This window comes from Mycobacterium sp. 852013-51886_SCH5428379, assembly GCF_001665575.1.
Lineage (GTDB): Bacteria > Actinomycetota > Actinomycetes > Mycobacteriales > Mycobacteriaceae > Mycobacterium.
In genome coordinates, this window is sequence record NZ_LZSU01000011.1 from 1 (window position 1) to 56,998 (window position 56,998).

Consider the following 56,998-nt stretch of genomic DNA (forward strand, 5'->3'; position numbering starts at 1 on the left):
CGCGTCGTCTACGTCACCACCCGATGAACCCACCCACAAAGAGGGGCGCCCCACACCGGGGCGCCCCTCTTTCGCGTTGGGGCGGTCTCGGTGCGGAGCTCGGGCGGCTGCCCCTGCGGACTAGAGTCGGGCCGTGACCACGTCCGGGCATGTGTATGTGACACGGCTGCTCACCGACGGCGTGATGGACCGGCTGAACAGCCTCGGCCGGCCCGTGCGCATCGGGGGCGAGAACCCGCCCAGCCGTACGGAATTGGAGCGCGACATCGCCGGCGCCTGCGCAGCGGTGGTCACGATCACCGAACGCATCGACGCCACCGCGATCGCCGCCGCCGGATCGGGATTGCAGGTGATCGCCAACGTCGCCGTCGGATACGACAACATCGACGTCGCGGCGGCCGCCGCTGCCGGCGTGACGGTCACCAACACCCCCGGCGTTCTCGACAACGCCACCGCCGATCACACCTTCGCGCTGATCCTTGCCGCGACCCGCCGGGTCGTGGAGGGTGACCGCTTCCTGCGGTCCGGGCAGGACTGGATCTGGGGGCCGCGGATGATGGTCGGCCTCGACGTCAGCGCCGGCGCCACCCTCGGCATCCTCGGCTACGGCCGCATCGGTCGGGCCGTCGCCAGGCGTGCCCACGCCTTCGACATGACCGTGCTCGCCACGACCCGCAGCCGCACGTCCGGCGAGGAGGACGGCGTGCGGTTCGTCGACACCGACACCCTGCTCGCGGACAGCGATGTGGTGTGCGTGCTCACGCCCCTGACCCCGCAGACGCGGCATCTGATCGACGCGGCCGCGCTGGCGCGGATGAAGCCGACCGCCTACCTGGTCAACACCGCGCGCGGCGGCGTCGTCGACGAGGTCGCGCTCGTCGACGCGTTGACCACCGGTCGCATAAGTGGCGCCGCGCTGGATGTGTTCGAGAATGAACCCCATGTCGATCCCGCGCTCCTCACCGCCCCGAACCTGGTTCTCACCCCACACATCGCCAGCGCCGGCGCGGCGACCCGCGACGCCATGGGTGTGCTCGCCGTCGACAATGTCGCAACCGTGCTGAGCGGCCGTCCAGCGTTGACGCCGGTCCGATGAAGATCGTTCTGGCGCCCGACTCGTTCAAGGAGTCGATGAGCGCCGCGCAGGCCATCGAGGCGATGCAGGACGGGGTGCGTTCGGTCCTGCCGGACGCCGAGTGCGTGGGTGTGCCGATGGCCGACGGCGGGGAGGGGACGGTGGACGCCGTGGTCGACGCGCTCGACGGGGAGCACGTCACCGTCGAGGTCGGCGATGCGTTGGGGCGGCCTGTGGCGGCGCGCTACGGATATGTCGCCCACCGCCGGCTCGCGGTGATCGAGATGGCCGCTGCGTCGGGACTGGAACAGATCTCTCCGGATGATCGGGATGTGTTGCGTGCCAGCACGTTCGGTGTCGGTCAGCTGATCTCCGATGCCCTCGATCGTGGGGCGGTGGAATTCGTCGTCGGGCTCGGCGGATCAGCGACCAACGATGCCGGCGCCGGCATGCTGACCGCGTTGGGTGTCCGTCTGCTCGACGCGGCCGGCGACGAGTTGCCGCCGGGCGGCGCGGCGCTGGGCTGCCTGGACCGGGTCGACCTTGCCGGATTGGACCCGCGACTGGCCGATGTCGACATCCGGCTCGCCTGTGACGTCACCGCCCCACTGCTGGGCCCCCAGGGTGCGAGCGCGGTGTTCGGCCCGCAGAAGGGGGCCACACCCACCGACGTGAACACGCTCGACTCCGCGCTCGCGACGTTCGCGCGGGTCGTCGGGGCGTCACACGCCGATACGCCCGGTGCCGGTGCCGCGGGCGGACTCGGCTTCGCCCTGCTCGAATTCCTCGGCGCCGCTGCCCGTCCCGGTGTCGACGTGGTCGCCGAGACCGTCGGGCTGGAGCAGGCGCTGCACGGCGCACAGTGGGTGTTCACCGGCGAGGGCAGCGTCGACGCACAGACGATGCTGGGCAAGACGCCGTTCGGCGTCGCGCAGGTCGCCGGGCGCACCGGTGCCCGCGTCGCCATCTTCGCCGGCCGGGTGGCGCCCGACGCGTCGGTGCTCCTGGAGCACGGCGTCGACGAGATCGTCGGGATCACCGCCGAGGGCACGCCGCTGGAGCAGGCGCTGCGCAACGGCCCGGCCTCATTGGCGCGGGCCGCCGCGGAGTTCGTCCGGCGCCGGGTGGCCTGAGCGGCTACGACTCCCGCGCGACGTCGGCCACCGGCAGGGACGCATGCTGCGCGTGGCACGCCTTGGGCGGCGACGGCGGCAGGTCGAGTGCGGGGTTGCCGTCGAAGAAGCCGACCGGTTTGAGATGGAAACCCGTGTAGGCGCATGGCATCACCGGCCAGTCCTCCGGCCGCACCACGTGGTGGGCGCCGACGGTGTACCAGAGCACCACGTCGGCGTCCTCCAGCGGCGCGTCGTCGGCGATGTACTCCGGTAGGCCCTGCATATCGGCCGACTGGTACATGTAGTCGCCAGCGGCGAACTTCTCCGCCGGATCGTACTGCGTCACCCACAGGTTGTGCTGCACGAACCGGGCCCGGTCGTATATGTAGGAGCCTTCCTGCACCATCACCGGCACCACGTCCTTGGGTGTCAGCTTGTAGGCGACGGGGCTGCCGAGTTCGTTGACCTTCGTGGGATTGGCCACTTTCCAATAGCGTCCGGTCTGCCAGTTCCAGTCGCGGGCACCTTCCGATTCCGATGACACCAGGGTGTCACGGGTGATCCACGCGTTGTGGTGCGGGTTGAGGTCGGGATCGGGTTCCGGTATCGAATCCACCTCGTAGACACTGTTGTTCGGGCCGTCGATGCTCATGTCCAGCCGGAAGTTGAAGAAGTGCTGGTGATTCGGGCCGTAGAGACCGGGGGCGACCATCTTGCCCCAGCGTGGCGTCTCACCGTCGGCGACGGCACCGGTGGTCAGCACACCCGACAGCTTCACCTCGACCTCGATGGAGGCGTCGTTGTAGAAGTACCAGAAGAAGCCGTACTCGTAGTTGCCGACCGTGCAGATCATCGAGATCACCAGCCGCCGCGATCGGCGCACTTCGACCTCACCGGTCCGGAAATCGGTGTGTTTCCAGGAGATCCCGAAGTCCTCCTCGTGCATGCAGACGGCGTTGGGGATGGTGACGGCATTGCCGCTGGAATCGTTGACCGTCCCGTCGAAGTAGTGGATCTCACCGAGGCAGTCGCAGCCGAGGGTCAGCGGGTTGGCCGAGAAGCCCATGCCGACCTCGCCCATGTCGAAGACGTTCTTGTTCCAGTGCGTGGGCGACGTGTCGCCGTAGGGCACCACCATCTCCGACAGCGATCCGCGGTAGAGAATCGGTCGAGTCTCCCCCCGATCGGTGTAGGTGACCTCGTGCAGGGTGATGCCTTCACGAGGATTGAACCCGATACGCAAAGACCACTTCTGCCACTGGACCTTCCAGCCGTCCACGGTGAAACTCGGGCCGTCGGGCTGGGTGATCTCGATCGGTTTGACGTCGTCGCGGAACTGCGTGAACGCCGGTCGGTTGTTCGCGTCGAACATGAACTGCCCGGAGTAGTTGCCGGCTGTCGGTGGCAGCGGGACGACGCCGTGATCCTCGATGTCGATCACCGTCATCGCGTCGAGGTCGAACGTCACGATCAGTCCCTCGATTGGGCGTGCATAGCCGTGCTCCGACGGTGCGGCCCGAAGGAAGGTGAGCGGCCGGCAGATCAGCGGGGAGTCGTCGTAGTGGTCCTGGGCGCCGTAATACCCCGCCGGCCAGGGGTCGATCATCGCCAGCGAGAAGTCGGTGACCCCGCGTTTGCGCATCGCCTCCTGCCACCGCGGATCCTCCCGGACCTTCTCCTCCACCCCGGTCATGTGCTCGACGAGATAGGAGGGAAAGCGTCCCGGCACCGACGTCCAAGTGTCGATCACCCGGGCCCCGAGATCCACGACGGCCTCGTGCACCATCTTGGCTGCACCGTCGTACATCGATGCGAAGGCCCGGCGGGGTGGCTGCGCGCTGCCTTCATACGTCAGTTCCGGGGTCTTGGCCGGTTCGGCGAGCTGGATCATCACGAATTTCAGGGTGGGGGTGGCGTATTCGCTGTCGGTGATGACAGCCGCGGCGGTTTCGATCTCGGCGCCGGTGAGCGGGTCGAGGGGGTAGCGGGTGCCGCCGGCGTCGGCGGTCGAGGGCAGGGTGTCCTCCAGTGTCATGGGGTGGTGTCCTTCGTGTTGTTGGTGAGGTCGAACACGGCCAGATGGGCCAGCGAATCCTCCTGGCTGGTCTTGTGGGCCGACCGGCGGCCGAAGACGTAGACGACGAGGCCTAGCGCGAACATGCCGAGGCTGATTCCGCCGACCCACGTCATCCAGGTCGCCTGCGGCACATCGATCCACGGCGTGACGAACGAGTAGTAGATGCCGCCGGCGGTGGCGATCGATCCGACGATCACCACGGTCCACACCCCGGCCATGCCGCCGGGGATGCGCCAGAACTGTTCGCTGGCATAGCGATCCGCGTACTTCTTCCGCGCCACGATCAGCGGGATCAGGAAGAAGAACCCGGACAGCAGCCACACCGTGCTCAGGCCGCCCTGCAGGTAGATGGTGACGTTGGCCATGCTGCTCTGCGAGTACAGGCCGACCAGGATGAGCGACGAGATGACGCCCTGGATGAGGATCGCGGTCACCGGGTTGCGGGTCCGGGGGTTGAGGTGGGTGAAGATGCGGGGCAGGTGGCGTTCGAGTCCGGAGACGAAGATCAGTCGTGAGTAGGCCACCTGGTAAGTCATCAGAGCCACGATGATGATGCCGGCGAGTACGACGGCGCAGATCTCCATCAGGCCGGGGAAACCCGCGACGTCCAGCATGCCGATGATGCCGGTCACCGGGTCGATCTCCTCGGTCGGTAGCGCCATCATCGTGCCCAGCGTGGTCATCAGGTAGATGGCGACCAGAGCCGTCGAGCCCCAGAGGATCATCCGCGGACCGCTACGGCGCACCGAGAGGAACTCCGCTCCCATGTTGTACGGGGTCTCCACGCCGAGCAGGTAGAGCAGCACGGTGCCGTACAGGAACCCGGCGACGGCGAAGTTCGGGACCGTCGCCTCCGCCCAGCTGAAGGGCGTAGCCGAGCCGTTGTCGACGGCGAAGAGCAATCCGCAGACGAAGATGGTCAGCGTCAGGATGCCGTAGACGACGAAGACGACGTTCATGATGCGTTGATTGGCGGCGAGTTTCGCCAGCGCCAGCCCGATCACCGTCCACAGGATGACCAACTGCAGGATGATGCTCGTCATCAGCCCGAGTTCGGCGTGGAAGGCCAGCAGCAGGAACTGCAGCACCACCGCCGGGGACGATGCGGCGTTGAGGATCACCGGCACCCACGACAGGTAGCCGCCGATGAAGCCCCAGGTCTCCCCCATCGTGCGGTAGGCCCAGATGTAGACGCCACCCTGGCCGGGCCACAGGTTGCCCAGCTCGACGACGGCCATTCCGGCCGGGATGAGGAAGGTCAGGATGCCGAGCACCCACATCGGGATCGCCGTCCACCCACCGCCGGCCATCACCGACGATCCGGTGACCCAGCAGATGATGAAGACGTAGGCGGCGGTCAGCCCGAAGGTGCTCATCACCTTGGGCAGGATCTGTTCGGGCACCAGCTCGGTGGTCATGAGCTTGTCCCGCTCGGCGGAGCCGGCCATCTTGCCGGAGCCGGCGGGTGGCGCCGCTTCTGCTTGTGTCATTTCGTCTCTCCCACTGGGACTTCGGTCAGTTGACGATCTGTCCGTCTTTCATCCGGACGACACGGCTCGCTTCGTCGGCCACCGTGGGGTCATGGGTGCTGGCGACCACGGTGACGCCGAGCGTCGAACACAGGTCGCGCAGCATGCGCACCACCGTCTCCCCCGTGCGGTGGTCGAGGTTGGCCGTCGGTTCGTCGGCCAGCACGAGCGTCGGACTGCTGATCAACGATCGCGCGATCGCCGTGCGCTGCTGCTCACCGCCCGACATCTTGGTGGGCTGGTGGTTGATCCGATGGCCGAGCCCGACCAGTTCGAGCAGTTCGGTGGCGCGGGCGCGCAACGACTTGCGGTCGTACGGTTCGAACATCAGTGGTAGTTCGACATTTTCGACCGCCGACAGAAACGGGATGAGGTTGTAGCTCTGGAAGATGAACCCGATGGTGTCGTGGCGCAGCGCGGCGAACTGGCTCTCGGTCAGCGTGGCGGTGTCACGGCCTGCGACCCGCACCGTGCCCTTGGTGGGGCGGTCGAGACCCCCCATGATGTTCAGCAGCGTCGACTTGCCGCTGCCGCTGGGTCCCATCAGGCATACGAATTCACCTGGCATGACGGTCAATTCGGCAGCGACGAGGGCTTTGACGACCTCGTCGCCGAGTTTGTGCAGCTTCCACACGTCGTGGATCTCGATGACGGGCTGCGGTGGTGTCTGCACCCCGGCGACGTCGCTGCGTTCTTCGATGGCGGTCATGGGTCAACCTCCGGCGGTCAGAGAGCGGATGGGTGGGCGTGATGCGGCCGTCCAGGTGGGCACGATGCTGGTGGCCAGCGCCGCCACGATGCTGACGCCGACCGCGGTCAGGACGCCCCACACCAGACCGCCTCCCGCCACCCCGGCAGCCGCCAACCCGGTGACGCCCAGGACGACACCGGCGAGCGCGGCCAACGCGGCGGCGGCCACGGCGCCGAGCACGGCCGCGACGACCGGTTCGACGAGCAGGGCGATCACCACGGGCCGTCGCGGAATGCCGTTGGCGCCCAGCACCCCCAACTCGCGGGTGCGGTGGGCGACGGTGCGGGTGGTCGCGACGGCGACCTCGACGACGCCGACCAGCAGGACGGTGATCGCGATGAGGACGACGGCCCGGTTGATCTCGTCGGCGTGGCCGAGCGACGCGGATTGCGCCCGGATCCCCTCGGACATTCCGAAGACGATCACGACGAGGAATGCGCCGGTGGCGGTGGTGACCACCGGCAGCACCATCTCGCCGATCCGGCGGCGTGCGGACAGCCAACCGTAGGCGAGGCCTTTGGTGATCATCGCGACTCCAACAGATCGACAGGTTTCTGTTGCAGCAGCCGGTGCACCGGCACGAGCGCACCGACGATCGCCATCGCGGGGATGAACGCCGCGACCATTCCCGCGGCCTGCGCCCACGCCAGAGGCGTCGCGATGCCCGGGATGGCCAGTGCCACTGCGATTCCCGCACCGAGGACACCGACCACGTACGCGGCGACGAAGACGATCGCGGATTCGACGAGGAAGAAGTACAGCACCTCGTCGGCAAGACCGATGCTGGACATGATGCCGAATTCCCGCTTGCGCTCGGCGACCGCGGCGAGGAACGACGACACCGCGATCACGAAGCCCAGGCCCAGTCCGATGATCGAGATCAACCCGAGTGTCGAGCTGGTGACCTTGCCCGAGAACAGGGCCGAGAACTTCTGTTCGAAGGAGAGGGGGCCTGAGCCGCCGACGGTGTCGTAGACGAGGCCGTCGCCGCGCGGATCGGGCTGCACGGACGGATCGGCGGTCTGCGGCAAACCGACTGCGGCGCCGAATATCTGGGCGACATCGCGCCGGTCCCGGTCCTGCGGTGGGGCGTGGACGGTCCACCATCCGTTGTCGCCGACGACCGATGCGGCCAGCGCGCTCGCCACCGTCACCGACTGACCACCACCCGCCACGTCGACGACGAGGCGCTGTCCGTCGATGACCACGAACCCGCCGTCGGCGACGCCGAGTCGCTGGGCCGCCGGAGCCCCCACGATGGCCTGTCCACCGGGGACGTCGTCACGCCCACGCAGCGACACCGGCGTGCCGTCGATGTCGGTGACGCCGGTGATCGTGCGGGTGCCGGACCAACCCGCGGGCATGGTGATGGCCGGCGCGGGACCGTCGGCCACCAGGGCCTGGGCGTCGTTGTCGTAGTGGACGCCGGCGGCGGGCACCGCCCACAGCGCAGCGTCCCCGAGAACGTCGGCGACCGAATCCGCACCAGTGATGGCGAAACTCGCCGACACGGTCCGCACGACGGTGACACAGGCGATGGCCAGCGCGATGCCCAGCACCGACAACGCGAAACGTTCCGGCCTGCGTCGGATGTTGGCCAGCGCGAACCGGACAAGGCACCAGAAGGTGTTGCCGGACGACGGAGCGATGACCTGACTGGTCTCCACACCAGCGATGGTGGGATCGTGTTGTTTCACCCACCGCCGTCGGCGGTGTCGAACCGGTTAACTCGCCATGGGCGCGGTTACGTCAACGTGTCCCGGCCGCTACGGATTTCGTCGTCACCCGATCCGGGGCCAGGGTCTGGCCTCTTCCAGCTCGTAGGCCAGGCCGAGCAGGCGGGCCTCCTGACCGGCGGTCGAGCTGAACATCATGCCCACGGGGAGTCCACCCTCGGACACCCCGAGCGGCAACGAGATCGCGGGATCGCCGGTGGCGTTCTGCAGCGGCGTGAAGGCCACCCAGTCGACGAGCCGCTCGATGATCTGCTCGTAATCCGCGGTCGGGTCGAGATGCCCGATGCGTGGCGGGGCCTCGGCCAGTGTGGGCATCAGCACGACGTCGTAGTCGGCGGACAGGCGCTCGGTGATGCGCCGGATACGCGCCAGCCGAGCGGTCGCCAGGGGTAGCCGGTGCAGGTTGCGGCCGGCGAACCGCTCGAGGCCCAGCGTCAGGTTGTCCAGGCGGGTGCGATCGAAGCCGGGGCCGAACGACCGGCGCCCGCCCCGCACCAGGGCGAAGGCCAGAAACGCCCAGTAGAGCAGGAAGTCGTCCATGAACCGGGCGGGTACCGGGTTGCCGATCGGGGTGACGCGGTGCCCGAGTTCCTCTAGAAGCGCAGCGGTCTTCATCGTCTGCTCGGTCACATCTGAGGAAGCTTGGCGGGCAATGGATTCCGTGCACACCGCGATCCGCAACCGTGCCGGTGCGGGTCCGGTGACATCCCCGACGAGCGGCAGCTTGGGATTGCGGTACACCCGTTCCATCTCCCGATAGAACGCGGCGGTGTCCCGCACCGAGCGGGTGACCACGCCGTTGGCGACGATCCGTAGCGGCATCTGCCGCATGTCGCGGTCCAGCGGCAACCGGCCGCGGCTCGGCTTGAGCCCGACGAGTCCGTTGCACGAGGCGGGGATGCGAATGGAGCCGCCGCCGTCATTCGCGTGGGCGATCGGCACGACGCCCGCCGCGACGAAGGCACCGGATCCGGACGAGGAGGCACCGGCGGTGTGCTCGGGGTTCCATGGGTTGCGGACCGGGCCGAGGCGGGGATGCTCGGCCGAGGCGGAGAAACCGAACTCGGAGAGCCGCGTCTTGCCCAGCGGCACCAGCCCGGTGGACAGATAGTCGCGGGCGAAATCGCCGTCGAGCGCCGACGGCCGGGGCTCCCAGGCGTCCGTGCCGTTCATCGTGGGCATATCGGCGACCGCGACGTTGTCCTTGATGTAGGTGGGGACGCCGTCGAAGAACCCGCCGTAGGGGCGCGGCGCGTCGGCACGGGCGCGGGCGCGGTCGTACGCCTCGTAGGCCAGTCCGTTCAGGGCCGGGTTGACCGCCTCGGTACGTGCGATCGCCGCGTCCACGAGCTCCCGGCGCGACACCTCACCGTCGCGCAGGGCCTCGACGATCCCGACGGCGTCCCGGGCGCCCAGTGCGTCGTCACCGAAGGCGTTGATTCGTTCCATCCCGCTGACGGTACCAAGCCGTACCGCTCGGCCGGGTGCACCTACGCGAAAGCCCCCGGAACCGCCGCGTGGTTCCGGGGGCTTTGCGACGGTCGATCAGGCCTGGCCGACCTCGAAGCGCACGAAGCGGGTGACAGTGACACCGGCCTCGTCGAGCAGCGCCTTCACCGACTTCTTGTTGTCGGACACCGACGGCTGGTCGAGCAGCACGACGTCCTTGAAGAAACCGGTCACGCGGCCCTCGACGATCTTGGGCAGCGCCTGCTCGGGCTTGCCCTCGTTGCGGGCAGTCTCCTCGGCGATGCGACGCTCATTGGCGACGAGGTCCTCCGGCACGTCCTCACGGGTGAGGTACTTGGCCTTCAGGGCGGCGATCTGCAGCGCGACCGCGTGGGCAGCGCCCTGATCGTCGCCCTCGTACTCGACCAGCACGCCGACGGCCGGCGGCAGATCCGCGGCACGCTTGTGCAGGTAGGTCTCGACCTTGCCGTCGAAGTACGCGGCACGACGCAGTTCGAGCTTCTCGCCGATCTTCGCGCTCAGGTCCGCGATCAGCTGCTCGACCGTGGAGTCACCGGCCTTCGCTGCCTTGAGCGCGTCGACGTCCTGCGACTTCGACTCGGCGGCGGCCGTCACGATCTGATCAGCCAGCGCCTGGAACTCCGCATTCTTCGCGACGAAGTCGGTCTCGGAGTTGAGCTCGATCAGCGCGCCGTTCTTCGCGGCCACCAGACCTTCGGCGGTCGCGCGCTCCGCGCGCTTGCCGACGTCCTTGGCGCCCTTGATGCGCAGCAATTCGACAGCTTTGTCGAAATCGCCGTCGGAGTCGACGAGCGCGTTCTTGCTCGCCATCATGCCGGCGCCGGTCAGCTCCCGAAGTCGCTTGACCTCGGCAGCGGTGTAGTTCGCCATTTCAGCCTTCCCTGTATGCCCTATGGGTTCTGGGCAACGGTCGGTTCGGTTTGGATATCGGCCTCGGGGGTGCCGGGCTCGGCACCCGCGGCCGTCGGGGAAGCGGTCGCGGTCGCGCCGGCGAGCAGCTCCTGCTCCCACTCGGCGAGCGGCTCGGCGGCCTGACCGGCCTCGGCCTTGCTGCCGCCGGAGCGGGCCTGCAGACCCTCGGCGACCGCCGCGGCGATGACCTTGGTCAGCAGCGCGGCCGAGCGGATCGCATCGTCGTTACCCGGGATCGGGTAGTCCACGACGTCGGGATCGCAGTTGGTGTCCAGGATCGCGATGACCGGGATGTTGAGCTTGCGTGCTTCGGCGACCGCGAGATGCTCCTTGTTGGTGTCGACGACCCAGATCGCCGACGGGACCTTCTGCATGTCCCGGATACCGCCGAGGCTGCGCTCGAGCTTGTTCTTCTCGCGGGTCAGCATCAGGATTTCCTTCTTGGTGCGACCCTCGAAGCCCCCGGTCTGCTCCATCGCCTCGAGCTCCTTCATCCGCTGGAGGCGCTTGTGGACGGTGGAGAAGTTGGTGAGCATGCCACCCAGCCAGCGCTGGTTGACGTAGGGCATGCCGACGCGGGTGGACTCCTCGGCGATCGACTCCTGAGCCTGCTTCTTGGTGCCGACGAAGAGCACGGTGCCGCCGTGGGCGACCGTCTCCTTGACGAACTCGAAGGCCTTGTCGATGTAGGTCAGCGTCTGCTGCAGATCGATGATGTAGATGCCGTTGCGGTCGGTGAAGATGAACCGCTTCATCTTGGGATTCCAGCGTCGGGTCTGATGCCCGAAATGAGCGCCGCTGTCGAGCAGCTGCTTCATGGTCACAACAGCCATGGTTAGGCCAGTCCTTTTACTTGTCGGTTGCCGCCCAGCGTCGGGTGATGCCGGGCCCTGGTGACTGCGGGACGCCGGACCCGCCCGAGGGCGAGACCGCCGGCATCCGGGTACGAACCTCGTAGAGGTCGTGTGCAGACACGCGAAGTCAGCCCGCGCAAGCGAGCTGCAGCGAGAAGTTTACACCCTCAGAACAGGTGCTTTGTCCCCAGCGGGCGATGCCTCCACAGGTCGCGGCGCCGGGTCTGGCTCTACCTGCGTCGAGCCCGTGAACTGGGGTGATGCGGCTTCTCACGCTACTGCTGACACTCACCGTGGCGCTGGCCGCCCCGGTGGGCGCCGACGACGGTCGGCTGGAGTGGCCCCTGCGGCCGCGACCCGCGGTAATGCGGATCTTCGACCCTCCTGCGGTGAAGTGGCAGTCGGGACATCGGGGCGTCGATCTGGCGGCGCGGGAAAGTCAGATCGTCCATGCGGCGCGGGCCGGCACCGTGGTGTTCGCCGGGCAGTTGGCGGGTCGGCCGCTGGTGTCGGTGGCCCATCCCGGCGGGCTGCGGACCACCTACGAACCGGTCAGCCCGGCGGTACGCGCAGGTCAGCAGGTCGGGGCGGGCGCGGTGCTCGGCGCGGTGATGTCCGGGCACGCGGGCTGCGGGGCGGCGGCCTGCTTGCACTGGGGCGCGATGTGGGGGCCGTCGTCGCGAGCCGATTACGTCGATCCGCTGGGCCTGCTCGACGAGACGGAGATCCGGCTCAAACCGCTGCGCTGAGATACCTGAGGCGCCTCGAGTGTGCACCCATGGCGTCGAGCGTGCGCCCACGGCGAAGAAGCCGCCTGCGCCCCGCCCTGCGTACACACTCGACGCCATGGCTTCACACTCGATCGCGGACGACAGTCACCGCGGGCGCCGGCCGCGGTTCGGCCTGACGACTGCGCTTGCCCGCAACGGCGCCCAGACCCGGCAGTTCGCCCGCGCGGTGGAAGCCGCAGGGTTCGACGTGCTGACATTCGCCGACCACCTGATGCCCGCAGTCGCACCCTTCGTCGGAGCCACGGCGGCGGCGGTGGCCACCGAACGGCTTCGCGTCGGAACGCTGGTGCTGAACAACGACTTCCGCCATCCCGTCGAGACCGCGCGGGAGGCGGCCGGGGTGGCGATGGTCTCCGACGGGCGGTTCGAACTGGGGCTGGGTGCCGGTCACATGAAGTCCGAGTACGACGCCGCCGGCCTTCCCTTCGCCGAGGGCGCGGTCCGCGTGAGCCGTCTCGAGGAGTCGGCCGGCATCGTTCGCGCGCTCCTCGACGGGGTGGCCGTGGACACCGCCGGAGCGCACTACCGGGTGCACGCCGACGCCGGCGCGCTGTTGCCGCTACCCGCGCAGAGGGTGCCGATGCTGATCGGCGGCAACGGCGAGCGGGTGTTGAGGCTGGTCGGCCGCCTGGCAGACATCGCCGGTTTCGCGGGGATCACCCACAACCACGACGCGACGAAAGTGCGGTTGACGCACTTCGGGCCGGAGGGTCTTCAGAACCGCATCGCGGTGGTGCGCGACGCGGCGGGCGATCGGTTCGACCAGATCGAGCTGAACGCGCTGATCCAGGCGGTCGTCGTCACCGATGACCGTGCAGCCGCAGCGGCGGAGCTGGCCGCCGCCTTCGGCGGTGTGTCGGCCGAGGACCTGCTCGCGTCTCCGTTCGTGTTGCTCGGGAGCCATGCTCAGATGGCAGACGCGCTGACCGAACGGCAGCGCCGGTTCGGAGTCTCCTACTGGACGGTGTTCGACGAATGGGGCGGCCGCGCGTCGGCGATGTCCGACATGGCGGAAGTGATCGCGCTGCTGCACGATCAGGCCCGCGGATGGGCCTGATCGTGGACTGCCCGCAGCCGAGCCACGGTGACGTGGGTGTAGAGCTGCGTGGTGGCCAGCGTCGAGTGCCCGAGCAGCTCCTGGACGATGCGCAGGTCCGCGCCGCCTTCCAAGAGATGGGTGGCGGCGCTGTGCCGCAGGCCGTGCGGCCCGATGTCAGGGGCGCCGTCGACCGCGCCGATGGTCTGGTGCACGACGGTGCGGGCCTGCCGCGGGTCGAGGCGTCCGCCGCGGGCGCCGAGCAACAGCGCGGGTCCGGACTGCGGTGTGGCCAGGGCAGGTCTGCCGTCGGACAGCCAGGAGCGCACGGCCGTTTCGGCGGGCTCCCCGAACGGGACGGTGCGCTGACGGTTGCCCTTGCCGAGCACCCGCAGCACCCGTCGGGAGGTGTCGACGTCGTCGACGTCGAGGCCGCACAGTTCGCTGACGCGGATTCCGGTCGCGTACAACAGCTCCACGATCAACCGGTCCCGCAACGCCATCGGATCACCCTGTTGGGCACCGGAATTCGCTGCTGCCATCGCGTCAAGGGCCTGGTCGCGGCGCAGCACCGCGGGTAGGGTGCGGCGCGCTTTGGGCAGCTGCAGGCGGGCTGCCGGGTCGGTCGACATCAGTCCACGCCTGCAGGCCCATGCGGTGAAGGTCTTCACCGCCGAGGTGCGGCGGGCGAGGGTGGTGCGCGCCGCCCCGTCCCCCGCTTGCGCCGCCAGCCACGCGCGCAGCAGTGGCAGGGTGAGGTTGCGTGGACCCGGGTCGGGCACCCGCTGCGCGGCAAAGGCGAACAGCGACCGCAGATCGGCGAGATAGGCGCGACGGGTGTGAGCCGAGCGGCCACGTTCGAGTGCGAGGTAGTCGTCGAACTCCTCGAGTACTGCGTCGATCGCCGCCACACCCTTACCGTTGCGGCGGGCTCAGCGGCTGTCTAGCCGACGCGCCGCAGCGTGTCCGGGGTGAGATCGGCCAGGGTCGGATAGCCGTCGACCGCCATGATCAGGTCCGCCTCGGCGAGCAGCGAGCGCAGCACGTGCACCACACCCGCCTGTCCGCCGAGCGCCAACCCGTAGGCGTAGGGCCTGCCGATCCCGACGGCGGTGGCACCCAGTGCGAGCGCTTTGACGATGTCGGCGCCGTTGCGGATTCCGGAGTCGAACAGCACCGGCAGCCCCTGGGCGGCCTCGATGACGCCGGGCAGGCAGTCGATGGCGGGCAGCCCGCCGTTGGCCTGGCGGCCGCCGTGGGTGGAGACGTAGATGCCGTCCACACCGCCGTCGGCCGCCCGGCGGGCGTCGTCGGGGTGGCAGATGCCTTTGAGGATCAGCGGCAGGGTGGTCAGCGACCGCAGCCAGGGCAGGTCGTCCCACGTCAGCGGATTGCCGAACAGCGACACCCACTTCAGGATCGCGGCCTGCATGTTCTCCTCGGGCGGCTGCGCCAGCCCGGCGCGGAACACCGGATCACTCATGTAGTTCGACAGGCACTTGCCGCGCAGCTGCGGGAAGTTCGACGTCGACAGGTCGCGGGGCCGCCAGCCGGGGACCCAGGTGTCGAGTGTGACGACGATGCCTTTGTAACCCGCGGCCTCGGCGCGCTGCACGAAACTCGCCGCCAGGTCGCGATCGGTCGGGGTGTAGAGCTGGAAGAAGCCTGGGGTATCACCAAACTCGGCGGCGACGTCCTCGATGGGGTCCTCGGTGAGGGTGGAGACCATCATCGGCACGCCGGTCTGCGCGGCCGCCCGTGCGGTGACGAGGTCGCCGTGGCCCTCCTGGCCGCAGATCCCGATGACGCCGATGGGCGCCATGAACACCGGCGAGGGCAACCTCAGCCCGAACAGGTCGACCGAAAGATCGCGCTCCCGGGTGGCTCGCATCATCCGCGGCACCAGGCCGTAGCTGTCGAAGGCGGTGCGGTTGACGCGCTGGGTGCGTTCGTCGCCGGCACCCCCGGCGACGTAGGAGTACACCGACGGCGGCATCGCCGCTTCGGCGTTGGCCTCCCACTCCTCGAACGTCATCGGCAGGTTCGGCATCACGCCGGACAGGCCCTGTAGATAGATCTCGAACTGGTAGTCGCTGAACGCCATGGTGTTCAGCCTGCCATCGACGAGGGCCCGGGCTCAGGACTCCAGTTTGGCGAGTTGGGCTTTCCACTCGCGGAAAGTCTCCTCGGTGCGGCCGCGCCGCCAGTAACCCGAGATCGACGACGCCCATTTCGCCTCGACGCCGCGCTCTCTGCGGATGTAGGGCCGCAGGTTGTGCATGACGGCCTGGGCCTCGCCGTGGATGAACACCTGCACCCGGCCCGGCAGCCACGCCGTCTCCTTGACGGCCTGGATCAGCGGCGCGTGGTCCCCCGCTACCTCTTCGGGCACGAGGTCCGCGCGACCGCCCCGGTAAATCCAGGAGATGGACACTCCCTCGGGGGCGCTGATCGGAATCTGGTCGTCAGGGCCGGCGACCTCGATGAAGGCCTTGCCGACCGCGTCGGACGGCAGTGATTCGATCGCGGCGCTGATCGCTGGCAGGCCGGCCTCATCGCCGGCGAACAGGTGCCAGTCGGCGGCGGGGTCCGGTGCGTAGGCGCCGCTGGGGCCCATCAGGTACGCCGGATCCCCGGGTGCCACGGATGCGGCCCACGGTCCCGCGACACCGTGATCGCCGTGGACCACGAAGTCGATCGAGATCTCACGCCGTTCCCCGTCCACCTTGCGCACGGTGTACGTCCGCACGGTCGGCTGTTTGGTCTCGGGCAGCTTCTTGAAGCTGTCCAGGGTCAAGGGCCGCTGGAGCCGTGACACGTCGACACCCGCCGGGACGATCACCAGTTTCACGTACGCGTCGGTGAAGTCGTTGGGCGTGAAGGTGTCGAATCCGGTGCCCTCACCGCCGCCGCCGAACGTCACCCGCACCATGTGCGGTGCGATCTGCTCGCGGCGAACCACCTCGAACGTGTGCACGGGACGTCCAGCCACAACTCTCCTCCGCCTCGTTAGCTAACCTCATCGACTATACGAGCGGGTCACGCCCGATAGGGGCCTACCGTCGCGCGCTCAGCTGCCACCGTCCTTCCCGGTGCATCACCAGCCCGGCCATCTCCAACATCGCCAGCGGTCCCAGCACCCGATAGGCGGGCATGCCCGCGGCGACGGCGATCTCGTCGGCCGTGCGCGCCGCCCTGGCCGGTAACGCCTCGTAGACCCGGCGCTCGTCGTCGTCGAGACCGTCGAGTGGTGTCACCGGCCGCTCCTCGGCCGGCGCCAGCTCGCCGACCCGCCCGACCAGCTCGACGACCTCCTCGGCGCGACCCACCAGGTGCGCCGCACCGTCACGGATCAAGGCATGGCAGCCCATCGACACCGCTGACGTGACCGGCCCCGGCACTGCACACACCGGCCGGCCCAGCGCCGCCGCCCACCCCGCCGTGTTCGCCGCCCCGCTGCGCACCCCGGCCTCCACGACCACCGTCGCCCCCGACAACGCGGCCACCAACCGGTTACGCGTGAGGAACCGCACCCGCGTCGGCCGCATCCCCGGGGGATACTCACTGATCACCAGGCCGTCCTTCGCCACCCGTCCGAGCAACGCGGTGTGACCGGCGGGATACGGCACGTCCACACCTCCGGCGAGCACGGCGACCGTCAGCCCCTCACAAGCCAGCGTCGCCCGGTGCGCCGCCCCGTCGATACCGAAAGCGCCACCCGACACCACCGCGACGTCGCGGGCCACCAGACCCGCCGCCAGATCCGCCGCGACGTGTTCGCCGTACGCCGACGCCGCCCGCGTCCCGACGATGGCCGCCGCCCGCCCCGTCACATCGTCGAGTCGTAGGTCGCCGAGCACCCACAGCGCCATCGGCGCATACCCGTGGGGACGCCTGCGCACCTGGTCCCCGCCGAACGCGACGAGGCTCAGCAGCGGCCACTCGTCGTCGTCCATCGTCACCAACCGCCCACCCAAACGTTGCGCGGTGACGAGATCATCTTCCGCACAATCGATCTCGCGCCGCGCGGTGGTGTGCCGCAGCACGTCGGCCGGCGCGGTACCACTACGCACCTGTTCGGCGGCGGCGATGACGCCCTCGTCGGCGATCAACGTGGCCAGAGACGGACACGGCGGTTCGGCCACCCGCGACAGATACGCCCATGCCCGCATGTGCTCGGTCGCCATCAGGCACCCCTCGGCTGACGAAAGCTCAACGCGATGGCCACGTCGTCGCGGGTCGGTGATACGCGGCCGCCGAGATCGGCCAACGTCCACGCGACGCGCAGTGACCGGTCCATGCCACGGATGCTCAACAACCCGCGATCCAACGCGGTGGTCACCGGTTCCATGGCTTTTTTACCGAGCCGGAATCGGCGGCGCAGCAGCGGACCGCCGACTTCGGCGTTGGTCCGGATGCCGTAGGGATGCCAGCGGGCGGCCGCGGCCGCCCGGGCGGCGGCCACCCGGGCTCGCACTTCCGCGGTCGGCTCGCCGGTTTCTGGTGCGAAGGCGTCGGCGCGCGCGGGGTGCATCTCGACGCGCAGATCGACCCGGTCGAGCAGCGGACCGGACAACTTGCCCAGATACCGCCGCTTCACGGTGCTCGGACACGTGCAGTCCCGCGGATCGGGCGGCGCGCACGGACACGGATTCGCGGCGAGCACCAGCTGGAACCGGGCCGGGTAGCGGGCGACGCCGTCGCGGCGCGCCAACCGGATCTCCCCGTCCTCCAACGGTGTGCGCAGCGCTTCGAGTGCGGCAGTGCCGATTTCGGCGCATTCGTCGAGGAACAGGACGCCGCGGTGGGCCCGGCTCACCGCTCCTGGCCGCGCCAGCCCGGACCCGCCGCCGACGAGCGCGGCAACGGTGGAGGTGTGGTGCGGCGCGACGAAAGGCGGCCGGGTGAGTAGCGGCGCGTCGCCGGTCAGCAGCCCGGCCACCGAATGGATCGCGGTCACCTCGAGCGCCTCGTCGTCGGCCAGCGGTGGCAACAGGCCGGGAAGCCGTTGCGCCAGCATGGTTTTCCCGACGCCGGGCGGACCAGTGAGCATCAGGTGGTGCGCTCCGGCGGCGGCCACCTCGACGGCGTAGCGGGCGTGGGTCTGACCGACGACATCGGCCAGGTCCGCCGAATCGTCGGGTTCGGCCGGCCTGGCGGAGATCCTCGGGTCGAGTACGCCGTCGCCCTCCAGCCAGGCGCGGAGCTGGCTGAGCGTGCGTACCCCGTACACCTCGATGCCGTCGATCAGGCTGGCTTCGGCGAGGTTGGCCAACGGCACCGCGACCGCGGGCCAGCCTTCCCGCTTGGCCGCGAGCACCGCCGGTAGCACGCCCTTGACCGGGCGCACCCGCCCGTCGAGCGCCAACTCCCCCAGCAGCACCGTCTTCTCGAGCCGGTACCACTCCTCCTTCCCGTGCGCACACATGACGGCCGCCGCGAGCGCCATGTCGTACACCGATCCCATCTTCGGAAGCGTCGCCGGTGACAGCGCCAGGGTGAGCCGCGTCGCCGGCCATTCGTTGTCGCAGTTGGTGATCGCCGCGCGGACCCGGTCGCGCGACTCCTGCAGGGCGGCGTCGGGCAGCCCCACCAGATGCACCCCGGGCAGCCCCGAGGTGATGTCGGCCTCGATCTCGACGATCACCCCGTCGAGACCGACGACCGCCACGGAGAACGCCCGCGCGAGCGCCATCAACCCACCCCTTGGACGTGGGTGATCTCCGGGGTGGCGCTGCGGCGGAGCCGGATACCGATCACGTCGAGGCGCACCCCGTCCCACCGCTGGTGCTGACCGGCCAGCCACAGCCCGGCGAGCCGCCGTAACCGCCGCACCTTCTGCGGCGTCACCGCCTGCTCCACGCCGCCGAACCGATCGCTGGTGCGCGTCTTCACCTCGACGAACACCACCGTGCGCGTCGCCGGATCGCTGGCGATGACATCCAGCTCCCCGTGTCGGCACCGCCAGTTCCGGTCGAGCACCACCAGGCCCATATCCGTCAGATGCTCGACGGCCAGCTGTTCACCGTGCGCCCCGATCGCCGCCCGTGTCTGTGAGGTCATAGGGACACTGTGGCCGTCGCGACCGACGCGGAGCGGCCGTCGGGCCGAGTTGTCCACAGCGGCGGATCCATCCCCAGCCGTTGCGTTTCGCGTCCGTCAAAACGCGGGTATACCGGCCCGACATCACCGATGCTGCACCGACGCAGGAGGTTCATGACCATGAGCGCCAGACCCGGTTCCGGGGGTGTGCAAGGCAACATGCACGGCGCCGTCGACCGCGCCACCAACAGCGACGCCTTCGAGAACGCGGCACGGGTCGGCTTCGCCGCCAGCGGCGTCGTGCACCTGCTGCTGGCCTACATCGTGCTGCGGATCGCACTCGGTGGCGGCGGGAACGCCGACCAGTCCGGGGCGCTGGCCACCCTGGCCAGCCAGACCGGCGGCCGGATCATGCTGTGGATCGTCGCGATCGGCCTGTTCGCGCTCGCGTTGTGGCACCTGGCCGAAGCGGTGGTGGGCAGCAAGCCCAGCGAACGCTCGGGCCAACCGTCCGGGGATGACGACTCCCCGGCGTGGAAACGCGCGAAATCGATCGGCCTGGCGATCGCCAACGCCGCGATCGCACTGTCCGCGATGCGGTACGCCATGGGCAGCGGAGAGTCCGACGGCCAGCAGAACTCCGGAATGTCGGCCCAGCTGATGGGGTCGGGCTTCGGCCGGTTCGTGCTCATCGTGATCGGCATCGGCGTCGCCGCCGTCGGCGGATACCACGTCTACAAGGGCGTCAAGAAGAAGTTCTTCAAGGATCTGCGGGTCTCGGGCGGGACCGGTATCACCGCCGTCGGCGTGGCGGGCTACGTCGCCAAGGGACTGGTCCTCGCCGGCGCCGGGATCCTCGTCATCGTCGCCACCCTGCAGTCGGACCCCGCGAAGGCTTCCGGCCTGGACGCCGCGGTCAAGACCCTAGGCGAAGCGCCGTTCGGCAAGTTCCTGCTCATCATCGCCGCGATCGGCATCGCCGCCTACGGCGCCTACAGCTTCGTGCGCAGCCGCTACGGCCGCATGTAGCTCGTTGTAGCCCACACGATCGACGCCCGCAGTGAAGTTGCCTTCACTGCGGGCGTCGTCGGTGATGGTGGCTTCACTGGCGGCCGCGTGAGGCCGCGCCGAGCCACGCACCAGGAGCTAGCTGGCCAGCTCGTCGAACAGCAGGTTCAGCTGCGACGGGGACACGTTGTACCCGCACTGGTTGCGCTGATTGACCAGCGGCTGGGCGATGTTGCGCAGATCGAGGTACTCGTTGGGATGGGCCTCGAAGTAGCTGCGCACCGTGGACTCGGCCTCGCCGGCGGGCAGCGTGGCAGCCCGGGTGAGGACGTCGTTGGCGCCCGGGTGGGTGTTGAGGTATCCACCCGCCGCGTTGAGCACACCGCTGGCGGTGGTCGCGAAATCGCTGGCGTTGCACGCGCCGGGCTGTGCGGCGGCCGTCGGCACCGCGATGGTCGCCGCGGCGATCCCGCCGAGCATGCAGCCGGCGAATGCGCTGCCGATTCCGCGGCGTGCCGTCGTGGTTGAGATCTTCATGGAGTCACTCCTCCGTCGTAGTAGGGAACCAGTCGCTATCCCCCGCGACCCGAACTCCACGTACCCAGGAAACGACGCGTCAATCTCCGCGGGCGTCAGCGCTCGGCGATCAGACCCTCCTGCACCAGCGTCGCGGCGACCACGCCGTCGGCTCTGACCAGCGACGACGTGACCAGACCCCGGCCCCGTGCGGCCGCGGGAGACGTCGACTCGAGAAGGTTCCATTCGTCGGCGCGCACCGCCTGGTGGAACCAGATCGACGAATCCGTCGTCCCGCTGCGGTGGGTGCGGGCACGCATCGAGTGCCCGTGCTGCTGCAGCGCGGGGTCGATGCCGTAGACGTCGGTGACGTACACCGCGACGAGGGTGTGGATCAGCGGATCGTCGGGCAGCGGCACCGTCACTCGCCACCACAGCTGCCGGACGAATTCGCCGCCGGTCCGGTCGTCGACGATGCGGATGTCGAGTTCGTCGAGGGGTAGCGACGGTGCGGGCCCGGCCGGACCCGTGCACTCGAGCGTGTTCGGGTCGATACCGGATGCCGGCCGCTTGCCGTGTTCGGGGCCCGCCATCGGAGCGGCGAACGAGACCGTCGCGATGGTGAGCAACCGCCCGTCCTGTCGTGAGTCCACCCGGCGGGACGCCGCGGTGCGGCCGTCGAACACCGGGGTCACGTCGTAGGCCACCGGGTCGCCGGCCTCACCGCCGCGCAGGAACTGCAGGTGCATGTTGGTCGGCGGCCGCCCCGCGTCGACGGTGCGGGCGGCAGCGGCGAGGCTCTGCGCGGTGAACTGCCCACCGAACGACCGCTTACCGGCGGGGCCGCTCGCCGGCCCGATCCAGGTGTCGCCGTCACCGGGACTTACTGTGAGGAGATCCAGAAGACGACTCACTTCACCGAACCCGTTGCCACCGTGCCAAATTCGCGTAGCCCGCTGACCGCCCGCGCATCCATACCCAGCCACTCTGTCAGCACCTCGGCGGTGTGGTCACCGAGTGCGGGAGCCGCGACCGCCGGCGCATAGGTCCCGTCGAACGCCACGGGCAGACCGGGCGCGCGGTGCCGGCCGATCCGCGGCTGGTCCAACTCGATGAACAGCGGATTGTCGGTCACCCGTTCGTCTTTCACGATGTCGGCGAAGCTGCGGTAGCGTTCCCACAGCACCGACGTCTCCGACAACGCGGCGGTCACCTCGTCGGCGGTGTGGCTGGAGAACCACACGGTGAACAGTCCGGTGAGGGCATCGCGGTGCCGGAAGCGCTCACCTTCGTCGCCGAGGTCGGCGCCGAGCGCCTCACCTAGCGCCGCAACGGCTTTCGACGTACCGGTGACTTCACTCAGATCGCGGAAGTGCCGGTTGGTCAGTGCCACCACCATGAATGCCGCGCCGTCGCTGCTCACGAAGTTCTGCCCGTAGGTGCCGAACAGGGAGTTGCCGAGGCGATTGCGGGGCACACCGTTGATCATCACCTCGGTCAGGAAACCCAGATTGCCGGCGGTGGCGAGTGCCACGTTCTCCAGCGGGATACTGATGCGCGCGCCGATGCCGGTCGCGTCCCGGTGCCGCACCGCCGACGACACGGCGAGCGCGGCGTACAGACCGCAGGCGACGTCCCAGGCGGGCAATACGTGGTTGACGGGGACGGCGAGTTCGGCGGGTCCGGTGACCTGCGGGAACCCGACGGCCGCGTTGACGGTGTAGTCGACCGCGGTACCGCCGTCGGCGCGGCCCGACACCTCGACGTGGATGAGGTCGGGTCGCTGGGCGACCAGGGTCTCGTACGAGGACCACTGCCGCCCAGCGGCATTGGTGATGAGGATGCCGGCGTCGGCGATGAGGCGGGCGACCAGCTGCTGGCCATCGGCCGACCGCATGTCGACGGCGACCGATCGTTTGCCCTTGTTCAGCCCCGCCCAGTAGATGCTGTCACCGCCGTCGGTGACCGGCCAGCGCCGGTAATCGGCCGCCCCGCCCACGGGGTCCACGCGGATGACGTCGGCGCCCAGCTGCGCCAGTGTCATACCCGCCAGCGGTACCGCGACGAAACTGGAGATCTCGACGATGCGCACACCGGCCAGCGGCCGGGCGGGATCGGCGTCAGTCATCCGCTCAAGCTAGCAAGCGGTCACTCACGCATGAGTTCAACGGCGGCGGCCTCGATGGTGTCCTCGCCCAACAGCACCTGCAGCGCCGCGTCGCCCAGGGGGATGAAGCTGTCGGCGCTCGCCACCCGCACCACCGGCCCGGTGAATCCGCCCGCGATCAGCGAGGCGACCACCCCCTCGCCGACGCCACCGGTCTCGCGGGTCTCGTCGACGACCAGGACCCGGCCCGTCACCGCGGCCTCGCGCAGAATGTCGTCGACGGGCAGCGGCGCGAGCCAGCGCAGATCCACCACCCGCGCGGCGATTCCGGCCCGCGCCAGCCGTTGCGCGACGCGCAGGCTCATGTAGACGCCGTTGGCGAAGGTGAGAATGGTGAGGTCCGCCCCGTCGCCGTGGGTGCGGGACCGGCCGATCGGGGCGGGTTCCCCCGGCGGGGCCAGCCACTGCCCGTCGCCGTCCTCATACAGGTCGCGGGTGTGATAAAGCGCGATCGGCTCGAGGTAAACACACACGGCCCCAGCGCTTTGCGCGGCCGCGACACAGGAGTGCAACATGGCTGCGGCGTCGTCGGGTCGGGCCGGGGAGGCGATCACCACTCCGGGGATGTCACGCAGGGCGGCGATCGAGTTGTCGTTGTGGAAGTGGCCGCCGAACCCCTTCTGGTAGCCGTAGCCGGCGATCCGCACCACGAGAGGATTGCGGTACTGCCGGTCGGCGAAGAACTGCAGGGTGGCAGCCTCGCCGCGGAGCTGGTCCGCGGCATTGTGCACGTAGGCCAGGTACTGGATCTCCGGAATCGGCAGCAGCCCCGAAACACCTGCGCCCAGCGCCAATCCGAGGATCGCCTGCTCGTCGAGAAGGGTGTCGAACACCCGCGCCCGGCCGAAGCGGCCCTGTAGTCCGCGGGTGACGCCGTAGACGCCGCCCTTGCGGGCGACGTCCTCTCCGAAGAGCAGCACTTCGGGACACCGGTCCAGGACCTCCCCCAGCGCGCGGTTGATCGCCTGGGCGACGGTCATCGGTGCGGCCCCGGCGGTGGGCGGCGGTTCCGACGAGGCGGCGATCGCCTCGGCCAGGCTGTCGCGCAGCGGTCGCAGCACGGCGGCCGGACTGCTCAGCTGCGGGCAGTCGGCGACCTCGTGCGCCAATTCCATGACCCGCCGCCGCGTGTCCTCGTAGCGGTCGAGCACCTCGTCCGGGGCCAGGACACGTTCGCGGACAAGCATTTCCGCGGCGCACAGCACCGGATCGCGTCCGTAGTCGGCGGTGATCTCCTCCGCGCGGCGGTAGGCCTGCTCGTAGTCCGACCCGGCATGGCCCATCAGCCGCACCGTGGTCAGGTGCAGAAAGGCGGGGCGCCGCTGGGTCCGGACCCACGACGCCGCCGTCCGCGCGGTCTCGAGTGCCGCCACGAGGTCGGAGCCGTCGGCGGCGAAGTAGGCAAGGCCCTCCCTGTCGGCGTAGGTGCGGGCGACCCAGTTGCGCGGGGTCGGGGTGCTGATGCCGATGCCGTTGTCCTCGCACACGAACAGCACCGGCATCGGCATGCCCTGATAGGCGGTGTGCATCGCCGCGTTCAACGCTCCGACTGCCGTGGAGTGGTTCGCCGAGGCGTCCCCGAAACTGCAGACGGTCACCGCGTGTGCGGGCCAGGGACAGGCGAGGCCGAGTTTGGCGGCGCGTGCGGTGGAGAACGCCACCCCGACCGCGCGGGGCAGGTGCGAGGCGATGGTGCTCGTCTGCGGGATGATCGCCAGATCCGCACGGCCGAACACCTTGTGGCGCCCACCGGAGATGGGTTCCTCAACGGCGGCGACCAGTCCGAGCAGCACGTCGCGCAGGCCGCGGGTCGGGCCGTCGTCGACCTGCGCCGCCCGGGCGAGGAAGAAACCGCCCGAACGATAGTGCAGCAGAGCGGGATCGGTGGGCCGCAGTGCGGCGGCGACGGCGGCGTTGCTCTCGTGTCCGGACGATCCGATGGTGTAGAAGCCGCGACCCTCGGCGCGCAGCCACCGGGCGGCGAGATCGAGATGGCGGCTGCCGAGCGCAACGTCGAAGAGTGCCAACGCTTCTCGCACGGTGACTGCCGCATCGTCACGCACGACGTCGTCCTCAACCCGGCGGGCTCCCGGCGGCGCGGTGAGCGCCGCGACCCTGGTGCGGAAGTGGTCGTCGATCGGTTCGGTGGCGCTCACACCAGATCGATGGCCTCGGCGATCGACGGCAGCACCCGGCTTGGCCGGTAGGGATAGCGCTCGACGTCCTCGACGCTCGTCGAACCCGTCAGCACGAGAATGGTGTCCAACCCCGCCTCGATGCCGGCGACGACGTCGGTGTCCATCCGGTCGCCGACCATCACGGTGCTCTCGGAGTGCGCCTCGATCCGGTTGAGTGCGCTGCGGAACATCATCGGGTTCGGTTTCCCCACGAAGTACGGTTCACGCCCCGTCGCCCTGGTGATCATCGCCGCGACCGATCCGGTGGCGGGCAACGGTCCCTCGGCCGACGGTCCGGTCACATCGGGGTTGGTGGCGATGAACCGGGCGCCCCCGAGGATCAGCCGGACCGCCTTCGTGATCGCCTCGAACGAGTACGTCCGGGTCTCCCCCAGCACGACGAAGTCCGGTTCCACATCGGTCATGGTGTACCCGGCCTCGTGCAGCGCCGTGGTCAGGCCGGCTTCGCCGATCACGTATGCCGAGCCGCCGGGCAGCTGGTCGTTGAGAAACGTCGCCGTCGCCAGGGCCGACGTCCAGATGGACGACTCGGGGACGGTCAACCCGGATCGGGCCAACCGGGCCGCGAGGTCGCGCGGGGTGAAGATCGAGTTGTTGGTCAGGACCAGGAAAGGCCGCTCACGTTCGACCAGCCGCGCGAGGAACTCGGCCGCACCGGGCAACGGGTGTTCTTCGCGGACCAGGACGCCGTCCATGTCGGTGAGCCAGCACTTGGGGGTCGAGCGCACGAGACCAGTCTGTCAGCACTGACAAGGGCGTGAGCAGAAATTCACTCCGGGAGCCGCAGCTCCGGCTTCTCGACCTCTTCGATGTTGACGTCCTTGAAGGTGATGACGCGGACCTGCTTGACGAAGCGCGCGGGGCGGTACATGTCCCACACCCACGCATCGGCGAGCCGAAGCTCGAAGTACACCTCGCCATTGGCGTTGCGCGGCACCATCTCGACACTGTTGGCGAGATAGAACCGGCGCTCGGTCTCCACGACGTAGCTGAACTGTCCGACGATGTCCTTGTACTCGCGGTACAGCGAGAGCTCCATCTCGGTTTCGTACTTCTCGAGATCCTCGGCGCTCATCTGTCCTGCTGTCCTTCGTGTTCGGTTGGCTCCATCTTCCCTCACCCGACTTCGTCGCGTTGTGTCGGCTCCGCATCCCAGGGATCAGATACAGCTCCGGTACCTTCGCCGGTCACCACCACCTCGGTGCGGTTCCCGGCCCTTCGCACGTTGACGAAGGAGTACCGGTGCTCGGCGCACGGTCCCAGCTCCGCCAATGCTGCGGTGTGGGTCGGCGTGCAGTACCCCTTGTGCAGCGCGAAGCCGTATCCGGGATGCTCCTGGTCCATCGCCACCATCAGCCGGTCGCGGCTCACCTTGGCCAGGACACTCGCCGCGGCGATGCACGCGGCGGCGGCGTCACCGCCGATCACCGGAAGCGACGGCATCGGCAGACCCGGTACCCGGAACCCGTCGGACAGCACGTAACCGGGCCGCACCGGCAGACCGGCCACGGCACGCCGCATGCCCTCGATGTTCGCGACGTGCACACCGCGGCGGTCCACTTCCGTCGACGGGATGAACACCACGTGATAGGCCAGCGCATAGCGGCGAATCAGAGGGAACAGGCGTTCGCGCTCCTTCTCCCCCAGCTTCTTCGAATCGTCGAGCGCGGCGAGGCTCTCCAGGCGGTTGGGGCCGAGCACACACGCCGCGATCACCAGCGGTCCCGCGCAGGCTCCTCGCCCGACCTCGTCGACACCGGCGACCGGACCCAAACCGTTGCGGTACAGCGCGGATTCCAGGGTGCGCAGGCCGGAGGACTTGCGGATGACGGTGCGCGGCGGCCAGGATGCCGATGAGCGCTCGCGCGAAGAGCAACCGCCCGGCACCGCTAGCCTCCCGATACGGCTGCGGTCTGCGCGGCGGCCTGGATGTCGGTCTGCGGGTTCATCGAGTCGATGCCGCCCCAGCGGCCGGGGGGCCACGCGATGAACTGCGCCTTGCCGATCACATTGCTCACCGGGATGGTGCCCGCCGTCGGATCACCGGTGCACAACAGTCCGCGCTGCGCGTCGGCAGGCAGGTTCGAGCAATGGGCGCGCGAGTCCGCCGAGTGGGTCCGGTTGTCGCCCATCACCCACAGCCGCCCCTCGGGGACGGTGACCGGGCCGAACTCGTTGCCCAGGCACGGGTAGACGGCAGGATCGGCCATCATCGTGGTCGGATCGAGGTATGGCTCGTCGAGCCGCTTACCGTCGACGGTCAGACCCGTCGCCGCCCGGCACTCGACCGTCTGACCACCCGTCGCGATCACGCGCTTGACCAGATCGTTCTGATCGGGCGGCACGAAACCGACGACGGACAGCGCGTCCTGCACAGTCCGGACCGCCGGATTGTCCGAGCGGATGGACTTGTATCCGATGCTCCAGTTGGGCGGACCCTTGAACACGATGACGTCACCGGGCTGCGGTTCGCCGAAGCGGTAACTGATCTTGTCCACCATGATGCGGTCGCCGGTGCAGCCGGGGCAGCCGTGCAGGGTGGGCTCCATCGATTCCGACGGAATCAGGTACGGCCGCGCGACGAACGTCAGCATCACGTAGTAGATGACCAGCGCGAGGACGACCAGGATGGCGCCTTCTCGCAGGGCGGAGTGCTTACGGCGCGGCGGGCTCTCGTCGTTCTCGGAATCCGCACCCTCGGCGGCGCTCTCGGGTGATGAATCGGCGGAGTCGGCGTGGGTCACGGCAACAGACTAGTCAGCACGGGACCCGACTTCGCATGAGCGGGGCGGCGTGAACCGCCGGTCCGCTCGGAAGTCAGCGCTTTTCCTTGATCTTCGCCTTCTTGCCGCGGAGCTCACGCAGGTAGTAGAGCTTGGCGCGACGGACATCACCGCGGGTGACGACGTCGATGTGGTCGATGTTCGGGGAGTGCACCGGGAAGGTGCGCTCGACGCCGACGCCGTAGCTCTCCTTACGGACCGTGAAGGTCTCGCGGACCCCGCCGCCCTGGCGCCGGATGACGGCGCCCTTGAAGACCTGGATACGTTCCTTGGAACCCTCGATGACCTTGACGTGGACGTTCACGGTGTCGCCGGGGCCGAAGGCCGGGATGTCGTCGCGCAGCGACGTCTGATCGACGAAGTCCAGCGTGTTCATCTTGTGATACTTCCTTGCATTCGTGGTTGGTCACGTTCCGGTCGGGCTGCTGTTCGGGTGAACGGCGCACCGAAGCGGTCTGTTACGAGCGTTCCGGGTGCATCTCTGCGCGGACGAACAGGACGCATACGCCCCGTCCCGCGCGGACAACTGCTCAATTGTGCCAGACGGGCGGCGGTCGAGTGAAATCGCGCATCGCCGCGGCTGTCACGGGTGCGTAATGCTGGACGGCATCGGCACGGGGTACTGCCTATCCTGAGGATATCGGCTGCGAAAGAGGGTGGACGATGCGACTGCGGCCGTCGGGGCTCGTCTTCACGGCCACCGCCGCCGCTCTGGTTGCGACGGTGGTGATCGCGGGCAGCGAAGCCCGGGTGCACAGCAACCCTGCACCCTCGCTTGCACATCATCTGACCGCCGGCGCCCCGGTGGCGCCGTCCGAGGCGCGGCCGGCCGAGCCGCCGGCCACGTTCAGAGATATCGACGAGCGCCTCGCACGGGCGAATGCACAGGCCGAGGCGGCGGGCGCCGACGTCACTCTGCTGGTGCTCGACCGCAACACCGGGCAGCGGATCTCCAACGGCAACACCCGCAGCATCGTGATCGCCTCGGTCGTGAAGCTCTTCATCGCCGACGATCTGCTGCTGCAGGTGGCCCAGGGCCGCGCGAAGCTCTCACCCGAGGACTGGGAGAACTTCGACCGTATGCTGCGGTCGTCCGACGACAGCGCCGCGGAGGTCTTCTGGAACCGCGGTGGGGGGAACGACGTCGTGACCCGCGTCGCCGAGCGCTACGGGCTCAAGGACACCCGCCCGCCGGGCAACGGCGAGTGGTTCAACACTGTCAGCACCGCGGCGGACCTGGTCCGGTTCTACGACATGCTGCTCTCCGGTGAGGGCGGCCTGCCCCGCGACAAGGCGGAGCTCATCATCGAGAACCTGGCCAAGGCGACACCCACCGGCATCGACGGCACCCAGCCCGGCGGTGTGTACCCGCAGCGGTTCGGCATCCCCGACGGTCTGAACGCCGAACCGGTCGCCGTCAAGCAGGGCTGGATGTGCTGTATCGGCGCCGACTGGATGCACCTGTCCACCGGCGTCGTCGGTGCCGACCGCCGCTACATCATGGTCGTCGGATCCGATCAGCCCGCCGACGCAGCCGAAGCCCGGGCGACGATCACGCAGGTGGTCAAGACGGTGTTTCCGGGCGGTCGGATCTAGCTGTCGGACAACAGGTCCGGCCGGCGTTCGCGAGTTCGCTCCAGGGCGGCGGCGTGTCGCCACTGCTCGATCTTCGCGTGATCCCCCGACATCAGGACCGCGGGCACCTCCAGCCCGCGCCAGCTCGGCGGCCTTGTGTAGCTGGGTCCTTCGAGCAGACCGGCCGAGTGCGAGTCGTCGGCGTGCGAGGCCGGGTTGCCCAGCACGTCGGGCAGCAGCCGCACCACGGCCTCCACCATGACCAGCGTCGCGGACTCGCCACCGGTCAGGACGTAGTCGCCGATCGACACCTCCTCGACCCGCATGCGACGGGCGGCGTCGTCGGCGACGCGCTGATCGATGCCCTCGTAGCGACCGCAGGCGAACACCAGGTGTTTCTCGGCGGTCCAGCGCTGCGCGGTCGCCTGATCGAACAGCCGGCCTGCGGGTGTCGGCACGACGAGCAGGGTGTCGTCGGTGCAGATGTCGTCGAGAGCGGCGCCCCATACGGGCGCCTTCATCACCATCCCCGGGCCGCCGCCGTACGGCGAGTCGTCCACCGACCGGTGCACGTCATGCGTCCACTGCCGGAGGTCGTGGACGCCCAGTTCGATGCGTCCGGATTCGATCGCCCGGCCCGGCAACGACTCCCGCAGCGGATCGAGATACCGGGGAAAGATCGTCACGACGTCAATGCGCACGGCGCGCCCCCGTCATTCGAGGTTCAGCAGACCGTCGGGAGGGTCGATCTCGACCAGCCCGTCGGCCAGCGACACCCGCGGCACGATGGCGTTGACGAACGGCACCAGCACCTCCGCGCCGTCCGGTGTCTTGACCGACAGCAGTTCACCGGCCGCGGTGTGCAGCACCTCGGCCACCACGCCGACCTCGTCGCCGCCGACGGTCCGGACAGCCAACCCCTCGAGTTGATGGTCGTAGAACTCGTCGGGGTCCTCGATCGGCGGCAGTTCGGCGGTGTCGACGACGAACAGCGTCCCGCGCAGGGCGTCGGCCGCGGTCCGGTCGGCGACGCCGTCGACCCGCACCAACAGCCTGCCGCCATGCGGTCGCACGGATTCGACGACGTAGCGCTGTTCAGTGCCGGCCTTGGGCTGTCGGCCGCGTAGTTCGGCGCCCGGGGTGAAGCGACCCTCGGGATCGTCGGTGCGGACGTCGATCACGAGTTCGCCGGTGACGCCGTGGGCCTTGACGACCCGTCCGACCACCAGGTCCACAGGTTTCCTCCCGGGTCCGCCGGTGCGGCTACTGGTCGGTGTCCACCACGTCGACGCGGATACCCCGGCCGCCGATACCGGCGACGAGGGTGCGCAGCGCGGTCGCGGTGCGGCCGCCGCGTCCGATGACCTTGCCCAGGTCATCGGGGTGGACGTGCACCTCGACGGTGCGGCCGCGGCGGTTGGTCACCATGTCGACCCGGACATCGTCGGGGTTGTCGACGATTCCGCGGACGAGATGTTCGACGGCGTCGACGACGACTGAGCTCACGGTGTCGCTCAGCTCTCGGTGGCGCCGGCGACCGTGGCGTCCTCGCCTTCAGCGGCGGGCTCGGACTTGTCGGCGGATCCGGACGGATCGGCCGTCGCCTCGATGTCGGAGGCGGCCTTCTCGTCCTTCTTGGGCGCCTTCTTCTTCTTGAGCTGAGTGGCCTCGGTGCCCGGGCCGCCCTCGGCCTCGGCCAGCGCGGCGTTGAACAGATCCAGCTTGCTGGGCTTGGGCTCCTTGACCTTCAGGGTGCCCTCTGCGCCCGGCAGGCCCTTGTACTTCTGCCAGTCACCGGTGATCTTCAGCAGCGCCAGGACGGGCTCCGTCGGCTGGGCGCCGACACCGAGCCAGTACTGCGCGCGCTCGGAGTCGATCTCGATGAGGCTGGGCTCTTCCTTCGGGTGGTACCGGCCGATGACCTCGATGGAACGACCATCGCGGCGGCTGCGCGCGTCGGCGACGGCGATGCGGTACTGGGGGTTGCGGATCTTGCCCATGCGGGTCAGCTTGATCTTGACAGCCATGGTGAAGCGATATCTCCTGATGGTTTGCCACGCTGCAATTCGGCGATGCGGGCGGAATTGCCCGGATCCGGTTTTGCCTCACGTGTGTGACCGCCCTGCAGCCGTGGTCGCAGGCGGACAGCCGACCATTCTGCCAGAGCGGCCGCGTCCAGCGGAAATCGCCGCAATTCGGGCCGATGTCTGCCGCGGACCGGTTCTGGGCACACTGACCGAATGGTCTCACTTCGCGACAACCTCATCACCCCGCTCGCTCGGACGGTCGCCGGACAACTCGGCCGCCCCCACGGTCCGCTCGGCGGCGTCGTCGCTGGGGCGCTCGACCGCGGTAACGGCCAGGCGATCGCAACGGCGGTGTCCGCAGCGCAACCCCCGGCGGGCGGCGTCGCCGCCGACATCGGGTTCGGGGGCGGTGCGGGTCTGCGCCTGCTCGTCGACGCGGTGGGCACGGGCGGCACCGTCCACGGCCTGGAGATCAGCGACGACATGCTGCGCCGCGCCCGACGCCGGTTCCGCCGGGACATCGACAGCAATCGTCTGCACCTGTCCCGCGGGTCGCTGACGGCGCTGCCGTTCGACGATGCCGCCCTGGACGCGGCCATCACGGTCAACACCATCTACTTCGTCGACGATCTGGACGCGGTCTGCGCCGAGTTCGCGCGCACCCTGCGGCCCGGCGGCCGGGTGGCCATCGGGATCGGGGATCCCGACACCATGCGTCAGCTACCCGTGGCGCCGCACGGCTTCCGGATCCGGCCGATCGACGAGATCGTGGCCGCGCTCCAGCGGACCGGCCTGACCACCGACGTGCTGAGCCGGGCCGAAGGCCGGTTGCCGCGCCACACCATCACCGCGCAGCGCGACGGCTGACAGGTCACAGCAGCTTGTCGAAGCACTTCTCCTCGACCCGGCGGGTCATGCGCCAGCCGTCGGGGGTGCGGGCGAACTCGTCGACGTACCAGAGCCCGACGAAGTAGACCGGGGCGCCGGCGGGGCCGGGCTCACCGCCCATCACCATCGGGTTGAAACAGATGGTGCGCGCCGAGGCCGTGTCGCCGGTGACCCGGATGTCGGCGTTGCCGAGCATGTGTGAGTAGGCCGGGAAGTTGGGCAAGATATCGGCCAGCCACGTCTTCACCTCAGGGAACGGTCCATCGACGCCGCCGGTCGCGCGGTAGTCGATGTAGGCGTCCGGGGTGAACACGCGATCGAGATCGTCGAACCGCCGTTGGTCGATCGCCGACGAGTAGTCGATCATGAGCTGCTGGATCTCCAACCGATCTGAGATCTCCGCCAGACTGAGCATGCGTCGATTCAACACCGCGGGTTAGGCTCGGCGCCCATGGGGAGGCTCGTCACTCTGTTCGCCGTGCTGTCCGCCGCGTTGAGCATCGCCGTCGCACCAGCCGCGTCGGCCGACCTGGACATCCAGCCGGTCGGCTCGGTCCCGATCCCCGCAGGCCCGGCCGAGGCCTGGATCGTCGCCGACATGGACACGGGCCAGATCCTCGCCGGCCGCAACGACAATGTCCGGTACGCGCCTGCCAGCACGATCAAGACCCTGCTCGCCCAGGTGGTGCTCGACGAGGTCCCGCTGGACTCGACCATCGTCGCCGAAGAGGTCGACACCCACGTCGAGTGCAACTGCGCGGGCGTGACGCCAGGCCGCACCTACACTGCGCGCCAGCTGCTCGAGGGTCTGCTCCTGGCCTCCGGCAACGATGCCGCCAACACCCTGGCCCGCATGCTCGGCGGCGTCGGTCCCGCGGTGGCGAAGATGAACGCCAAGGCCGCCTTACTGGGCGCCCACGGCACCAACGTCGTGACGCCGTCGGGTCTGGACGGGCCCGGTATGCCGTTCTGGTCGACACCGCACGATCTCGCGGTGATCTTCCGCGCAGCGATGGCCGACCCCGTGTTCGCCCAGATCACCGCCATGCCCACGGCGGTGTTCCCCGCGCGGACCGGCGACGTGGTGCTGGTCAACCAGAACGAGTTGCTGCACCGCTTCCCCGGCGCGCTCGGCGGGAAGACCGGGTACACCGACATCGCCCAGAAGACGTTCGTTGGTGCGGCGCAGCGCGACGGCAGGCGGCTGGTGGTCGCGCTGATGCACGGACTCGTCAAAGAGGGCGGCCCCACCTACTGGGATCAGGCCGCCGGCCTGCTCGACTGGGGCTTCGCACTGGACCGCGACGCCGACGTCGGCGTCCTGTAGCAGGATTCGAAAACCACGACACGCACAACGGGACCGAGACGACATCTTTTCGAGACCGTTCCGAGGCGTAACCGCCCTTAGGCTCTCCCCTCGTGGCCTGGTTGCGTACACGTCGGCGGTCGCGGACAGCGGTTGTCGGATGCGTTGCCGCGCTGGTGATTTCGTCGGTGTCCGCGGTGGTCGCGGCGCCGGCGTCCGCGCAGCCACAGCCGGCGGGCGCCGTCACGCTCCCCGACGGACCCGCGCAGACGTGGCTGGTCGCAGACCTCGACACGGGCCGGATCCTGGCCAGCCGCAAACTCGACGAGCCGCACGCACCGGCCAGCACCATCAAGATCCTGCTCGCCATGGTGGTGCTCGACCACCTCTCCCCCGACAACTTCGCGCGGGCCAACGCCTCGCACACCCAGGTCGAATGCTCCTGTGTCGGACTGAAACCCGGTCAGCCCTACCGGGTACGTGAACTGCTCTCCGCGCTGCTGATGGTGTCGGGTAACGACGCGGCGAACATGCTCGGCGACATGCTCGGCGGACAGCGCATCGCCGTCGCCGCGATGAACCGCAAGGCGGCCGCCGTCGGCGCCAGGAGCACGAGGGCTTCGTCGCCGTCGGGTCTGGACGGACCGGGCTGGGAGTCGGTCACCACTGCCCGCGACCTCGGGGCGATGATGCGGGCGGCCCTGCAGTATCCGCTGATCGCGCAGATCATGCGGTCGCCCTCGGCGCCGTTCCCGGGTAAGACGCTGTCCAATCAGAACGAGCTGCTCAAGCGCTATCCCGGCGATCTGGCCGGTAAGACCGGCTTCACCAACCTCGCCCGCAAGACCTACGTGGGCGCCGCCCAGCGGGGCTCGCGCCGACTGGTGGTGGCGCAGATGTACGGCACCGGCGACCTCTACAGCCAGGCGATCAGCCTGTTCGACTACGGCTTCAGCCAGCCCTGACGTCCTCTCGCGAGCAGACAGCCTCGTGCTGACATGCCGGTCTGCGACCCGTGTCCGCGTCTGCTCGCGGTGGAGAAGGGAGCGCCCCATCGCGTTCAGCCGCAAAGTAAGGTCACCCTAACTTCGCGGAAGGGAGCGGTCGATGACGGATGGGTCCGAGTTCTCGCTGATCGTGGCCTTCGGCACCGATATGGGCAACGCCGAGGATGCGGCGATGACCTTCGCCGAAGCGTGCCAGGCCGCCGGCATCGACGTCGAGGCCGTCGAGCTCAACCAGGTGGACGTGGCCGACCTGCGGTCGGCGTCGCACTTCGTGGTCGCCTGCTCGACGTTCGGCGACGGGGAATTCCCCGACAACGCCACGCTGTTCTGGGAGGCCTTGAGCGCCGAGAACGCGAGGCTCGAGCAGCTGAGTTTCGCGGTGCTGGCCCTGGGCGACACGGCCTACGACCTGTTCTGCAACGCCGGCAAGCTGCTCGACGAGCGACTCGAGGCGCTCGGCGCGACCCGCCTCGTGGAACGTGTCGACGTCGACGGCTTCTACGAACAACCCGCCGCGGCGTGGACCACCGACGTGGTCAAGATGTTGCAGGCCGCCCAATCCACACCGGTCGAGGACACGGCCACCACCACGGAAGCGGACACGGTGGCCGCGCCGGTGCGGGACGAGCCGCCTTCGCGGGAACGGCACCGTCCCTTCGCAACCCGGCTCACGGTCAACCGGCTGCTCACCGCGGTCGATTCGGACAAGGAGGTCCGCCACTACGAGGTGGATCTGACCGGCTCCGGAATCACGTACTGCGCAGGGGATTCGCTGGCCGTGCATGCCATCAACGACCCGGCCCTCGTCGAGCTGATCCTCGCGCAGCTCGGCGCGGATCCCGAGCGGGCGGTCGCCGACCACGACGCCCCGCTCGGCGTCCTGCTGTCCGATCATTTCGAGATCCGTACCCCGTCACGAGCGCTGCAGGCGCTGGTCGCCACCCGCACCTGCGACACCGACGCAGCGGCAGCACTGCGGACCGAAGCCACCGCGGCGCCGGGTTCCTGGTCCTACGGCAAGGATGTGCTGGACCTGCTTCGGCTGGCCGAACTGGACGTCGACGAGGTCCTCGACACGTTGCGGCCCTTGCAGTTCCGCGATTACTCGATCGCGTCGAGTCCGCTGGTGCATCCCGACAGCGTTCACCTCACCGTGGCGACGGTGCGTTATGCCGCAGGCGGACGCACCCACGGCGGAGTCGCGTCGACGTTCCTCGCCGAGCGCGGCGACACGCTGTCGGTGCATCTGCGTCCCAACCACGCCTTCCGCCTGCCTGCGGCCGACGTTCCCATCATCATGATCGGTCCGGGCACCGGGATCGCGCCGTTCCGCGCCTTCCTTCAGGAGCGGCAGGCCACCGAGGCGCCAGGGCGGTCGTGGTTGTTCTTCGGTGACCGTCGCCGCACCACTGACTTCCTCTACGGCGACGAGCTCGAGGCGTTCGTGTCGTCGGGCACGTTGACCCGCCTGGATCTGGCGTTCTCCCGTGACAGCGCCGCGAAACTTTATGTGCAGCAACGGATGCGGGAGAACGCCGCAGAACTGTTCCGGTGGCTGCAGGACGGTGCGCATCTGTACGTGTGCGGCGACGCCGAGCGGATGGCGCGAGATGTCGACACCGCACTGCGCGAGATCGTCGCCACCTGCGGCGGATTCGACGCCGACGACGCGCACGCCTACGTCAACGATCTGATCAAGACCCACCGTTACGTGCGCGACGTCTACTAGCGGAATGCGCGACCCCGCAGGATCACCAGCGCGGGTTCGTTGAGGACCGCAGCGCCGCGCCGCGGATCGTCGCGGTAGCACACCAGATCGGCGGGCGCTCCGTCGACCAGACCGGGCCGGCCCAACCAGTCGCGGGCACCCCAGCACGCCGCACCGAGCGCCTCCGTCGGGCTCATCCCGATGCCGCGCAGTGCGTCGACCTCGTCGCCGATGCGCCCGTGCGCGATGGTGCTGCCCGCGTCGGTGCCCGCATAGATCGGCACGCCGGCCTCGCGCGCGGCGCCGACCCGCTGATAGCAGCGTTGGTACAGGTCGCGCATGTGCGCGGCGTAGGTCGGGTACTTGTTCGCCGAATCGGCGATCCCCGGGAAGTTCTCGATGTTGATCAGCGTCGGCACCAGGGCGGTGCCGTGTTCCACCATCAGCGCGATGGTGTCGTCGGTGAGCCCGGTGCCGTGTTCGATGCAGTCGATGCCGGCGCCGATAAGACCCGGCAGCGCATCCTCCCCGAAGACATGCGCGGTGACCCGGGCGCCGTTGGCGTGCGCCGCGTCGATCGCCTCCCGCAGGATGGCGTCGTCCCACAGCGGCGCGAGATCGCCGATCGACCGGTCGATCCAGTCGCCGACGAGCTTCACCCACCCGTCACCGCGCCGTGCCTGCTGTGCCACGATCGCGGGCAGCTCGGACTCGTCCTCGACGTCCACCGCGTATCCGGCGATGTAGCGCTTCGGCTTGGCGACGTGGCGGCCCGCGCGGATTATGCGGGGCAGGTCTTCGCGGTCGTCGAGGCTACGGGTGTCGGTCGGCGAACCGCAGTCCCGCAGCAGCAGCGCGCCGACGCCGCGTTCCGTCTCCGCCTGGGCAGCGGCCTCATCCAGACCGACGGCGCCGCCCGGAACGGGACCCAGGCCGACATGACAGTGCGCGTCGACCAGCCCGGGAATCACCCAGCCGCCGTCCCATACGGTTTCGGCGCCGGGCACCGGTTCGGAGCGCAGCAGACCGTCGACGATCCACCATTCGACCGGCTCCTCGCCCGGCAGCCCCCGGCCCCTGACGTGAAGTGGCGCACCCGCCGTCATATCAGTTCTTGGGGAACTTCAATTTGCTCAGGTCGATTCCGGCCAAGCCCGGTGGGAGCTCGTCGAGACCCTTCGGCATGTTCGACAGGTCGGGGAACCCTGCGGGCATTCCGGCGCCGAGGGGATTGCGACTCTTCGGCGGCGTCGGCCCCTTGCGCCCCTTCTTGCCCGACTGCTTGTTCTTACCCTTGGCGGCTTTGCGAGTGTTCTTGCGGCCGAACGGCATTCCCATCTGTCCGGCCATCTGGGACATCATCTTGCGGGCGTCGAAGAACCGGTCGACGAGCTGATTGACCTCGGCGACCGTGACGCCGGAACCGTTGGCGATGCGCAGCCGCCGGGAGGCGTTGATGATCTTCGGATCGGCCCGCTCGGCGGGCGTCATACCGCGGATGATCGCCTGCACCCGGTCGAGGTGGGTGTCGTCGACGGCGGCCAGCGCGTCCTTCATCTGACCGGCGCCGGGCAGCATGCCGAGCAGGTTGCCGATCGGCCCCATCTTGCGGATGGCCAGCATCTGCTCGAGGAAGTCCTCCAGCGTCAGCTCGCCGCTGCCGATCTTGGCGGCGGTGGCCTCGGCCTGTTCGGCGTCGAAGACCTGTTCGGCCTGTTCGATGAGGCTGAGCACGTCGCCCATGCCGAGGATGCGGCTGGCCATCCGGTCGGGGTGGAAGACGTCGAAGTCCTCGAGCTTCTCGCCGCTGGACGCGAACAGGATCGGCACGCCGGTGACCTCGCGCACCGACAGTGCGGCGCCACCGCGGGCGTCGCCGTCGAGCTTGGTCAGCACGACACCGGTGAATCCGACACCTTCGCGGAACGCGTCGGCGGTGGTGACGGCGTCCTGGCCGATCATCGCGTCGAGGACGAACAGCACCTCGTCGGGCTGCACGGCGTCGCGGATCGCGGCGGCCTGGGCCATCAGCTCCTCGTCGATACCGAGCCGGCCCGCGGTGTCGACGATGACCACGTCGAAGTGTTTGGCCCTGGCCTCGGCGAGACCGCCGGCGGCGACCGCGACCGGATCGGCGGTGCCCTTGACCTCGGCCGCACCCGGCGCCGTGCCGGGGTGCGGGGCGAACACCGACACGCCGGCCCGCTCGCCGACGATCTGTAGCTGGTTGACCGCACCGGGGCGCTGCAGGTCGCAGGCCACGAGCAGCGGCGTATGCCCCTGACCGCGCAGCCACTTGGCGAGCTTGCCCGCCAGCGTCGTCTTACCGGAACCCTGCAGGCCGGCGAGCATGATCACCGTGGGCGGCGTCTTGGCCCAGGCCAGTTGGCGGGTCTGACCGCCGAGGATGCCGATGAGCTCCTCGTTGACGATCTTGACGACCTGCTGGGCCGGGTTGAGCGCGGCCGACACCTCGGCGCCCTTCGCCCGTTCCTTGATCCGGGTGACGAATGCGCGCACCACGGGCAGGGATACGTCGGCTTCGAGCAGCGCGAGCCGGATCTCCCTGGCGGTGGCGTCGATGTCGGCGTCGGTCAGTCGGCCTTTGTTGCGGAGCCCCTGCAGGGCCCCGGTCAACCGGTCGGACAGTGATTCGAACACGGGGTAAAGCCTATCTTCCCCGGCGCGCAGCGACCGTTTGCCCGTGCGCGCGCGTGCTCAGCCGGCCTGCTCCGCGGGTTTGGGCGGAGGCGGCGGCGCCGGCAGCACCGCGAACAGGTCGGCCTCCAGCTCGGCACGAATCGTCGCGTGATCGCTCTCGCGCCCCGCGGCCAGCGCGGGCACGACGATGCCGAACACGTCGACGACCGACGATCCGAGGGTGGTGACCTTCGCCCAGGCGATGTCCACACCGTCGCGTTCGAACACCGCCGTGAGCCGGGCGAGCAGGCCGGTGCGGTCGGTGGTGCGGATCTGCACCACGAGCTCCCCCGGCCCGGGACCCGCCGACCAGAGCACCCGCGGCGGCGCGGGGACGTGGTTGCCGGGGACCGCCGCCTGCGGCTCCCCCGCCCGGCCGGTGCCGTACTGGGCGGAGTCCTCTTCGCGCCGTTGCAGCGCCGCGATGACGTCGAGTTCCCCGTCGAGCGCGAGGATGAACTGCTGGCGCAGCAGCTCGGCGGCCGGCGGCGACCCGAAATGCGGGGAGACCACGAAGGTGTTGATCGCGGCGCCCCGGTGGCTGTTCACCGACGCCGAGTGCACCCGCAGCGAGTTCAGCGCCAGCACACCGGCGGCCTTGGACAGCAGTCCACGCCGATCCGGGGCGATGATCACCACCTGGTAGATGTGCGAGCTGTCACCGCCGGTGAGTTCGACGTGCACGTCCACCGTGCCGGCGAGCTCGAGGTGGCGCGGATCGATCGGATCCGGCTGCGGCAGCGGCTCTCCGGACATGACCAGCCGGCAGCGCCGAACCAGATCGCCGATCAGCGACGCCTTCCAGTCCCCCCACACGCCGGGTCCGGTGGCCAGCGAATCGGCCTCGGCCAGCACGTGCAGCAGTTCGAGCAGCACCAGATCCCCGTCGAGCTTCTTCACGACGGCGTCGATGGTGTCGGGGTCTTGCAGATCGCGTCGTGTGGCGGTCTCGGGCAGCAGCAGGTGGTAGCGCACCACCTTCGACAGCACGTCGATGTCGGACGGCCACAATCCCAGCCGGGTGCCGATCTGGTTGGCCAACTCGGCACCGATGACACTGTGGTCACCGCCGCGGCCCTTGCCGATGTCGTGGCACAGTGCCCCCAGCATCAGCAGATCGGGACGCGATACACGGGTGGTGAATGCGCTTGCCCGAGAGACGGTTTCCACGAGGTGACGGTCCACCGTCCAGATGTGCACGACGTCGCGGGGCGGCAGGTCGCGCACCGCGCCCCATTCGGGGAACAGCCGCCCCCACAGTCCGGTGCGGTCGAGCGCCTCGATGGTCCCGACGGCGGCCGGTCCGGCGGCGAGCAGCACCAGCAGATCTTTGAGCGCCTGGCGGGGCCAGGGGGTGCGCAGCTCGGGCGCGGTCTCGGCCAGTCGGCTCAGCGTGGACACCGCCATCGGCAGACCGGTGGTCGCCGAGGCTGCGGCGACGCGCAGGATCAGGCCGGGATCGCGTTCGGGCCGGGCGTCGCGGGCCAGGATCACCTCACCGGCGAATTCGATGACGCCTTCGTCCAGCGGCCGGCGCACGGGGCGGCGCAGCGCGGCGAACCCGCGCCGGGGCAGCGCGTTGGCCGCGGTGCGCAGTCCCGCGTCGACGTAGTAGCTGATGGTCCGTGCCGCATCGGAGAGCATGCGGGCCAGATCGAAGCGGTCCCCGATCCGCAGGGCGGCGCCGATCTCGTCGGCGTACTGCGCGAGCAACAGATCGCGCCCGCGCCCGGAGACCCGGTGCAGTTCGGTGCGGACGTTGAGCAGCGACAGGTGCGCACCGCCCAGCGTGCCCATCGGTGAGGCCAGCGCCCGGCTCGGATACCCGTCGGCCAGCTGGGCGATGGCCAGCGCGTTGAGCAGCTGCACGTCGCGCAGACCGCCGCGGCCGGATTTGAGGTCCGGTTCGGCCCGATGGGCGATCTGTCCGCTGCGATGCCAACGGGACTCGGTGTGCTCGACCAGATCGCTGAAGCGTCCGGCGATGCCGGTGCGCCACTGCCTGCGGGCCCCGCCGACGAGCAGCGAGGACAGATCGGCGTCACCGGCGATGTGGCGGACTTCGAGCATGGCCAGCCCCGCGGAGACGTCCTCGCCGGCGACCTTGAGCGCCTCCGGGACCGTCCTGACGCTGTGGTCGAGACGAATGTTGGCGTCCCACAACGGATACCAAAGCAGCTCCGCGACCTGGGAGACGATGTCGGGGGGCATGTTGTCGTGCAGCAGCATCAGGTCGAGGTCGGAGTACGGCAGCATCTCGCCGCGCCCGAGGCCACCCGTCGCGACGATGGCGAAGCCGCTGGTCGCGGTGATGCCGATCTCGGTCGCCTTTGCGCTGAGCCAGAATTCGTGCAGATCGAGCAGGGCGTCGCGCAGCACGGGCGCTTCGAGTTGCCGTCCTCCGTTGGTCAGCAGTTGCTGTGCGGCCTTGGAGAGGTCGTTGGCGGGTCGTAACGAACCCGCCGCCGGTGGCGTCCAGCGGGACGCACCGGCGGCGGGGTCTGAATGCTGTTCTGTCATCTACGAAGTCCTCCCCCGATCCGGTGAAACTCGACTACTCGGTTGGGAGACGACCCCCTCGATGGTCTAGAGGGCGTCCGCCCCCCGTTCGCCGGTCCGGACGCGCACCACCGTGTCGACCGGGCTGACCCACACCTTGCCGTCGCCGATCTTGCCGGTCCGGGCGGCCTGCACAATCACGTCAACGACCTTGTCGACCGCCGAATCGTCGACGACGACCTCGACGCGCACCTTCGGCACGAAATCGACCGAGTATTCGGCGCCGCGGTAGACCTCGGTGTGACCCTTCTGGCGGCCGTACCCCTGGACCTCGCTGACGGTCATCCCGAGGATGCCGGTCTGCTCCAGGCCGGTCTTGACGTCTTCGAGCGTGAACGGCTTGACGATCGCCGTGATCAGCTTCATTCCATCGATCCCTTCTTGAGAAATTGTTGCCGATCAGACGAGTTCATAAGCCGTTTCCGCATGCTCGGTCTCATCGATGCCGGTGTCCTCGTCTTCCTTTGTCACGCGCCAGCCCATGGGCTTCACGATGAACGCGATGATGGCGGTCATGACCCCTGTGAAGACCACTGCTACCAGAGCGATCACGATCTGCACCACCAGTTGCTGAACTCCACCACCGTAGAACAGGCCCGTCTCGGTGGCCAGGAAGCCGATGCCGATGGTGCCCCACAGTCCAGCCACCAGGTGCACGCCGACGACGTCGAGCGAATCGTCGTAGCCGAACTTGTATTTCAGGCCGATGGCCAGGGCCGACAACGCGCCGGCGACGACACCGAGGATCAGCGAACCGATCGGCGACAGCGAACCACAGGCGGGCGTGATGGCGACCAGACCGGCCACGATGCCCGATGCGGCGCCCACGCTGGTCGCGTGCCCGTCGCGGATCCGCTCGACGGCCAGCCAGCCGAGCATGGCGGCGGCGGTGGCCGCGGTGGTGTTGACCCAGACCAGACCGGCCGTGGCGTCCGCCGCGCCTTCGGATCCGACGTTGAACCCGAACCAGCCGAACCACAGCAGCGCCGCACCCAGCATCACGAACGGGATGTTGTGCGGGCGGAAGGCGGTCCTGCCGAAGCCGGCCCGCTTACCGAGCAGCACGGCCAGCACCAACGCGGCCATACCGGCGTTGATGTGGACGACGGTGCCGCCGGCGAAGTCGATCGGCGAGACGTTGGCCGCGCCCTCCTCGGCGTTATATCCGAACAGCCATGAGGCGAAACCGTTCTCGGCGCCCGAGAGCAGTCCGCCGCCCCAAACCATGTGCGCCAGCGGGAAGTACACGAGGGTGACCCAGATGCCACCGAACGTCAGCCAGGTCGCGAACTTCATCCTCTCGGCGACCGCGCCGCTGATGAGCGCGACGGTGATGACGGCGAAGGTCAACTGGAACGCGACCCACACGATGGCCGGCACCGTGCCGAAGCCGCCGATCGGGTAGAGCTCCTCGCCGCCGATCTCCCGCGCCTCCAGCAGCGGCGACAACCCGAAGAGAGAGAAGGGGTTGTCGAAGATGCCGAGGATGTCACTGTCCCCGGTGTGCGCCGAGGAGAACGACATCGAGTAACCCCACAGCACGTAGATCACGCTGACCACGCCGAGGGAACCGAAGGACATCATCATCATGTTGAGGACGGACTTCTGACGGGACAGGCCGCCGTAGAAGAACGCGAGGGCGGGTGTCATCAACAGCACCAACGCGGCGCTGGTGAGTACCCAGGCAGTGTCGCCGCTGTCGAATGCGGCGAACGCGTCGTCCGGTAAGGCTAAGACCACTTTGTGTGAACCTCCTTGGGAAATGTGCCGACGGATCGGCCTCCCGTGAAGACTCTTTTGCTCGCGTTTCGCTGGTGATGCGTGAGCGTTTCCGGAATGTGAACGCAGAGCCGGAGGTGGTTACGCTCATGTTTCGTCGTGCTCACGGCGACCCCGGGCGGCCTTGCCCGGCCCGCGATCGTCGCCTCAGCCGAGTAGTGCGTCGACGAATGCGCCCGGCTCGAACGGCGCCAGATCGTCGGGGCCTTCCCCCAGACCGACCAGTTTGACGGGCACCCCGAGCTCTTCTTGAACCCGGAAGACGATCCCGCCCTTGGCGGTCCCGTCGAGCTTGGTCAGCACCACGCCGGTGATCTTGACGACCTCGGCGAACACCCGCGCCTGCGGCAGGCTGTTCTGTCCGATGGTGGCGTCGAGGACCAGCAGCACCTCGTCGACGACGGCGCGCTTCTCGACCACGCGTTTGACCTTGCCGAGTTCGTCCATCAGGCCGGTCTTGGTGTGCAGCCGGCCCGCGGTGTCGATGGCGACGACATCGGCGCCGTTCTCGATGCCTGTGGAGACCGCGTCGAAGGCCACCGACGCCGGGTCGGCCCCCTCGGGTCCGCGCACCACCTCGGCGCCGACCCGGGAGGCCCAGGTCTGCAACTGGTCGGCCGCGGCGGCGCGGAAGGTGTCGGCGGCGCCGAGTACGACGCGACGCCCGTCAGCCACCAGCACGCGGGCCAGCTTTCCGACGGTCGTGGTCTTGCCGGTGCCGTTGACCCCGACGATCAGCAGCACCGAGGGTTTGTCGGCGTGGGGCAGCGCGCGGATCGAGCGATCCATCTCCGGATGCAGTTCCCGGATCAGGACCTCGCGCAGTACCGCGCGGGCGTCGGCCTCGGTGCGGACCGTGCTGCTGGCCATCCGTTCGCGCAGCGCGGACATCACCGATTCGGTGACGACGGGGCCGAGGTCGGCGATCAGCAGGGTGTCCTCGACGTCCTGCCACGAGTCCTCGTCGAGGTCTCCGCCGCCGAGCAGACCCAGCATGCTGCGACCGAGCGCGTTCTGCGATTTGGCCAGCCGGCCGCGTAACCGGTCCAGCCGGCCTTCGGTCGGGGCGATGTCGGCGATGTCGGGCGCCGTGGGTGCGCTGACCTCGGCGGGCGCCGGTTCGGGCTCGGGTTCCGGTGCCGGCTCCGGCTTCGGTTCCGGCTTCGGCGGGGTGGTCTCGGTGGGCGGCTCGGGCAGCCGCACATCGGCGATCGGCCGCTTCGGCGCATCCCGTGGAATGGTGGCGTCATCACCGACGGCAGGGAGTCCGCTGGTGTCGATGCGTTCGGGCTCGGGTCGCCGCGGCGGCGCGGGTGCAGCAGGCGGTGCTGACGATTGTGTGAACGTGATCCCCGAAGACGCGGCGTATCCGCCGGACCGGTCTATAGGTGTGGCAGTGTCGGGTTCCGAGAGCCTGATCCGGCGGCGCCGGTAGCGGACCAGACCCACGACGAGAGCAGTGACGAGCAGAACGGCGATTACGGCGATTGCGATCCACAAACCGACCGGAACATCTTGGGTCACCCGGCCATTGTTTCAGGACGAGTCCGCGGGTGGTCAGCCGGTGACGCAGTCAGCCGGTGACGCCGGGACTGGCATCGAGACCCGCAAGCGCCGTCACATCGACGTATGCCTCGACGGCCCGGTCGAGTACGAGACCGTCACGACCGGTCTGGAGAACTTCCGGCTGCCCTACAACGCCCTGACCCAGACCTCGCTGAGCCGGATCGACCTGCGCACCGAGTTCCTCGGCAAACCGCTGCGCGCACCCGTCCTGATCGGCGCCATGACCGGCGGCGCCGAGTTGTCGGCCACGATCAACACCAACCTGGCCGTCGCGGCGCAGCGCCTCGGTGTCGGCATGATGCTCGGCTCGCAGCGCATCATGATCGACAACGAGGAGGCCGCCGGGTCGTTCGCCGTCCGCGATGTCGCACCCGACGTGTTGGTGATCGGCAACATCGGCCTCGCCCAGCTGTCCGACTCGGTGCTCCCCGCCCTCGACCGGGTACTCGACCGGGTCGGCGCCGACGCGTTGGCCGTGCACACCAACCCGCTGCAGGAAGCCATGCAGCCCGACGGTGACACCGACTTCACCGGCTCGATCGCGCGTCTGCGCGCTGTGGCCGCCGCGCTGACCCGCCCGGTGCTGCTCAAAGAGGTGGGGCATGGGATCGGCGCCACCGCCGCGGCCGAACTGGTCGACTGCCCACTGGCGGGCGTCGACGTGGCGGGCGCCGGTGGGACGTCGTGGGCGCGCGTCGAGCAACTCGTCCGTCATGGCGAGATCCGGCATCCGGCGCTCGCCGAGTGGGGCATCCCGACGGCGCAGGCCTTGCTGGAGGTCCGACGGACGCTGCCCGACATGCCGTTGGTCGCCTCGGGGGGTATCCGCACCGGGATGGACGCCGCCAAGGCGCTGGCCATGGGCGCCGAGGTGGTGGCCGTCGCCCGGCCGCTGCTGGCGCCGGCCATCGAATCGCCGGAGGCCGTGGTGGAGTGGCTGTCGTCCTTCGTCGACGAACTGCGGGTCTGCCTGCACGGCTGTGGCGCGGCGGACCTCGCTGCGCTGCGGCGCCGCGGCGTCCTGCCCGCCTGACCCACCGCCCGGACGAACACAGGGCGAAGGTTCCCTGTGATCACATCGAATCGATGAATCCGCCGCGTTTGGGCACTGTTTCGCCCGTAAGTCATGTTAGCTGTAGCGTGAGCGTGGTCGAGTGCGCCAACCCTGAACCAGTACAACGAGCCACGGGGTAGATCAGATATGTCGAAGTCGAAGAAGGACCTGCCTGTGCGTCGGTGGCTGCAGCTGGGTGCGGCGTCCGCCGGCGTCGGCGCGGCGCTGGTCGGATGGTCGCTGCTCGGGTCTGAGGTCGGTGTCGCCAGCGCAGACAGCGGCGTCACGTCCTCGTCGTCGGCCGGACCGGCCTCCTCTTCCTCTTCTTCCTCCGCATCTTCCGGGGGTTCCTCCGCATCGGCTGGGGGTGTCGACAAGGAGCGCCCCGCGTCGTCGACGCCCGACCGTGCGGAGCCGGCCTCGTCTCAAGACGATGACGAGCCTCGGTCGACGACGTCCCGGCGGGCCAACCGGACGGCGGCCCCCGAGGACACGCCTGCCTCACCGGCGGGTGCGCCCCGCTCGAATCGTGCTGCGGCAGCCGAAGACCCTGCCGCAGAGCGGTCCGCCAACGCGACCGTCGTGAACACGCGGGTGGCTTCGGGTGGGGTGGCCCCGGACCGGGATAGGACCGACCGCGACGAGACCGCGGTGTTGCAGGATTCGGGCAGTCAATTTCTGGCCGGCGGAGGAGCCGGAACTCCTCCGGTCGTCACAGCAGGCGTTCGTGACGGTCTCGGCGCCGCCGCCAAACTACTAGGGCAAGGCATCAAAGACGCCCTCAGTTCCAGACCGCTTCAGAACTTTCTCCAGAACCAGGGACCCAACCTCCCGGGGCTCTTGGACTTGATACCGAAAACCCGTTACACGGTGCCCGAGGACCCCCTCCGGCGAGCTGTTCGCGAATCACAAGAGGCGGAAGCCAAGCGGGAACAGGACGCGAAGGGGCGACGGATCAACGAAATCATGGCGAAGGGGGTGAAGCTGACCGCATCAGACGGGTCGCCGGTCTACACCGTGGACGGAGAAACGTTTGTCAAATATGCCAGCAATGGCGGAATCGCATACGGCGACAAGTACACACCGAATCCGCCCACGCCGCGACTCGTCACCATCCGGCAAGGGCCTAATGCGGACAGAAGTATCAGATCTATCTTGAAGGTCGATCCAGCACAGGTGCGTAACTTGTCGGGACAGCGCACACCCGGTCCAGTTCCAATTTCGACACCCTTTTCGGCTCCGATTGTTGCTTGGAAGTACCAGCCACCGGTATACATTTTGGTCGGCGGCGGGACGGGCGGGTTCGGCAGATCGCCGTTCTGATCATCGAATGGTGAGGCTAACCCGGACGGGCGGACAGGCGTGACGCATCACTAAGTCGAGGCCGGGACCCGTTCCTCGCCCCGCATCCGCTGGGAAATCACGGTGGTGATGCCGTCGTCGCGCATGGTGACGCCGTAGAGCGCATCGGCGACCTCCATCGTCGGCTTCTGATGCGTGATGACGATCAGCTGAGAGCGTTCGCGCAGCTGCTCGAACAGGCTGATCAGCCGGCGCAGGTTCACGTCGTCGAGCGCGGCCTCCACCTCGTCCATCACGTAGAACGGCGACGGGCGGGCCCGGAAGATCGCCACCAGCATCGCCACCGCGGTCAGCGACTTCTCCCCACCCGAAAGCAGCGACAGCCGTTTGATCTTCTTGCCCGGCGGCCGGGCCTCGACCTCGATCCCCGTGGTCAGCAGGTCGTCGGGGTTGGTCAGCAGCAGCCGTCCCTCACCGCCGGGGAACAGCGTGGCGAAAACGCCGGTGAACTCACGTTCGACGTCGGCGTAGGCCTCCGCGAAGACCTGCAGGATGCGGGCATCGACGTCGGAGATGACGTCGAGCAGATCCTTGCGGGCCGCCTTGACGTCCTCGAGTTGGGTGGACAGGAAGTTGTAGCGCTCCTCGAGCGCCGCGAACTCCTCGAGCGCCAGCGGGTTGACCCGACCGAGTTCCGAGAGCTCGCGTTCGGCGCGTTTCGCCCGGCGCTCCTGGGTCGGCCGGTCGAACGGCATGGGTGCCGGCGCGGTGACCTGCTCGCCGCGCTCCTTGGCCTGTTCGTATTCGGCCATCTCGAGCTCGGTCGGGGGTAGCGCCACGTCCGGACCGTATTCGGCGACCAGATCGGCGGGCGCCATCCCGAACTGTTCCAGCACGGTCGCCTCGAGTTGCTCGATGCGCATCGCGGCCTGCGCCTTGGCCACCTCGTCGCGGTGCAGGGCGTCGGTCACCGCGGTGATGCGGGTGTTGAGGGCGCTCACCTCGTCCCGTGCCGCCGAGAGCGCCGCCGCGCGCTGAGCACGTTCGGCGGCCAGTCCCTCACGGGTCTGCGCTGCGGCGGCGACGACGGCGCTCAGCCGGATCGCGATCTGCGTCCCCGATTCGGCGACGGCGGCGGCGACGGTCGCGGCGCGTTCGCGCGCCACTTTCGCACGCTCGGCGCGCGCCCGGGCCTCGCGTTCGGCCACGGCGGCCCGGCGCAGCGAATCTGCCCGTCCCCGAACGGCATTCGCGCGCTCCTCGGCCGTGCGTACGGCGAGCCGCGCCTCGACCTCCGCACTGCGCGCCGCCTCGGCGGCCGCCGTCGAGGCCTGCCGGTCGACGGGCTCGGCGTCGAGGTCCGAGCTCGGCATCTGTTCGGCGTTGTAGAGCCGCTCCTCGAGCTCGGTGAGCTCTTCCACGGTTCGGCTGCGGCCCGCCTCGAGCTCATCGCGCTGGTGGACCAGCCGCTGCCATTCGTCGTCGGCTGCGCGGACCTCCTGGCCCAGTCGGCCGAGCTGTTCGTAGATGGCGGAGATGGCGGCGTCGGATTCGTTGAGTGCCGCCAACGCGTGTTCGGCGGCCTCCTGCCGGGCCTGCTGTTCGGTCAACGCACCCGCCAGCGCCGCGCCGAGTTCGCCGACCTGCTTCTCGGCGGCTTCCAGTTCGGCGCGGGCCTTGTCGATCTCGCTGGTGACCTCCAGAGTGCTGGGTTTGCGGTCGGATCCGCCGCTGACCCAGCCGGCGCCGACGAGGTCCCCGTCGATGGTCACCGCGCGCAGCGCGGGGCGATCGGACACCACGCCGAGTGCCGCGCTCAGATCGTCGACGACGGCCACGCCGGCCAGCATGGCGCCGACCGCGCCGCGCAGCCGCCCCGGCACCTCGACCAGATCGACCGCCCACACCGCACCGGCGGGCAGGTCCGCAAGCGCGGCACTCTGCGTGTCGGGCCAGTCGCCGAGCACGATGGCCGCCCGCCCGCCGTCGGATTCCTTGAGGGCGGCGACGGCGGTGCGCGCGGCACCGGAGTCCTCGGCGGCCAGGGCGTCCGCGGCCGCACCGAGCACGGTCGCCACCGCCACCTCGTAACCGGGGCGCACCTTCAGGAACTCGGCGACCGTGCCGAGAAGCCCTGCGCCGCTGTGGTTCTTCTGCAACCAGGCGGCGCCGTCGCGGCGATCCAGACTCACCGACAGCGCGTCGATGCGGGCGCGCAGTGAGGCCACCAGCCGTTCGGCGCCCCGCTCGGCGGCCTGGAGTTCGGCGACCCGCTCATCGGCGAACCGCAGCGCGGCCACGGTCCGGTCATGATGGTCGTCGAGGCCGACCTCTCCGGCGTCGAGCTCCCCGACGCGGCTCTGCACGGTCTCGAACTCGGCCCGCGCCTGCTCCACCCTCGCCGCGGCCTCGTCCATCCGGATCGTCAACCGCGCCACCGTCTCGTCGACCGATTCCACCCGGGTGCGCATGGTCTCGACCTGCCCGGTCAGCCGGGCGAGCCCCTCGCGGCGATCCGCCTCAGCGCGTGCCGCGGCCAGGTGGGCGCGTTCGGCTTCGGCGGCGACGCGTTCGGCCTCGGTGAGTTCGGCGCGGGCGGCCTCGAGCGTGGCGCGGGCGGCCGCCAGATCCGCGAGCAGCGCAGCCTCCCGGGCCGCCATCTCGTCCGCCTCGGCCTCGAGGGCGTCGGGATCACGTCCGGTCTGCTGTTCGGGTGCGACGTCGAGCAGCTGAGCGCGGTCCGTGGCGATACGCACGGTCGCGCTCACCCGCTCGGCCAGCGCCGAGAGCCGGAACCAACTCTGCTGAGCGGCCTCCGCGCGGCCGGTCAGATCGGCGACGGCGGCCTCGTGCGCGTCGAGTTCGGCGGTGGCGATCTCCAGCCGGCTGGTGATCTCGTCGTGTTCGCGGCGCAGCGTGGTCTCGGCGGTGTTGGTGTTCTCGAACTCCGAGCGCCGCGACACCAGATCGTCGGCGGCCAGCCGCAGCCGCGCATCCCGCAGGTCGGCCTGGATGGTCTGCGCGCGCCGCGCCATCTCCGCCTGTCGCCCAAGGGGTTTGAGCTGGCGCCGCAGTTCGGTGGTCAGGTCGGTCAGCCGGGCGAGATTGGCCTGCATCGAGTCGAGTTTGCGGACGGCCTTCTCTTTGCGTTTGCGGTGCTTGAGCACACCGGCGGCCTCCTCGATGAAGGCCCGCCGGTCTTCAGGGCGCGACTCGAGGATCTCCGAAAGTTTGCCCTGACCGACGATGACGTGCATCTCGCGGCCGATCCCGGAGTCGCTGAGCAGCTCCTGGACATCCGCCAAACGGCAACGGCTGCCGTTGATCTCGTACTCCCCCGCGCCGTCGCGGAACATGCGCCGGGTGATCGACACCTCCGAGTACTCGATCGGCAGCGCGTTGTCGGAGTTGTCGATCGTCAGCGTCACTTCGGCACGCCCCAGCGGGGCACGCGAGGACGTGCCGGCGAAGATGACGTCCTCCATCTTGCCGCCACGCAGCGTCTTGGCGCCCTGCTCTCCCATCACCCAGGTCAAGGCGTCGACGACATTGGACTTGCCCGAACCGTTGGGACCGACCACACAGGTGATGCCGGGTTCGAAACGCAGAGTCGTCGGCGAGGCGAAGGACTTGAAGCCCTTCAGCGTCAGACTCTTCAGATGCATGACTGGTCAGCGTACCTAGCGCTCCCGGAAATCCGGGATTCGCTCGCCGGCCTCGGCCCAGTCGTGGACGACGCGGTCGACCCGGCCCGGTGTGGTTCCGCCGGTGAGCAGGTCCAACAGCTGCTCACAGTGCTCCCTGGACCCCTGTGCGACCACGTGCACCCGGCCGTCGGGCTTGTTGGCGGCATACCCGGTCAGACCCAGTTCCAGCGCACGCGAACGCGTCCACCAGCGGAAACCCACGCCCTGCACGTGGCCGTGCACCCAAGCGATCAACCGGACATCGTCACTCACGAGCGCTCATCGACCCCAAAGCGGACGTCCGTGCCCGATTTGAGCGTGCGACCAACCGTGCACACCTGGTCGGTGGCGCGTTCGACGACGATCAACAGCCGCTCACGGTCCTGCTCGGACAGCCCCGAGAGGTCGACCTCGAGTTTCTCCTCGAGCAGCGGGTACCGCTCCTGCTCCCGGTCGGCGGCACCGGAGACCCGGATCGTGGCCGCATAGTCGTCGCCCAGGCGGCGCCGCAGCGGCTGATCACTGCTCATCCCGCTGCACGCGGCCAGCGCGATCTTCATCAGCTCGCCGGGGGTGAACACCCCCTCGACGTCCTCCGAGCCGATCAGCACCTCGGCGCCGCGAGTGCTGCGCCCGGTGTAGCGGCGCACGCCGGTGCGCTCTACCCACAGTTCGGTCATGGTCTCTTTCTACAACGTTGCGCGAAACAGCATTCCCGGCCCTCAAGCGCGCGTCTTGACCGCCGGGAATGCTATTTCGCGGAAAGGGCGCGGGGGGTGCGCGGGCGGGGCTGACATTTCGGGCAGTAGAACGACGACCGGTTCATGAACTTCTCGCGCCGCATGATCGCTCCGCAGCGGCGACAGGGCTCGCCCTCGCGGCCGTAGGCGTCCAGCGACCGGTCGAAGTAGCCGGACTCCCCGTTGACGTTGACGTACAGCGAGTCGAACGACGTGCCGCCCTGCCCGAGGGCCTCGGTCATCACCTCGGCCGCCGCGTCGAGCAGCCCCGCGAGCGCCTTGCGCGTCAACGCCGACGCCGGCCGGGCGCCGTTGATCTTGGCCCGCCACAGCGCCTCGTCGGCGTAGATGTTGCCGATCCCGGACACCACGGTCTGATCGAGCAGCTGCCTCTTGATCTCGGAATGCTTACCGCGCAACACCGTCACCACCCGGTCGCGATCGAACAGCGGATCGAGCGGATCGCGCGCGAGATGGGCGACCGGTTCGGGCACCGTTGTGCCGTCGACGGTCACCATTTCGGCGAGCAGCCAGCCGCCGAACGTGCGCTGATCGACGAAACTCAGCGCCGTACCGTCGTCGAGCAGGGCCGCGATCCGCAGGTGGTCCTCTTTGGCGACGGGACCGAGCAGCATCTGCCCGCTCATGCCCAGATGCACGACGAGTGCGCCATGACCGTCGTCGAGTGTGAGCCACAGATACTTCCCGCGCCGCCCCGTCCCGGTGATCCGCGCGTCGAGCAGCCGTGCGGTCAGATCGGCAGGCCCGGCCTCGTGGCGCCGCACCGCGCGCGGGTGATTCACCCGCACCGCGGTGATCGTCCGCCCGGTCACATGGGCGTCCAGTCCGCGCCGGACGACCTCGACCTCGGGCAGTTCAGGCATCGACGCCCGTGGCGGACAACTGATTCCACGCCGCAGCGGCGGCCTTGAGCTCGGCCTCCTTCTTGGTGCGACCGACTCCCCTGCCGTATTCGTCTCCGGTGACCAGCACCGAGGCCGTGAACTCTTTGTCGTGATCGGGTCCGGTCGAGGACACCACGTACGACGGCGCACCCAACCCGCGCGCGGCCGTCAGCTCCTGCAGACTGCTCTTCCAGTCCAGGCCGGCGCCGAGGGTGGGCGCCGTCTCCAGCAGGCCGCCGAACAGCCGCAGGATCACCTCCCGCGCGCCGGTGAGCCCATGCTCCACGTAGATCGCGCCCAGCAGGGATTCCACGCCGTCGGCCAGGATGCTCGACTTGTCGGCGCCCCCCGAGTTCTGCTCGCCGCGGCCCAGCAACAGGTACGACCCCAGACCAGCCTCGGAGAGTTTGCGGCCGACGTCGGCGAGCGCCTGGGTGTTGACGATGCTCGCGCGCAGTTTGGCCAAGTCACCCTCGGACCGGTCGGGGTGCCGATGGTAGAGCTCCTCGGTGATGGTCAGTCCGAGCACCGCGTCGCCGAGGAACTCCAGCCGCTCGTTGGTCGGCAGACCACCGTTCTCGTAGGAGTAGCTGCGATGCGTCAATGCGATCGTGAGCAGGTCGGCGGGCAGCGAAACCCCGAGCGCCGCAAGCAGCGCCGAGCGATCCTCGGTCACGTCTCGTCGTTCTCCAGCAGTCCCGAGAGCTTCGCCCACCGCGGATCCAGCTGCTCGTGGTGGTGTCCGGGCTCGGCGGTGGCCATGGCGATCCCGCAGTCCGGGCACAGGCCTTCGCAGTCGGGCCGGCACAGCGGCGAGAACGGCAAGGCCAGCCCGATGGCGTCGATGACAGGTTGTTCGAGGTCGAGCGTATCGGGCACACCGATGGAGCCGACGCGTCCGACCTCATCGGCATCGGTGGTCTCGTCGGTGGCGCTGTCCGGGTAGGCGAACAGCTCGGTCAGGTCGATGTCGACGCGTCCGGTGATTGGCGTGAGGCAGCGCGCGCACTCCCCGGTGGTCGGGGCGCTCACCGTTCCGGTGACGAGCACCCCCTCTGAGACCGCCTGCACCTGCAGGTCGAGGTCCAGGGGAGCGTCCTCTTCGACGCCGATCAGCTGAAGGCCCATCCGCAGCGGACTGGGCACGGTCTCGTGGACGGTCGTCATCGACCCGGGCCGCCGGCCCAACCGGGATACGTCGAGCACCAGCGGCGAACGGGCTGCGCGACGGACCGCGTCGCTTCTAGTCGCCATTCGACCAATCCTACGGCGGCGCGACGCCGCGGGTTGCGCGGCGTCGGCCCGCTCGATGGGCTCCGGTCAGCGCGCCGCGTAGTCGTGTGTGCCGGCCGCGGTGCGCAGCTGGTGGCGTCCACGACCCACCGACCTGATGGTGCCGTTGAGGAAGTCCTCGAACTCGGCGAGTTTGCTGTCGACGTAGATGTCGCATTCGCCGCGCAGCCGGTCGGCCTCGGCGTGGGCGGTGTCGATCAGCCGGGTGGCCTCGGCGGTGGCCGTGGCGACGATCTCGGTCTGCGACACCAGGCGCTGCTGCTCCTTGATGCCCTCCTGGACCGCCTTCTCGTAGGCCAGGTTGCCGCTCTCGATGAGGCGATCGGCCTCGGACTTCGCCCGTCCGGTGCTGGCCTCGTACTCGCGCTTCGCCGTCGCCATGACGCGCGACGCCTCCTCGCGGGCCTCGCCGACCATCCGCTCGCTGTGCGCACGGGCCTCGGCGACCATCCGGTCGGCCTGGGACTTGGCGTCGGAGAGCAGCCGATCGGCCTCGGCCCGGGCGTGGTTGACCATGGAGTCGGCCTCGGCGTTGGCCGTCGAGACCATCTTGTCGGAGTGCTCCTTGGCCTCGCTCAACATCGAATCGCGGGCGTCGAGCACATCCTGGGCGTCGTCGAGTTCGCCGGGGATGGCGTCCTTGATGTCGTCGATCAGTTCGAGGACGTCGCCGCGGGGAACCACGCAACCCGCCGTCATCGGCACGCCACGGGCTTCTTCGACGATTGCGCCCAGCTCATCGAGCGCTTCAAAAACTCGGTACACGGCGGAACCCTCCAGGCGTCGTTGTTGGTTACCAGTGTGCCTGGTGTTACGCCTGTGACTCGGCTTTGGTGACCGGTGTGTCGCCCTCAGCAGTGCGTTTTCGCGCGATCGACCAGCGTCCACGCCGGCGGCAGCATGTGACCGGACGACTGCGGCAACAACACATCCGCGATCGAGTCCAGGATCGCGAGCGCCCGCGCCTCCCCGAGACCGTCGCGCAGACGGCGCAGTTCGGTGACCAACAGCGCCCACGGCAGGGCCGCCGCGGACATGGTGGTCCGGCGCGCGTCGGTTGCGCCGCCCAGAACACCTGAGCTCATGGTCTCGCCTTCCCTTCGGTGACGTCCGGGGGACCGCAGTCAGCGGTCGACTCCCGAGCGTCCCTGGGGTTCCCCTGATCCGGCGTGCCTACTCTGTGATTGCAGCCACTTCCGCAGCGCTCAGTTCCGCGGGTTCGGACCCGTCAGCTTGGCCTGCAGCCGGCGGTTGACGGCCTCGGGCAGCAGCGCCGACACGTCACCGCCGAGGGTGGCCACCTCTTTGGACAGCGACGAGGACACGAACGAGAATTGCGGGCTGGTGGCGAGGAAGTAGGTGTCGACGCCGGCGATGTGCCGGTTCATCTGCGCCATCTGCAGCTCGTATTCGAAGTCGGTGCCGCTGCGGAGCCCTTTGACGATCGCCGTGATCCCCCGCGCCCTGGCGAAGTCGACGACGAGCCCCTGACCGGATTCCGCCCGAACGTTGGGCAGGTGCGCGGTGGTCTCGGCGATCATCTCCAGCCGCTCCTCGAGGCTGAACATGCCCTTCTTGTTGGGGTTGACCAGCACCGCGACGACGACCTCGTCGAACTGGGCGGCCGCACGTTCGAAGATGTCGACATGACCCAGGGTCACCGGGTCGAACGAACCGGGGCACACCGCTCCACTCATGGATGACGACGGTACCGGCTGGCTATTCGTCGAGTTCTGCCATGTCGATCCGTGTGTCGCCGTACCGCCGTGGCGGCCAGGGCGACCACGCCGACGGCCACGCCGTGGACCCGCCCGACGCCCGGCGCTCGACGACGGCGACCGCGCCGGGCGCCAGCCATCCCCCGGCGTCCAGCGCCGACAGCATCGCCGCGATCTCCGAATCCGGGACGTCGTAGGGCGGATCGGCGAACACCAGATCCGCCGGGCGGTCGGCGGCGCCGGCCAGCACAGTGGCCACCGTCGCCCGGCGCACCGTGGCGACCGCACCGAGCCCGAGATCGGCGATGTTGCCTGAGATCACCGCCGCCGCGCGATGGTGGTGTTCGACGAACGTCGCGCGGGCGGCACCCCGCGACAGCGCCTCCAGGCCCAGCGCGCCGGATCCGGCGTACAGGTCGAGCACGGTGAGGCCGTCGAAGTCGATACGCGCCGCCAGCGCACTGAACACCGCTTCGCGCACCCGATCAGCGGTGGGTCGAGTCCCGGTGCGTGGCACGGCGATTCGTCGACCACCAAACTGCCCGGCGATGATGCGGGTCAGCTGACGACCACCAGCAGATCGCCGCCCTCGACCTGTTCGGTCGCCGAGACGGCCACCCGTTCGACGGTGCCGGCCTTGGGTGCGGTGATGGCGGCCTCCATCTTCATCGCCTCGATGGTGGCGATGGTCTGGCCCGCCTCGACCGCGTCGCCCTGTTCGACGTTCACGCTGACGACGCCGGCGAACGGAGCCGCGACATGGTCGGGATTGGTGCGGTCGGCCTTCTCCGCGGCAGGCACCTCGGAGGCGATGTTGCTGTCGCGCACCAGGATCGGCCGCAGCTGTCCGTTCATGATGCACATGACGGTGCGCATCCCCCGCTCGTCGGGATCGGAGATGGCCTCCAATCCGATGAGCAATTCGACACCCTTTTCGAGTTCGACGCGATGCTCGTCGCCGTGGCGCAGCCCGTAGAAGAACTGGTTGGCCGAGAGCTGGCTGGTGTCGCCATAGGTGTCGCGGTGGGCTTCGAACTCTTTGGTCGGGCCCGGGAACAGCAGCCGGTTCAGCGCCGCCTGCCGTTTGGGGCCCGGTTGCGCGAG

The 56,998-nt window shown here is 69.1% G+C and carries 57 protein-coding genes (1 of these 57 cut by a window edge); 12 read left to right on the top strand and 45 right to left on the bottom strand.

What is annotated here, in order from left to right; translation table 11 throughout:
• Positions 1-133: 133 nt before the first annotated feature.
• Complete coding sequence (locus A5757_RS02705) at positions 134-1,096, top strand: D-glycerate dehydrogenase (RefSeq protein WP_231983868.1); 963 nt, start codon at positions 134-136, stop codon at positions 1,094-1,096.
• A complete protein-coding gene (locus tag A5757_RS02710; RefSeq protein WP_066828451.1) occupies positions 1,093-2,208 on the top strand; it encodes a glycerate kinase in 1,116 nt (371 codons plus the stop codon). Before A5757_RS02705 ends, A5757_RS02710 begins: the two co-directional genes overlap by 4 nt.
• A 4-nt stretch (positions 2,209-2,212) precedes the next feature.
• Here A5757_RS02710 and A5757_RS02715 read toward each other — a convergent pair whose 3' ends face one another.
• From A5757_RS02715 to rpsB, 8 genes are all read right to left on the bottom strand, one after another.
• Positions 2,213-4,225: a primary-amine oxidase gene (locus tag A5757_RS02715; protein ID WP_066828454.1), complete on the bottom strand. Its 2,013-nt coding sequence runs from the start codon at positions 4,223-4,225 to the stop codon at positions 2,213-2,215.
• Entirely contained in the window at positions 4,222-5,757 is a 1,536-nt protein-coding gene (locus tag A5757_RS02720; protein WP_066828457.1) for an APC family permease, read from the bottom strand. Before A5757_RS02720 ends, A5757_RS02715 begins: the two co-directional genes overlap by 4 nt.
• A 25-nt stretch (positions 5,758-5,782) precedes the next feature.
• Positions 5,783-6,505, bottom strand: a complete 723-nt coding sequence (locus A5757_RS02725; RefSeq protein WP_066828459.1) for an ABC transporter ATP-binding protein — start codon at positions 6,503-6,505, stop codon at positions 5,783-5,785.
• A 3-nt stretch (positions 6,506-6,508) separates the two neighbouring features.
• Complete coding sequence (locus A5757_RS02730; RefSeq protein ID WP_066828461.1) at positions 6,509-7,075, bottom strand: FtsX-like permease family protein; 567 nt, start codon at positions 7,073-7,075, stop codon at positions 6,509-6,511.
• Complete coding sequence (locus A5757_RS02735; protein ID WP_082929294.1) at positions 7,072-8,214, bottom strand: FtsX-like permease family protein; 1,143 nt, start codon at positions 8,212-8,214, stop codon at positions 7,072-7,074. The genes A5757_RS02730 and A5757_RS02735 overlap by 4 nt, the downstream gene beginning before the upstream one ends.
• 114 nt (positions 8,215-8,328) lie before the next feature.
• A complete protein-coding gene (locus A5757_RS02740; RefSeq protein WP_066828475.1) occupies positions 8,329-9,732 on the bottom strand; it encodes an amidase in 1,404 nt (467 codons plus the stop codon).
• A gap of 96 nt (positions 9,733-9,828) precedes the next feature.
• Positions 9,829-10,644, bottom strand: coding sequence for a translation elongation factor Ts (tsf, locus tag A5757_RS02745; RefSeq protein WP_066828476.1), 816 nt, complete (start codon positions 10,642-10,644; stop codon positions 9,829-9,831).
• Positions 10,645-10,664: 20 nt separating this feature from the next.
• On the bottom strand, positions 10,665-11,519 hold the full coding sequence (rpsB, locus tag A5757_RS02750) for a 30S ribosomal protein S2 (RefSeq protein WP_066828477.1): 855 nt from the start codon (positions 11,517-11,519) through the stop codon (positions 10,665-10,667).
• A gap of 281 nt (positions 11,520-11,800) precedes the next feature.
• Here rpsB and A5757_RS02755 point away from each other — a divergent pair, with 281 nt between their 5' ends.
• The gene (locus A5757_RS02755; protein ID WP_066828478.1) at positions 11,801-12,289 is read left to right on the top strand and encodes a M23 family metallopeptidase; all 489 of its coding nucleotides are present in this window, start codon (positions 11,801-11,803) and stop codon (positions 12,287-12,289) included.
• Between the two features lie 97 nt (positions 12,290-12,386).
• A complete protein-coding gene (locus tag A5757_RS02760; protein WP_066828479.1) occupies positions 12,387-13,388 on the top strand; it encodes a TIGR03621 family F420-dependent LLM class oxidoreductase in 1,002 nt (333 codons plus the stop codon).
• Here the strand turns inward: A5757_RS02760 and A5757_RS02765 are convergent.
• The 6 genes from A5757_RS02765 to A5757_RS02790 form a co-directional block, all read right to left on the bottom strand.
• Positions 13,367-14,269: a tyrosine recombinase XerC gene (locus A5757_RS02765; RefSeq protein ID WP_066828697.1), complete on the bottom strand. Its 903-nt coding sequence runs from the start codon at positions 14,267-14,269 to the stop codon at positions 13,367-13,369. The two genes, A5757_RS02760 and A5757_RS02765, sit on opposite strands and share 22 nt — an antisense overlap.
• A gap of 41 nt (positions 14,270-14,310) precedes the next feature.
• Positions 14,311-15,471, bottom strand: coding sequence for a lactate 2-monooxygenase (locus A5757_RS02770; protein WP_066828480.1), 1,161 nt, complete (start codon positions 15,469-15,471; stop codon positions 14,311-14,313).
• 33 nt (positions 15,472-15,504) lie between these two features.
• Positions 15,505-16,359, bottom strand: a complete 855-nt coding sequence (locus tag A5757_RS02775) for a siderophore-interacting protein (RefSeq protein ID WP_066828481.1) — start codon at positions 16,357-16,359, stop codon at positions 15,505-15,507.
• A 64-nt stretch (positions 16,360-16,423) separates the two neighbouring features.
• Positions 16,424-17,554, bottom strand: a complete 1,131-nt coding sequence (gene dprA / locus A5757_RS02780) for a DNA-processing protein DprA (protein WP_066828482.1) — start codon at positions 17,552-17,554, stop codon at positions 16,424-16,426.
• Complete coding sequence (locus A5757_RS02785; protein ID WP_066828483.1) at positions 17,554-19,062, bottom strand: YifB family Mg chelatase-like AAA ATPase; 1,509 nt, start codon at positions 19,060-19,062, stop codon at positions 17,554-17,556. Before A5757_RS02785 ends, dprA begins: the two co-directional genes overlap by 1 nt.
• Positions 19,062-19,430 (bottom strand): YraN family protein, encoded by a 369-nt coding sequence (locus tag A5757_RS02790; RefSeq protein WP_066828484.1) that lies wholly within the window; start codon positions 19,428-19,430, stop codon positions 19,062-19,064. The genes A5757_RS02785 and A5757_RS02790 overlap by 1 nt, the downstream gene beginning before the upstream one ends.
• Before the next feature lie 159 nt (positions 19,431-19,589).
• Here A5757_RS02790 and A5757_RS02795 point away from each other — a divergent pair, with 159 nt between their 5' ends.
• A complete protein-coding gene (locus A5757_RS02795) occupies positions 19,590-20,438 on the top strand; it encodes a DUF1206 domain-containing protein (RefSeq protein ID WP_066828699.1) in 849 nt (282 codons plus the stop codon).
• Positions 20,439-20,555: 117 nt separating this feature from the next.
• Here A5757_RS02795 and A5757_RS02800 read toward each other — a convergent pair whose 3' ends face one another.
• The 9 genes from A5757_RS02800 to rplS all read right to left on the bottom strand — a co-directional run bounded on the left by A5757_RS02800 (position 20,556) and on the right by rplS (position 28,457).
• Complete coding sequence (locus A5757_RS02800; protein ID WP_066828485.1) at positions 20,556-20,954, bottom strand: heme-binding protein; 399 nt, start codon at positions 20,952-20,954, stop codon at positions 20,556-20,558.
• Between the two features lie 95 nt (positions 20,955-21,049).
• Positions 21,050-21,847: an acyl-CoA thioesterase II gene (locus tag A5757_RS02805; protein WP_066828486.1), complete on the bottom strand. Its 798-nt coding sequence runs from the start codon at positions 21,845-21,847 to the stop codon at positions 21,050-21,052.
• A complete protein-coding gene (locus tag A5757_RS02810; protein ID WP_066828487.1) occupies positions 21,844-23,061 on the bottom strand; it encodes a CoA transferase in 1,218 nt (405 codons plus the stop codon). Before A5757_RS02810 ends, A5757_RS02805 begins: the two co-directional genes overlap by 4 nt.
• Positions 23,062-23,081: 20 nt before the next feature.
• The gene (locus A5757_RS02815; protein ID WP_369815907.1) at positions 23,082-25,163 is read right to left on the bottom strand and encodes a thiamine pyrophosphate-dependent enzyme; all 2,082 of its coding nucleotides are present in this window, start codon (positions 25,161-25,163) and stop codon (positions 23,082-23,084) included.
• An 89-nt stretch (positions 25,164-25,252) separates the two neighbouring features.
• A complete protein-coding gene (locus A5757_RS02820; RefSeq protein ID WP_066828489.1) occupies positions 25,253-26,026 on the bottom strand; it encodes an HAD-IIA family hydrolase in 774 nt (257 codons plus the stop codon).
• Between the two features lie 41 nt (positions 26,027-26,067).
• Positions 26,068-26,373: a DUF2469 domain-containing protein gene (locus A5757_RS02825; RefSeq protein ID WP_011559372.1), complete on the bottom strand. Its 306-nt coding sequence runs from the start codon at positions 26,371-26,373 to the stop codon at positions 26,068-26,070.
• A gap of 41 nt (positions 26,374-26,414) precedes the next feature.
• Positions 26,415-27,185 (bottom strand): ribonuclease HII, encoded by a 771-nt coding sequence (locus A5757_RS02830; RefSeq protein ID WP_066828490.1) that lies wholly within the window; start codon positions 27,183-27,185, stop codon positions 26,415-26,417.
• A gap of 2 nt (positions 27,186-27,187) precedes the next feature.
• The gene (gene lepB / locus A5757_RS02835) at positions 27,188-28,042 is read right to left on the bottom strand and encodes a signal peptidase I (RefSeq protein WP_066828491.1); all 855 of its coding nucleotides are present in this window, start codon (positions 28,040-28,042) and stop codon (positions 27,188-27,190) included.
• 73 nt (positions 28,043-28,115) lie between these two features.
• A complete protein-coding gene (gene rplS / locus A5757_RS02840; protein ID WP_066828492.1) occupies positions 28,116-28,457 on the bottom strand; it encodes a 50S ribosomal protein L19 in 342 nt (113 codons plus the stop codon).
• Positions 28,458-28,744: 287 nt separating this feature from the next.
• On the opposite strand from rplS, the gene A5757_RS02845 reads away from it, so the two are divergent.
• On the top strand, positions 28,745-29,677 hold the full coding sequence (locus A5757_RS02845; protein ID WP_066828493.1) for a serine hydrolase: 933 nt from the start codon (positions 28,745-28,747) through the stop codon (positions 29,675-29,677).
• On the opposite strand, the gene trmD is transcribed toward A5757_RS02845, so the two are convergent.
• From trmD to rpsP, 4 genes are read right to left on the bottom strand one after another with little or no spacing between them, the layout of a single operon-like run.
• Positions 29,674-30,357, bottom strand: a complete 684-nt coding sequence (trmD, locus tag A5757_RS02850; protein WP_066828494.1) for a tRNA (guanosine(37)-N1)-methyltransferase TrmD — start codon at positions 30,355-30,357, stop codon at positions 29,674-29,676. The two genes, A5757_RS02845 and trmD, sit on opposite strands and share 4 nt — an antisense overlap.
• 12 nt (positions 30,358-30,369) lie before the next feature.
• Entirely contained in the window at positions 30,370-30,891 is a 522-nt protein-coding gene (gene rimM, locus A5757_RS02855) for a ribosome maturation factor RimM (RefSeq protein ID WP_066828495.1), read from the bottom strand.
• Between the two features lie 28 nt (positions 30,892-30,919).
• Positions 30,920-31,162, bottom strand: a complete 243-nt coding sequence (locus A5757_RS02860; RefSeq protein WP_003928628.1) for an RNA-binding protein — start codon at positions 31,160-31,162, stop codon at positions 30,920-30,922.
• 8 nt (positions 31,163-31,170) lie between these two features.
• Positions 31,171-31,683: a 30S ribosomal protein S16 gene (gene rpsP / locus A5757_RS02865; protein ID WP_066828496.1), complete on the bottom strand. Its 513-nt coding sequence runs from the start codon at positions 31,681-31,683 to the stop codon at positions 31,171-31,173.
• 213 nt (positions 31,684-31,896) lie between these two features.
• Between rpsP and A5757_RS02870 the strand changes: the two genes are divergently transcribed.
• Positions 31,897-32,550 (top strand): class I SAM-dependent methyltransferase, encoded by a 654-nt coding sequence (locus A5757_RS02870; protein WP_066828497.1) that lies wholly within the window; start codon positions 31,897-31,899, stop codon positions 32,548-32,550.
• 4 nt (positions 32,551-32,554) lie between these two features.
• Here A5757_RS02870 and A5757_RS02875 read toward each other — a convergent pair whose 3' ends face one another.
• On the bottom strand, positions 32,555-32,986 hold the full coding sequence (locus tag A5757_RS02875; RefSeq protein WP_066828498.1) for a nuclear transport factor 2 family protein: 432 nt from the start codon (positions 32,984-32,986) through the stop codon (positions 32,555-32,557).
• 36 nt (positions 32,987-33,022) lie between these two features.
• Here A5757_RS02875 and A5757_RS02880 point away from each other — a divergent pair, with 36 nt between their 5' ends.
• The 3 genes from A5757_RS02880 to A5757_RS02890 all read left to right on the top strand — a co-directional run bounded on the left by A5757_RS02880 (position 33,023) and on the right by A5757_RS02890 (position 36,613).
• Positions 33,023-33,898: a D-alanyl-D-alanine carboxypeptidase family protein gene (locus tag A5757_RS02880; protein WP_066828499.1), complete on the top strand. Its 876-nt coding sequence runs from the start codon at positions 33,023-33,025 to the stop codon at positions 33,896-33,898.
• 152 nt (positions 33,899-34,050) lie between these two features.
• Entirely contained in the window at positions 34,051-34,842 is a 792-nt protein-coding gene (locus A5757_RS02885) for a D-alanyl-D-alanine carboxypeptidase family protein (protein WP_066828701.1), read from the top strand.
• A gap of 142 nt (positions 34,843-34,984) precedes the next feature.
• On the top strand, positions 34,985-36,613 hold the full coding sequence (locus A5757_RS02890) for a sulfite reductase flavoprotein subunit alpha (protein WP_066828500.1): 1,629 nt from the start codon (positions 34,985-34,987) through the stop codon (positions 36,611-36,613).
• Here A5757_RS02890 and A5757_RS02895 read toward each other — a convergent pair.
• From A5757_RS02895 to ftsY, 6 genes are all read right to left on the bottom strand, one after another.
• Entirely contained in the window at positions 36,610-37,698 is a 1,089-nt protein-coding gene (locus A5757_RS02895) for an amidohydrolase family protein (protein WP_066828501.1), read from the bottom strand. The genes A5757_RS02890 and A5757_RS02895 overlap by 4 nt on opposite strands.
• Position 37,699: 1 nt before the next feature.
• Positions 37,700-39,253, bottom strand: a complete 1,554-nt coding sequence (ffh, locus tag A5757_RS02900; protein WP_066828502.1) for a signal recognition particle protein — start codon at positions 39,251-39,253, stop codon at positions 37,700-37,702.
• Between the two features lie 57 nt (positions 39,254-39,310).
• A complete protein-coding gene (locus tag A5757_RS02905; protein WP_066828503.1) occupies positions 39,311-41,812 on the bottom strand; it encodes a [protein-PII] uridylyltransferase in 2,502 nt (833 codons plus the stop codon).
• Between the two features lie 66 nt (positions 41,813-41,878).
• Entirely contained in the window at positions 41,879-42,217 is a 339-nt protein-coding gene (locus tag A5757_RS02910) for a P-II family nitrogen regulator (protein ID WP_003881099.1), read from the bottom strand.
• 33 nt (positions 42,218-42,250) lie between these two features.
• Positions 42,251-43,591 (bottom strand): ammonium transporter, encoded by a 1,341-nt coding sequence (locus A5757_RS02915; RefSeq protein ID WP_066828504.1) that lies wholly within the window; start codon positions 43,589-43,591, stop codon positions 42,251-42,253.
• A 186-nt stretch (positions 43,592-43,777) separates the two neighbouring features.
• Entirely contained in the window at positions 43,778-45,154 is a 1,377-nt protein-coding gene (gene ftsY, locus A5757_RS02920; protein ID WP_066828505.1) for a signal recognition particle-docking protein FtsY, read from the bottom strand.
• A 73-nt stretch (positions 45,155-45,227) separates the two neighbouring features.
• On the opposite strand from ftsY, the gene fni reads away from it, so the two are divergent.
• Complete coding sequence (gene fni / locus A5757_RS02925) at positions 45,228-46,229, top strand: type 2 isopentenyl-diphosphate Delta-isomerase (protein WP_369815908.1); 1,002 nt, start codon at positions 45,228-45,230, stop codon at positions 46,227-46,229.
• 603 nt (positions 46,230-46,832) lie between these two features.
• The gene (locus A5757_RS23070; protein WP_156618135.1) at positions 46,833-47,573 is read left to right on the top strand and encodes a hypothetical protein; all 741 of its coding nucleotides are present in this window, start codon (positions 46,833-46,835) and stop codon (positions 47,571-47,573) included.
• Between the two features lie 50 nt (positions 47,574-47,623).
• Here A5757_RS23070 and smc read toward each other — a convergent pair whose 3' ends face one another.
• The 11 genes from smc to A5757_RS02980 form a co-directional block, all read right to left on the bottom strand.
• On the bottom strand, positions 47,624-51,217 hold the full coding sequence (gene smc, locus A5757_RS02930) for a chromosome segregation protein SMC (RefSeq protein WP_066828506.1): 3,594 nt from the start codon (positions 51,215-51,217) through the stop codon (positions 47,624-47,626).
• Between the two features lie 15 nt (positions 51,218-51,232).
• The gene (locus A5757_RS02935) at positions 51,233-51,511 is read right to left on the bottom strand and encodes an acylphosphatase (protein WP_066828507.1); all 279 of its coding nucleotides are present in this window, start codon (positions 51,509-51,511) and stop codon (positions 51,233-51,235) included.
• Positions 51,508-51,918 (bottom strand): OsmC family protein, encoded by a 411-nt coding sequence (locus A5757_RS02940; RefSeq protein ID WP_066828508.1) that lies wholly within the window; start codon positions 51,916-51,918, stop codon positions 51,508-51,510. The genes A5757_RS02935 and A5757_RS02940 overlap by 4 nt, the downstream gene beginning before the upstream one ends.
• A gap of 71 nt (positions 51,919-51,989) precedes the next feature.
• On the bottom strand, positions 51,990-52,862 hold the full coding sequence (gene mutM / locus A5757_RS02945) for a bifunctional DNA-formamidopyrimidine glycosylase/DNA-(apurinic or apyrimidinic site) lyase (protein ID WP_066828509.1): 873 nt from the start codon (positions 52,860-52,862) through the stop codon (positions 51,990-51,992).
• Positions 52,855-53,559: a ribonuclease III gene (gene rnc, locus A5757_RS02950; RefSeq protein WP_066828510.1), complete on the bottom strand. Its 705-nt coding sequence runs from the start codon at positions 53,557-53,559 to the stop codon at positions 52,855-52,857. Before rnc ends, mutM begins: the two co-directional genes overlap by 8 nt.
• Positions 53,556-54,137, bottom strand: a complete 582-nt coding sequence (locus tag A5757_RS02955; RefSeq protein WP_066828511.1) for a DUF177 domain-containing protein — start codon at positions 54,135-54,137, stop codon at positions 53,556-53,558. Before A5757_RS02955 ends, rnc begins: the two co-directional genes overlap by 4 nt.
• A 66-nt stretch (positions 54,138-54,203) precedes the next feature.
• Positions 54,204-54,941, bottom strand: coding sequence for a cell division protein SepIVA (gene sepIVA / locus A5757_RS02960; RefSeq protein ID WP_066828512.1), 738 nt, complete (start codon positions 54,939-54,941; stop codon positions 54,204-54,206).
• Between the two features lie 86 nt (positions 54,942-55,027).
• Positions 55,028-55,261: a hypothetical protein gene (locus A5757_RS02965; RefSeq protein WP_066828513.1), complete on the bottom strand. Its 234-nt coding sequence runs from the start codon at positions 55,259-55,261 to the stop codon at positions 55,028-55,030.
• A gap of 120 nt (positions 55,262-55,381) precedes the next feature.
• Positions 55,382-55,873, bottom strand: a complete 492-nt coding sequence (coaD, locus tag A5757_RS02970; protein WP_066828514.1) for a pantetheine-phosphate adenylyltransferase — start codon at positions 55,871-55,873, stop codon at positions 55,382-55,384.
• Between the two features lie 22 nt (positions 55,874-55,895).
• The gene (gene rsmD, locus A5757_RS02975) at positions 55,896-56,456 is read right to left on the bottom strand and encodes a 16S rRNA (guanine(966)-N(2))-methyltransferase RsmD (RefSeq protein ID WP_082929295.1); all 561 of its coding nucleotides are present in this window, start codon (positions 56,454-56,456) and stop codon (positions 55,896-55,898) included.
• Positions 56,453-56,998, bottom strand: partial view of a pyruvate carboxylase gene (locus A5757_RS02980; RefSeq protein WP_066828516.1) — the final stretch only. It continues 2,847 nt past the right edge of the window; only the last 546 of its 3,393 coding nucleotides appear in the window; its start codon lies beyond the right edge, outside the window; it ends in the stop codon at positions 56,453-56,455. Before A5757_RS02980 ends, rsmD begins: the two co-directional genes overlap by 4 nt.

Bases quoted from the DNA above. Each gene is read 5' to 3' on its own strand.
- rpsP (WP_066828496.1), bottom strand. From the start codon at position 31,683: ATGGCTGTCAAGATCAAGCTGACCCGCATGGGCAAGATCCGCAACCCC.
- A5757_RS02710 (WP_066828451.1), top strand. From the start codon at position 1,093: ATGAAGATCGTTCTGGCGCCCGACTCGTTCAAGGAGTCGATGAGCGCC.
- dprA (WP_066828482.1), bottom strand. From the start codon at position 17,554: ATGGCGACCGAGCACATGCGGGCATGGGCGTATCTGTCGCGGGTGGCC.
- A5757_RS02730 (WP_066828461.1), bottom strand. From the start codon at position 7,075: ATGATCACCAAAGGCCTCGCCTACGGTTGGCTGTCCGCACGCCGCCGG.
- A5757_RS02800 (WP_066828485.1), bottom strand. From the start codon at position 20,954: ATGAAGATCTCAACCACGACGGCACGCCGCGGAATCGGCAGCGCATTC.
- coaD (WP_066828514.1), bottom strand. From the start codon at position 55,873: ATGAGTGGAGCGGTGTGCCCCGGTTCGTTCGACCCGGTGACCCTGGGT.
- A5757_RS02755 (WP_066828478.1), top strand. From the start codon at position 11,801: ATGCGGCTTCTCACGCTACTGCTGACACTCACCGTGGCGCTGGCCGCC.
- A5757_RS02845 (WP_066828493.1), top strand. From the start codon at position 28,745: ATGCGACTGCGGCCGTCGGGGCTCGTCTTCACGGCCACCGCCGCCGCT.
- A5757_RS02725 (WP_066828459.1), bottom strand. From the start codon at position 6,505: ATGACCGCCATCGAAGAACGCAGCGACGTCGCCGGGGTGCAGACACCA.
- A5757_RS02880 (WP_066828499.1), top strand. From the start codon at position 33,023: ATGGGGAGGCTCGTCACTCTGTTCGCCGTGCTGTCCGCCGCGTTGAGC.
- A5757_RS02965 (WP_066828513.1), bottom strand. From the start codon at position 55,261: ATGAGCTCAGGTGTTCTGGGCGGCGCAACCGACGCGCGCCGGACCACC.
- A5757_RS02785 (WP_066828483.1), bottom strand. From the start codon at position 19,062: ATGGCGCTCGCGCGGGCGTTCTCCGTGGCGGTCGTCGGTCTCGACGGG.
- smc (WP_066828506.1), bottom strand. From the start codon at position 51,217: ATGCATCTGAAGAGTCTGACGCTGAAGGGCTTCAAGTCCTTCGCCTCG.
- A5757_RS02715 (WP_066828454.1), bottom strand. From the start codon at position 4,225: ATGACACTGGAGGACACCCTGCCCTCGACCGCCGACGCCGGCGGCACC.
- A5757_RS02770 (WP_066828480.1), bottom strand. From the start codon at position 15,471: ATGGCGTTCAGCGACTACCAGTTCGAGATCTATCTACAGGGCCTGTCC.
- A5757_RS02905 (WP_066828503.1), bottom strand. From the start codon at position 41,812: ATGACAGAACAGCATTCAGACCCCGCCGCCGGTGCGTCCCGCTGGACG.
- A5757_RS02890 (WP_066828500.1), top strand. From the start codon at position 34,985: ATGACGGATGGGTCCGAGTTCTCGCTGATCGTGGCCTTCGGCACCGAT.
- A5757_RS02910 (WP_003881099.1), bottom strand. From the start codon at position 42,217: ATGAAGCTGATCACGGCGATCGTCAAGCCGTTCACGCTCGAAGACGTC.
- A5757_RS02810 (WP_066828487.1), bottom strand. From the start codon at position 23,061: ATGACTGACGCCGATCCCGCCCGGCCGCTGGCCGGTGTGCGCATCGTC.
- A5757_RS02795 (WP_066828699.1), top strand. From the start codon at position 19,590: ATGAGCGCCAGACCCGGTTCCGGGGGTGTGCAAGGCAACATGCACGGC.
- A5757_RS02875 (WP_066828498.1), bottom strand. From the start codon at position 32,986: ATGCTCAGTCTGGCGGAGATCTCAGATCGGTTGGAGATCCAGCAGCTC.
- A5757_RS02870 (WP_066828497.1), top strand. From the start codon at position 31,897: ATGGTCTCACTTCGCGACAACCTCATCACCCCGCTCGCTCGGACGGTC.
- A5757_RS02790 (WP_066828484.1), bottom strand. From the start codon at position 19,430: ATGACCTCACAGACACGGGCGGCGATCGGGGCGCACGGTGAACAGCTG.
- rplS (WP_066828492.1), bottom strand. From the start codon at position 28,457: ATGAACACGCTGGACTTCGTCGATCAGACGTCGCTGCGCGACGACATC.
- A5757_RS02720 (WP_066828457.1), bottom strand. From the start codon at position 5,757: ATGACACAAGCAGAAGCGGCGCCACCCGCCGGCTCCGGCAAGATGGCC.
- A5757_RS02895 (WP_066828501.1), bottom strand. From the start codon at position 37,698: ATGACGGCGGGTGCGCCACTTCACGTCAGGGGCCGGGGGCTGCCGGGC.
- A5757_RS02940 (WP_066828508.1), bottom strand. From the start codon at position 51,918: ATGACCGAACTGTGGGTAGAGCGCACCGGCGTGCGCCGCTACACCGGG.
- A5757_RS02740 (WP_066828475.1), bottom strand. From the start codon at position 9,732: ATGGAACGAATCAACGCCTTCGGTGACGACGCACTGGGCGCCCGGGAC.
- A5757_RS02825 (WP_011559372.1), bottom strand. From the start codon at position 26,373: ATGAGCGCCGAGGATCTCGAGAAGTACGAAACCGAGATGGAGCTCTCG.
- A5757_RS02955 (WP_066828511.1), bottom strand. From the start codon at position 54,137: ATGGCGACTAGAAGCGACGCGGTCCGTCGCGCAGCCCGTTCGCCGCTG.
- A5757_RS02760 (WP_066828479.1), top strand. From the start codon at position 12,387: ATGGCTTCACACTCGATCGCGGACGACAGTCACCGCGGGCGCCGGCCG.
- tsf (WP_066828476.1), bottom strand. From the start codon at position 10,644: ATGGCGAACTACACCGCTGCCGAGGTCAAGCGACTTCGGGAGCTGACC.
- rpsB (WP_066828477.1), bottom strand. From the start codon at position 11,519: ATGGCTGTTGTGACCATGAAGCAGCTGCTCGACAGCGGCGCTCATTTC.
- mutM (WP_066828509.1), bottom strand. From the start codon at position 52,862: ATGCCTGAACTGCCCGAGGTCGAGGTCGTCCGGCGCGGACTGGACGCC.